Genomic DNA, 56,578 nt, shown 5'->3' on the forward strand with positions numbered 1-56,578 from the left:
AACTCAGATCGAAGAATCACGCGGTGGCCGCCTCACGTCTACGCCAAGCCCCACCTCAAGGGGCCTGCCACACACCACTCTGCGGGACGCAACTCTGCGTTGATCGACTCCGTTGAGGCGAAGTAGGGGTATCAACCGCTCCGGGACACCGCTACCTGGCCCCAACGCACGCGGACCGCTCAACTCGCCGGCGGCAGACGGTTCGTCCGGTCCCGTACACGTGTGCCTCCGTTGCCAGCCAGCCCTCCTGGGCGTCGAACGCCAGCACTGGGCCGATCTTGTCCTGCTGTCTCGGACGGTCACCCATCGCGGAGGTCGGCCACCTCGACACCCGGCCGTTGGCGTCGCTTCGGCTGCTGTTGCGCCACTTGTACGCGTCCCGCTACCACCCGCACCGACCTGTGCCGACAACGCCATCACTGCTATGGGCCGACCCTCGCACCCGCACGCCGCGAAGACTGACCTACCCAGAAGGTGTATGCCGAGCTGGCATAAATATGCCAGCTCGGCATACCGCAAAGGGCAATGTGTCGGTCACCCACGACACGCCGAACCATCCCTGACAGCAGACGATCACCAGATCCCTGGTGAAGCGATCTTGGTACGGAGTGGCCCCCATAGGGACGTTTTCCACCAAGAGTCGCGCACCCGACCAGATGGATGTGGCTTCCCCTCCAGCGGACCGGGCGAGGGCGTGCCGGGGCGAGGGCGACGACAGGGACGAGGGCGGCAGGATGGCCGGTCAGCGAGGGCGGATCAGGGCGGCGTAGATGTCGAGGAGGCGCTTGGTGACCACGTCGGGGTGGAAGGTCTGCTCGTACCGCAGCCGGGCCGGTGCGGAGAGCGCGGCGGCACCGGCCCGCGCGACCGGGAGCGCGGCGGCCAACGCGGCCGGGTCCGGCGGCACCACCCAGCCGGCGGTGCCGGTGACCACGCCGGCCGGCAGCGGCGTCGGCAGCGGTGCCGGCCCCCGCCCGGCCACGACGGAGTCGACGGCGGAAGCGACGGCCGAGGTGACGGCGGCCGGGCCGGTGCCGGCGGGCTCGTGCGGGGCGTCCGCGCCGACCAGGTACGGGATGCCGCCGAGCGCGGTGCCGAGCACCGGCCGTCCGCTGGCCAGCGCCTCGATGATCACCGTGGGCAGCACGTCGTGCCACATCGAGGCGGCGATCACCACGGCACTCGCCTCGACGGCGGCGCGTACCCCGGCCCGGTCGAGCTGGCCCAGGTAGACGACGTCCGACCGTTCGGCGGCGGCGGCCTCGACCAGCGGGCGCAGCTCGCCGTCCCCGGCGACCCGCAGCGTGCCCAGGGTGCCCACCGGGTGCCGACGCCACGCCTCCAGCAGCAGGTCGAGGCCCTTCTCGGGGCTGAGCCGGGCCATGTAGAGGAATCCGTCGCCGAGCGGCGCCGGGCGGCCCGGGTCCGGCACCGCGTTCGGCTTGACCACGATCCGGTCCGCCGGGATGCCGTAGTCACGCAGGTGGTCGGCGATGGCGGAGGTGAGCGCGATGAACCGGTCCACCGAGCGCCAGGTGCCCCGGTGCACGGCCAGGGTGGTCGCCATCAGCGCGCTCTGCGCCCGCGAGTCGCGGTAGCAGCGGTGCACGATCGCCGGCACGGCCAGCGCCCGGCCCTTGCAGTCCTGGCAGATGACGCCGTCGCGGAAGTAGATCCCCGAGGAGCAGACCTGCCGGTAGTTGTGCACCGTCTGGACCACCGGCACGCCGTGCTTGTGCGCGGTCCGCACCACCCAGGGCGAGAGCAGCGGGTACGGGTTGTGCAGGTGCAGCACGTCCGGCCGGTGCTCGGTGAGCAGCCGGGACAGGTCCTGCTGGGCGCGCGGGGCGTAGATCGGTGAGATCGGCAGCAGCGCCTTGGCCGACTTCGACATCGACGGGATCTCGTCGGAGCTGCGGAGGAACGGCAGCACCTCGACCCCGGCTGCGGTGAGCTGCCCGATCTCCGAGTCGACCATCGTGTTCTCGCCGGAGGGTTGGGCTTCCCGGTACCGGTTGTGCGCCACCACGATTCTCACGGAGCTTGCCTTTCGTTCGCGAACTGCGGGACTCGCAAGCTCATTCCTCGCGCTCACGGGAAGGAAGGCTACCGTGATGTGATGCCCGAACTACCGGAGGTGGAAGCGCTCGCGGGCTACCTGCGTGAGCGCGCCGTGGGGCGACGTGTCGACCGGGTCGAGGTCGCCGCGATCAGCGCCCTGAAGACGTACGACCCGGCGCCCGGCGCGGTGTCGGGCCGGGCGGTGGTGGACGCCCGGCGGCACGGCAAGTTCCTCGACCTGATCTTCGACGGTGACCTGCACCTGGTGGTCCACCTGGCCCGGGCGGGCTGGCTGCACTACCGGGAGGCGTTCCCGTCGACCATGCCGCTGCGCCCCGGCAAGGGCCCGGTCGCCCTGCGGGTACGCCTCGACGACGGCTCCGGCTTCGACCTCACCGAGGCGGGCACCCAGAAGAAGCTCGCCGCCTACCTGGTGACCGACCCGGCGCAGGTGCCCGGGGTGGCGAAGCTCGGGCCGGACGCGCTCGGGGCCGACCTGGCGACCTTCGCCGAGCGGCTGCGCAGCCGGCGCGGGCAGGTCAAGGGGGTGCTGACCGACCAGGCGGTGCTCTCCGGCGTCGGCAACGCGTACTCCGACGAGATCCTGCACGCGGCGAAGCTCTCCCCGTTCGCGATCACCGACCGGCTCACCGACGACCAGCTCGCCGCCCTGCACGCGGCCACCCGGGCGGTGCTCGGCGACGCGGTGCGCCGCTCGGCCGGGCAGCGGGCGGCGGAGCTGAAGGGCGAGAAGCGCTCCGGGTTGAAGGTGCACGCCCGGACCGGGCTGCCGTGTCCGGTCTGTGGCGACACCGTGCGTGAGGTGTCGTTCGCCGATTCCAGCCTTCAGTACTGTGCCACCTGCCAGACGGGCGGCAAGCCGCTCGCTGACCGACGGTTGTCTCGCCTCGTACGGTGAGTGACGACACTCTCCGATTACGGAGAGGAATCATCCCTGCCGCGTGGAACCTCCCCGTCCGCGGCTCTACCCGACCCCTCATCCATCGGTATAGTGGCTCGGTCCCCGGCTTCGAAACTGACGTGGAGCCGGCCGGATCCCCGCTGGCAACACCAGACGCAATGTCCCTCGGGTTCGCGTCCGGCCCACTGGCAGCGTGGGAGACTGGAACGGTGGGCGACCCGGGCCCCTCACGGCGAGTGAGCGGCGCGTGTCATGCGGGAGGACATGGGTTGAGGTGACGACAAGCCTCCAGCGCCCGGTAACCAACACAGGCCGGAGCAAACTCGTGCGGCACGTCGACAGCTTCGAGATCCAGCCGCCGACACCGCCGTCACACAACGGCGTACCACGGTCGGCTTGGGCTCGTACGCGCCGTCGGGTGTCCCGCTGGCACCGGCCCTACACCGCGGCGCTCCTGCTGCTCGACTTCGCCGCCGTGGTGCTGGCGGACTGGTTCGCCCAGGAGGCGTTCGGCCAGGCGCGCGCCGGCTTCGACAACGCCCAGGAGGACCCGACCTTCTTCTACACGGTGGCCTTCCTGCTGCTGCCGCTCGCCTGGATGATCATCCTCTGGGGCAACCGAGCCTACGACCGGCGCTACCTGGGCCTCGGCCCGGAGGAGTTCAAGCGGGTCATCCGGGGCGGCATCGCGGTCGCCGCGACGGTCTCCTTCGTCGCCTTCGCCACCAAGACCGGCGGCCTGTCCCGGTGGTCGGTCGGCATCGCCCTGCTCGGGGCGTTGGTGCTGATCCTGACCGGTCGACTGCTGGCCCGGTTCACGCTGCACGCGGTGCGCCGCCGGGCCGGGCACGCCGGGCACCGGATGGTGCTGGTCGGCACCCTGCCCGAGTGCCTGGAGGTCTACACCGCGGTCACCCGCAGCCCGGGTGCCGGCCTGGTGCCGGTGGCCATCCACATCACCGACGGGTACGCCGCCGCGCGGGGCATCGACACCCCGGTCCCGGTGTACGCCGGCCGGGACGTCCTGGCCCTGGTCCGGGAGGTCGGCGGGGACACCATCGCGGTCTGCGGCTCGGCCAGCGCCGAGCCGGGTGAGCTGCGCCGGCTGGCCTGGCAGTTGGAGGGCTCCGGCGTCGACCTGGTGGTCGCCCCGCAGCTCACCGACATCGCCGGCCCCCGGGTGCACATCCGCCCGATCGAGGGCCTGCCGCTGCTGCACGTGGAGGAGCCGACCCTGTCGGGTCCGGCGCTGCTGGCCAAGAACCTGATGGACCGGGTCGCCGCCGGGCTGGGCCTGCTGGCGCTGATCCCGCTCTTCCTCGCCATCGGGCTGGCCATCCGGCTCTCCGACCCCGGGCCGGTCTTCTTCCGCCAGCTCCGGGTGGGCCACGAGGGCCGTACCTTCCGGGTCTGGAAGTTCCGCACCATGTACGTCGACGCCGAGGAGCGGCTGGCCGGCCTGGTCGACCAGAACGAGACCGACGGCATGCTGTTCAAGATGAAGCACGATCCCCGGGTCTTCCCGGTGGGCCGCTTCCTGCGCGCCTCGTCGCTGGACGAGCTGCCCCAGCTCATCAACGTGCTGTGGGGCGAGATGTCGCTGGTGGGGCCGCGTCCGCTGCCCGCCGACGACGGCGACTTCCTGGGCGACGTGCGGCGTCGGCTGCTGGTCCGTCCGGGCATGACCGGGCTGTGGCAGGTCTCCGGCCGCTCCGACCTGTCCTGGGACGAGTCGGTCCGGCTGGACCTCTACTACGTCGACAACTGGTCGTTGGCGTACGACCTGAGCATCCTGTGGCGGACGGTGGGTGTGGTGCTGGTCCGCAAGGGCGCGTACTGACCCTCTTGGCGTGGCGGCCCGGACAGGCCAGGATCGCGGGGTGGGTGGCAACCTCTCCGCCGTGGTCGGCGTCGTCTCACTGGTGACCGCGCTCGCCGCCGCGCTCTGGGCGGCGCTGCGGCTGCGGGGTCGGCGGGGCATCGCCACCGCCACCCAGCGGGCCACCTACGAGGTGCTGCACACCGCCGGCCTGGCCGCCGAACCGCTGCGCGGGGGGCTGCACCCGGCGGGCGCGGCGAAGGCCGTACGTCACCTGCGGGCGCTGGTGGGGGCGGCCGGGCTGGCGCTGACGGACGCCGACACGCTGCTCGCCCTGGACGGGCGGGGCGCGCACCACGGCGACCAGTTGCTCGCGGCGGCCCGGCGGGCGGCGGAGACCGGCCGCTCGACGGTGCTGGGCGAGTCCGAGCTGCACTGCGACCGGGTGGACTGCCCGGTGCGGGGGGCGGTGGTGGCGCCGCTGTCGGCGGACGGCCGGGTGGTGGGGGCGCTGGTCGCCGTCGCCGACGGGCCGCCCGCGCCCGGCCTGGTGCAGGCCACCCTGGAGACGGCGCACTGGGCGGGCAACCAGCTCGCCCTGGCCGAGCTGGACTCGTCCCGGGAGCGGCTGGCCCGGGCCGAGATCCGGGCGCTGCGGGCGCAGATCAGCCCGCACTTCATCTACAACGCGCTGACCGCGATCGGCTCGTTCGTCCGGACCGACCCGGAGCGGGCCCGGGAGCTGATCCTGGAGTTCGCCGAGTTCACCCGCTACTCCTTCCGGGCGCACGGCGAGTTCACCACCCTCGCGGAGGAGCTGCGCTCGATCGACCGCTACCTGACCATCGAACGGGCCCGGTTCGGCGACCGGCTCCAGGTGCGGTTGCAGATCGCCCCGGAGGTGCTGCCGGTGACGCTGCCGTTCCTCTGCCTCCAGCCGTTGGTGGAGAACGCGGTGCGGCACGGGTTGTCGCGCAAGCCCGGCACCGGCATGGTGAGCATCGAGGCCCGGGACGCGGGCGCCGAGTGCCACATCACGGTGGAGGACGACGGAGTGGGGATGGATCCGGCCACGCTGACGGCGGGGATCGCCGAGCTGGCCCGGGCCGGCAGCGACCCGGCCGACGACCCGGGCCAGCACGTCGGCCTCTCCAACGTCGACGAGCGGCTCCGCTCGGTCTTCGGGGACGGGTTCGGCCTGGTCGTCGAGACCGGCCCCGGTTCCGGTACGAAGGTGAGCCTCCGGGTGCCGAAGTTCCATCCCGGTGTACGGGCGGGCTCGTGACCGCCACCGGTTTCCTGCGGGTGCTGGCCGTCGACGACGAACCACCGGCGCTGGACGAGCTGGCGTACCACCTGCGGGCCGATCCCCGGGTGGCCCGGCTGCACACGGCGGGTGACGCCACCGAGGCGCTGCGGGTGCTCCGGGACGCCGACGTGGACGTGGTCTTCCTGGACATCCGGATGCCCGGGTTGGACGGGATGGAGCTGGCCCGGGTGCTGCGCCGGTTCGCCCGCCCCCCGGCGATCGTCTTCGTCACCGCGTACGACGACGGGGCGGTGGACGCGTTCGACCTGGGTGCCACCGACTACGTCCGCAAGCCGGTACGCGCGGAACGGCTGGCCGAGTCGCTGCGCCGGGTGATCGGTTCCCGGGTGGTGCCGTCGCACCCGGCGGCCCTGGCCCGGGCGGAGGAGGATCCGACCATCCCGGTGGAGCTGGCCGGGACGACCCGGATGCTGCCCCGCTCGGCGGTGCGCTGGGTGGAGGCGCAGGGCGACTATGCGCGGCTGCACACCGCCGACGGTTCGCACCTGGTCCGGGTGTCGCTGGCCACCCTCGCCGAACGCTGGGCGGACGCGGGTTTCGTCCGGATCCACCGGTCGTACCTGGTGCAGTTGAAGCTGATCGGCGAGTTGCGCCTGGTCAACTCGGGCTATGTGGTGGTGATCGACTCCACCGAGTTGCCGGTCAGCCGGCGGCACACCCGGGAGTTGAAGGACAAGCTGGTCCGGGCGGCCAAGCAGGACTGGAGCCGGTGAGCCGGGCACAGCCGAGCCGGCGCGGGGCGGTAGCGCGGCCTCCGACGGGCGAAGGGCGCCCCGGCGGCAAGCCGGGACGCCCTTCGCGTGACCAGGGTCGGTGCCACCCGACGGATCCGCCGGAGCGCCCTTTCCGGAGCGCGGTCAGCCGCGCCGCGTGACGCGGGGACCCGAGTCGTACACCTTCACCCGATCGGCGTTCGCCGCCATCGCCTGGGCGACGGTCGTCGAGCTCGCCGTACCGGAGTAGAGGTACATCGTGCCGACCACGTCCGCCACCAGGTGCGTGGTGCCGGAGAGGTTGTGCACGTTGAACCCGTCCTGCGGGCCGATGGCGCTCAGCACCCCGTTGGACACGGTCTGTCCCGCCGCCGGGTTGAGGTTGCTCGCGGACGGCCTCGACAGGCCGTAGTCCGCCGGCCAGACCGTGATCACCGTGTTCTTGGTCGGCGACACCGCGGTCACGTTCATCGCCAGCACCTCGGTCGCGTCCGTCACCAGGCTCGGCGGCGCGGTGACCTTGCGAACCGTGCCCGCGCCGAGCGCGGCCGGCAGGCCCTGACCGGTGCGGCTGTCGGCGATCCGGGTCGGGCTCAGCGGCGTGAAACGCAGCCCGTCGGGGACCGTCCCGTCGTCCATCACGCCGACCACGTCGATCACGATGTTGGACGTCTGGGAGGTGTAGACCGCGAACGCCGGCATGTAGTAGCCGTTGCTGTTCCAGACCTGACGGGTCTTGACGAGCGCCAGGTTCGGCACGACCTTGCCGGCACCGTAGTTGACGGTCGAGGACGTCGGGACGTCACCCTCGCCGGACCAGGCGGTCAGGAAGCCCGCCTTCTTCGGCGAGACGGCGGTGATGTTCACCACCAGCGCCCGGATGTGCGGGCTGAAATCCGCACCGAAGTTGACCGCGCCGTCGGTGTAGTAACCAGCCGGAAGGGCCCCGCCGTCGGTCCGACTGTCCCAGAGCCGGAACGGCTTGAACCACTGGTACTGGCTACCCATGCCCCGGCTGGCCAGCGTGTTGTCACCGGCGTAGAAGCCGACCACGTCGACCACCACGTCGACGCTGCCAGCGTGGTTGTAGACCGACACCTTGCCGCCGGACCCGAGCTTGACGGTGACGTTGTTGGACCCGAGCCAGGACTTCCGGAAGTTGATCGACGATGCGGTCGGCCGGCTCACTCCCGCCGGGTACAGGGTCAGGAAGCTGCTCGCGGTGGGGCCCGTCACCGTCACGTTGAGCACCACCGAGCCGACGCCGTTGCCGGGCACACCGCCCCGGCCGGTGACCTGGAGGTCCACCTTCTTGCCGGCACCGATCCGGGCCTTCGGCGCACCCAGACCGCTCCGGGTGTCCATCAGTCGCTTCGGTGCCAGCGGGTAGTAGGTGCCCCGCACGCCGTCGACGCCGGTGGCGATGAGCCCGACGACCGTCCGGCCGTAGGTGCTGCCGTCGGCCAGTTCGAGTGCGGCGAAGCGACCGCCGGGGCGGTTGGGCTTCGCCACCACCGACACCGTGCAGGTGGCGTCAGGGGGCAGGGTCTGCCCGGTGCAGGTGTTGCCGCTCACCGAGAACTCGGCGGCATCCCGACCCGCGAGACTGGCGTCGCCGAAGGTGACGGGCACGCTGCCCTGGGAGCGGACCGTCACCGTGCGGGAGGCGCTGCCGGCGGAGACCTCGACGCTGCCGAAGTTCAGCGGCACCGGGGTGGTGGTCGCCGCGGTGTAGTCGACGTCGGAGTTCCACCGGACCTCGCCGTGGATGCCGTTCGGGTTGGTCTCGCAGTGGAAGTCGTAGGCGGCGGCGAAGCCGGTGACGACGTGCGTCTGCGCGTCCTCCACGACCTGCTTGACGGTGAGCGAGCCGAATGCCTCGTTGCAGCCCGTTCCACCACCGGAAAGGTCCAGCCCGGCGTGGGTGGAGTCCCAACTGCGCCGGGTCTCATAGGTCTGACCCGCCACGAAGCGCTGCCCGTACGGTGGGACCGCGTCGATGCGGAGGTACTCGCCGGTGCCGTTGGCCCGGGCGGTCAGCCGTACTCCGGCGTCGCCGAAGGCGTACGCGTACATGGTGGCGTTGCTGGCGTCGTACACGCCCGGGTTGGTGACGGTCGAGCCCCATGCCTGACCGACGTCGATGGTGAGGGCCGTATACGGCGCGGTGGGAGCGGCGAGCGCCACCCCCGGCAGTCCGGCCAACGCACATGCCCCGGCAATACCCATGCCGAGGAGAGCGCGGAAAGTGCGCATGAATACCCCGTGAAAGAAGGAAGAGGGATTGTGCAGCACACCCTATGGGTGGTGATCACCAGCGGCAAGGCCGTTACGGCGGAATGCCAAGAAAGGGCATTCCGCGCTTACCGGATCAGCGCCCGGCGATACGTTCCCGGCTGAACTCCCGACCGGCGGCCGGTTGATCCGCCATCCCCGTCCCGACGGGGGAGAGACGGTTCCCAATAGGCGAGGGCGCCCCGGCCATTCGGCCGGGGCGCCCTGCTTGTGCGATGTCGCTCAGCGACGGCTGGAGGACGGAACCGCCTCCGGCTTGGCCGCGCCGGCCTTCAGCGACGTGGCCGTCTTGGGCGCCACCGGGGTCGGGTAGTAGAACGTGCCGACCACGTCAGCCACCAGGTGGGTGCTGCCGGAGAGGTTGTGCACGTTGAACGCGTCGTTCGGGCCGATGACCCCGAGCACGCCGTTCGAGACGACCTGGCCCGCGTACGGGTTCAGGTTGCTCGTGGTGGGCTTGCCGAGGCCGTCGAAGTCCGCCGGCCAGGTGGTGATGACCGTGTTGTTGGTCGGGGTGACGGCGGTGACGTTCATCGCCAGCACCTCGGTCGCGTCGGTGACCAGCTCGGCCGGCGCGGTGACCTTGCGGACGCCACCCGCCGGGATGGCGCCGTTGATGCCCAGGTTCGAGCGGCTGTCCACGATCCGGGTCGGGCTCAGCGGCGCGAAGCGCATGCCGTACGGGGACTCGCCGTCGTCGACCACACCGACCAGGTCGGTGAGGACGTGCGCCGCCTGCGAGGTGTAGATCTTGAACTTCGGCGCACCCGGGGTGCACCAGTTGTACTGCTCGCTGCCGGTGCAGGGGGTGGTCTGCACGAAGGACAGGTTCGGCACGTTCTTGCCGGCGAGGTAGTTCACCGTCGAGGCGGCCGGCCGGGCACCCGCGCCGGACCACGCGGTCAGGAAGCCGGACTTGGCCGGCGAGACCGCCGTGAGGTTGAAGACCAGCGACTTGACGTGCGGGTTGTAGTCGTCGCCGAAGTCGAGCGAGTATTCCAGGGTCTCCCCGGCCGGCGGCTTGCCCGCACCGTCCTCACGGGTGTCCCAGAGGCGCTCCGGCACGTACCACTCGTACTGGCCGCCGTTGCGGTTGGCGAGGCTGTTGTCGCCCGCGTAGAAGCCGACCACGTCGACGACCACGTCGGTCGAGCCGCTGTTGTTGTAGACGGAGACCTTGCCACCGGCGCCGAGCTTCACGGTGACGTTGTTGGAGCCCAGCCAGCCCTTGGCGAAGTTGACCGAGGAAGCGGTGGGCCGGGCCTCGCCCGCCGGGTAGGCGGTGAGGAAGCTGGCCGCGGTGGGACCGGTGACGGTCACGTTCAGCACGACCGCGCCGACGCCGCTGGTCGGGACGCCGCCACGGCCGGCGACCTGGAGGTCGACCTTCTTGCCGGCGCCGATCTTGCCGACCGGGGCACCCACCCCGGTGCGGGTGTCGAGCAGCCGGGCCGGCGCGACCGGGTAGTAGGCACCGGTGACATCGTCGAGCGCCGCTGCGGCCTTCAGCGGCGCGGAGACCGGAGCCGCAGACGCCGTGCCCGGCACCACGGCCAGTGCGCATGCTCCGGCGAGAGTGACGCCGAGGATAGTACGGATTTTGCGCATAGAGACCCCGTGTTCGAAGAGGAATAGGGATTTGCCGCCCAAGCGTAGGGGGCCAGGTCAATGCCGGCAAGGCCGATACAGGTGATCTACCGACAACTTTCCGCACCGGACGAATCAGACTTAATGGCTCCCTAATTCTCGGCCGACCGCCGTCGTCCACAGGGACGCCACGTTGTCCACAGGTTGTCCACAACCCCGGTGGACGACGCTTGACATTCGGGCCGGGCCGGCGAGACTGCCGGGGTGACCGCCCACGACGATCCCGTCCCGTCGCCCCGGGCACCCGGCCCGCCGGCCGCCGGGGCAGCCGGGCCGCCGTCCGGGCGGGCACGGATCGTGCTGGCCGAGGTCTCCCGCCGGGACGTCCGCGCCGACCACACCCGTACCGAGCTGGCCCAGCAGACCCGGGTCGGCGAGGCGCTCGTCCGGGGCCTGGTCCGGGCGCAGTTGACGCTCGCCCTGCGGATGAGCCTGCTGGTGCTGGTCGGGCTGGGCGGGCTGCCCTGGCTCTTCGCGATCGCACCCGCCGTCGGCCGGCTCACCGTGCTCGGCGTCAACCTGCCCTGGCTGCTGCTCGGGGTGGTCTCCTTCCCCTTCCTCATCGTGGTGGGCTGGGCGTACGTGCGGCTCGCCGAACGCAACGAGCAGGACTTCACCGACCTCGTCCAGCGGCCGGAGCGCTGAGATGGGCAACGACTACGTCGTCCCGGCGATCGTCGCGGTGACCCTGGTCACCGTCGGCATCGGCTTCTACGGACTGCGACTGGCCCGTACCACCTCGGATTTCCTGGTGGCGTCGCGGACGGTCAGTCCGACGTGGAACGCCGCCGCCATCGGCGGGGAGTACCTGTCGGCGGCGAGCTTCCTCGGCATCGCCGGGCTGATCCTCAAGTACGGCGTCGACGTGCTCTGGTATCCGGTCGGCTTCGCCGCCGGCTACCTGGCGCTGCTGCTCTTCGTCGCCGCGCCGCTGCGCCGCTCCGGCGCGTTCACCCTGCCCGACTTCTGCGAGCTGCGGCTCGGCTCCCGCCGGCTGCGCACCCTGGCCACCGTCTTCGTCATCTTCATCGGCTGGCTCTACCTGGTACCGCAGTTGCAGGGCGCCGGGCTCACCCTGGCCACCGTGGCCGGCTCGCCGTACCCGGTCGGGGCGCTGCTGGTCGCGGCGGTGGTCACCGCCAACGTGGCGCTGGGCGGGATGCGGGCGATCACCTTCGTCCAGGCGTTCCAGTACTGGCTGAAGCTGACGGCGCTCGCCGTACCCGCGATCTTCCTGGTCCTCCAGTGGCAGGCGGACGCCCGCCCGGCGGTGACCCCGCCCGACGGCCCGGCGTTCCGCACCGCGACCACCGTGGTGGTCGAGCACCGCGCCGCCCTCACCCTCGCCGACGGCACCATCCGGGAGGTACGCCCCGGCGACGAGCTGTCGTTCGCCGCCGGTGACCCGGTGCCCGAGGTCTCCGGGGTGGCCACCGGCGCCGCCGACTGGCTGCTGCCCAGCACCGCCGGGGACGACGACCGGGGCCTCTTCGCCACCTACTCGCTGATCCTGGCCACCTTCCTCGGCACCATGGGGCTGCCGCACGTGCTGGTGCGCTTCTACACCAACCCGGACGGGGCGGCGGCCCGGCGCACCACCCTGGTGGTGCTGGCCCTGGTCGGCGTCTTCTACCTGCTGCCCACCCTGTACGGCGTGCTCGGCCGGATCTACGCCCCGCAGCTACTGGTCAGCGGGCAGACCGACGCGGTGGTGGTGCTGCTGCCCGGGGCGGCGCTGGGCGACGGCGTCACCGGTCGACTGCTCGCCGCGCTGGTCGCCGCCGGGGCGTTCGCCGCCTTCCTCTCCACCTCGTCCGGGCTGCTCACCAGCGTCGCCGGGGTGATCTCCACCGACGTGCTGGGGCGCGGCTCGGTACGCGGCTTCCGGCTGGCCACGGTGATCGCCGGTGGGGTGCCGGCGCTGCTCGCGCTCAACGTCTCCGGGCTGGACGTCTCCCAGGTGGTCGGGCTGGCCTTCGCGGTCGCCGCGTCCAGCTTCTGCCCGCTGCTGGTGCTGGGCATCTGGTGGCGCGGGCTGACCGACCTCGGGGCGGCGGCCGGCGTGCTGGTCGGCGGCGGCGCGGCGATCGGGGCGGTGCTGGTCACCGTGCTCGGTCCGCCGCTGGCCGGCTGGCCGGCCACCCTCACCACCCAGCCGGCCGCCTGGACGGTGCCGCTGGCCTTCACTGTGATGATCGCCGTCTCGGTGGCGACCCGACGCCGGGCACCGGCCGACGTCGGCGCCACCATGCTCCGCCTGCACGCCCCCGAGTCGCTGCGTTCCTGACCGGTCCGGCAGAGCCGCTGGGCGGCGCAGAGCCGGTCCGCCGCCGCTGGCCGAGCCCGGTCCCGCGACTGTCACCCGTGACCCGGATGTCCGGTTGCCCGCGGCGGCCGTCCGTCTGTGGGATGACCCGGGATCGTCCCCGGGCGGGAGCGACCGTTGGGCCAGGCCGGATACGGTCAGAGCCATGACTGGTGAGCATCCGGCGCTGGCGCTGCATGGCCTGGCGAAGCAGTTCGACGGCAAGGTCGCGGTAGCCGGGGTGGACCTGACCGTCCCCGCCGGCTCGTTCTACGGCCTGCTCGGCCCGAACGGCGCCGGCAAGACCACCACCCTGTCGATGGCCGTCGGGCTGCTCCGGCCCGATCACGGTCAGGCCCGGGTGCTCGGGCACGACGTCTGGGGCGACCCGGTGGCGGCGAAGCGGCTGCTCGGCGTGATGCCGGACGGCGTCCGGCTCTTCGACCGGCTCAGCGGGGCGGAGCTGCTGGCGTACCACGGTCTGCTGCGCGGGATGGACCCGGCGGTGGTCGACCAGCGCGCGGCGGAACTGCTCGACGTGCTGGCGCTCACCGACGCCGGCCGGACCCTGGTGGTCGACTACTCGGCCGGCATGAAGAAGAAGATCGGCCTGGCCTGCGCGCTGCTGCACGGCCCCCGGCTGCTGGTGCTCGACGAGCCGTTCGAGGCGGTCGACCCGGTGTCGGCGGCGCTGATCCGCGACATCCTGCACCGCTACGTCGTCGGCGGCGGGACGGTGGTCTTCTCCAGTCACGTGATGGAGGTCGTGGAGCGGCTCTGCTCGCACGTGGCGATCCTGGCCGAGGGCACCATCAAGCGGGTCGGCACCCTCGCCGAGGTGCGCGGCGGGCGCTCCCTGGAGGATGTCTTCGTCGAGGTGGTCGGCGGCCGGACCGCGACCGGCGAGGAGCTGGCGTGGCTGTCCCGGTGACCGCGCCCGCCGAGCCGGTCAGGACGGTCTCGCCCCGGCACTTCGTCCGGCTCAAGCTGCGCGTGATGGGCAACAACTTCCGTGGCCAGGGCTGGCGGATCGCACTGTTCGTGATCGGCGTCCTGGTGGGGCTCTGGTTCGCGGCCGGCGGGTTCCTGGCGTTCGCCGCGCCCGGCTTCGCCGACGAGCCCCGGTACGCGCTGATGGTGGCGGCGTTCGGCGGCGGCCTGCTGGTGCTCGGCTGGCTGCTGCTGCCACTGGTCTTCTTCGGGGTGGACGAGACCCTCGACCCGGCCCGCTTCGCGCTGCTGCCGATCCCCCGGCGCACCCTGGTCACCGGGCTCTTCGCGGCGGCCCTGGCCGGCGTCCCGGTGCTCGCCGTGCTGCTCGCCGCCGCCGGGCTGGTGGTCAGCGCCGCCCTGCTCGGCGGTCCGGCGGCCGGGGCCGTCGCCGCCCTCGGCGTGATCGCCGGCGTGCTGCTCTGCGTGGCGGCGAGCCGCGCGGTGACCAGCGCGTTCGCCACCATGCTGCGGTCCCGTCGGGTACGCGACCTGGCCGCCGTGCTGCTGGCGGTGCTGGCCGCGCTGCTCGGTCCGTTGCAGATCGTGGTGCTGGCCGCGTTGCGTACGGCCGACTGGGACCGGCTGGTCGGGGCGGCCCGGATCGTCGGCTGGACCCCGTTCGGCGCGCCGTGGACGATCGGCCTGGACGTGGCCGAGGGCCGGGCCTGGGCGGTGCCGGTGAAGCTGCTGATCACCGCGCTGACCATCGGCGCGCTGCTGGTGTGGTGGTCGCGGTCGCTGGAGTCGGCGATGGTCGGCGCGGCCAGCGCGGCCCCGGCAAAGGGCCGGCGCGCGCCGTCCGGCGGCGCGGTCGCGCAACTCTTCCCCCGGGCGGTCGGCTGGGCCCGACGGGACCGGTTCGGCGCGCTGGTGGCCCGGGAGTGCCGCTACTGGTGGCGGGACGCCCGGCGGCGGGCCAACCTGATCACCATCGCGGTGGTGGGGATCTTCGTGCCGGTGATGGTCAACGTCGGCGGTGCCGGCTTCACCGCCGACGCGGAGGGGTTCCGGGCCACCGGTGACCCGTCGCCGGTGCTGCTCAGCCTCTCGATGCTCTTCGTCGGTGTGCTCGCCTCGGTGACTCTCGCCAACCAGTTCGGCTTCGACGGCAGTGCCTACGCGGCGAACGTGGTCGCCGGGGTGTCGGGCCGGTTGGAGCTGCGGGCCCGGATGACGGCCTTCTCGACGTACGTGCTGCCGATGCTGGGTGTGGTGGCACTCGTGATCACCGGTGTGCTGGGCCGGCCTGGCTGGTTCGGGGTGGCGGCGGGCGCACTGCTCGCCGCGTACGGCACGGGGCTGGCGATCAACGGATTCATCTCCGTCCTCGGGGCGTACGCGCTGCCGGAGACGAGCAACCCGTTCGCGATGAACACCGGCGCCGGACTGGCGAAGAGCCTGCTCACCCTCCTGTCGATGGTCGGCTCGGCGGTGGCGGCGGTGCCGATGGTGGTGGCCGCCGCACTGCTCGGCGACGTCTGGCTCTGGCTGGCCCTGCCGATCGGCGCCGGGTACGGGGTGGGCGCGGCGTGGCTCGGGTCGTACCTGGCCGGGGACGTGCTGGACCGCCGGATGCCGGAGCTGCTGGCCACCGTCACCCCGCGCCGCTGACACCGGATGCCACTACTTCCATGATTCTGTGAAGGCTGTCGACCGCACCAGCTCCGCCGGGGCCGCAGGTAACGGCCCCCGGGGGGCCGGAATCTTTTACGATCCGCAGGCTGACTGGGACGGGGCGGCACAATGTTTCACGTGAATCATGAGCCGGGTGCCGAGATCCACCACACCGACCCGTTCGCGGCACCGGCCGGGCAACGCTCCCCGGCGCGTCGGCTGCGCGGCCGGTTGGCCGCGCCGGTCACGCTCTGGACGGCCCCCGGCCCGGCCGGGCTGACCGTGTCGTCCACCCTGGTCGCCGAGGGGGAGCCGGACCGACTGCTCGGGCTGGTCGACCCGGAGTCGGACCTGTGGGCGGCGATCGAGGAGGCGGGCCGGTTCGCGGTGGCCCCGCTCGGCCCGGCGCACCGGCAGCTCGCCGACCGGTTCGCCGGCCTCTTCCCGTCCCCGGGTGGCCTCTTCGCCACCGGATCGTGGACCGACACCCGGTACGGACCGGTGCCGGCCGACGCCGGCGGGTGGGCCGGCTGCCGGCTCGACACCGCCCGCGAGTACGGCTGGGCGCTGCTCGTCGAGGCGACCATCGAGTCGGTCGACCTGGCCGAGCAGACGACACCACTGCTGCACTACCGGGGCCGCTACCACGACCTCCGCTGACCCCACCCACCTGGCGATCCCCGTTGTGGTCGCGCGGGTGGAGATCGATTCACCACCACCGACCCGGGTCGACCGGGTCGGTGAGGGTGGGACGACCGTTCAGCGGAGTGACCTGGGTCACTCGGCGCAGCCAGTGGACCGCTCGGCGCAGCCGCCGACCGGCGTCGATCTCAGCCTTCCCCGGCGGGGAGCGCGCTCTCTACCGTGCGCGAAACTCCCCAACGCCTGTGAAGGTGGTGATCCACAGATGTCCACGGACACACCCGCGCCCGCCCCCGCCGAGTCGGCGGCGGAGCGTTACCTGGCCGTACAACGGTCGGACGAGTTCGTCGGGTTGCGCCGCGCGCTGCGCGGCTTCGTCTTCCCGATGACCGTCGCGTTCTTCCTGTGGTACGCGCTCTACGTGATCCTCTCCGCCTACGCGCGGGACTTCATGGGCACGAAGCTCTTCGGCAGCAACGTCAACGTGGCGCTCATCTTCGGCCTGCTCCAGTTCGTCTCGACGTTCCTCATCGCCTGGTTCTACTCGCGGCACGCCGACCGGAAGCTCGACCCGATCGCCGACCGCATCCGCGCCGAGATCGGGGAGGTGACCCATGCTGACGGACCTCGCGGCTGAGGCGGGCAGCAGCACCGCCCGCAACCTCACCATCACGCTCTTCCTGGTCTTCGTGGCGATCACGCTGGCCATCACCATCTGGGCCAGCCGGCAGACCAAGACGGCCACCGACTTCTACGCCGGCGGCCGGTCCTTCTCCGGCTTCCAGAACGGCATGGCGATCGGCGGCGACTACATGTCGGCCGCGTCGTTCCTCGGCATCGCCGGCATCATCGCGCTGTACGGCTACGACGGCTTCCTCTACTCCATCGGCTTCCTGGTGGCCTGGCTGGTGGCGCTGTTGCTGGTCGCGGAGCTGCTGCGCAACTCGGGCCGGTACACGATGGCCGACGTACTGGCGTTCCGGATGCGGCAGCGGCCGGTGCGGACCGCCGCGGCGGTCTCCACCATCACCGTGTCGATCTTCTACCTGCTGGCCCAGATGGTCGGCGCGGGCGCCCTGGTCGCGCTGCTGCTGGGCATCAAGCCCGGCACCACCTTCCTCGGCATGGACGCCGACACCGCCAAGGTGGCCACCATCATCATGGTCGGCGCCCTGATGATCATCTACGTCACCGTAGGCGGCATGAAGGGCACCACGTACGTGCAGATCGTCAAGGCGTTCCTGCTGATGGCCGGCGCGCTGGTGATGACCCTGCTGGTGCTGGCGAAGTACAAGTTCAACCTGTCGGACCTGCTCGGTGACGCCGCCGCCACCTCGGGCAAGGGCAACGCGTTCCTCGAACCCGGGCTCCGGTACGGCGTGGAGGTGGCCGGCAACGCCACCCAGACCTTCTACAACAAGATGGACCTGCTGTCGCTGGGCATCGCCCTGGTGCTCGGCACCGCCGGCCTGCCGCACATCCTGATCCGCTTCTACACCGTGCCCACCGCCAAGGCGGCCCGCAAGAGCGTGCTCTGGGCGATCGGCATCATCGGCACCTTCTACCTGCTGACCCTGGCCCTGGGCTTCGGCGCGGCGGCGCTGGTGGGCGGCAAGGACATCGTCGCGCAGGACAAGGCCGGCAACACCGCCGCACCACAGCTCGCCGAGGCGCTGGGTAAGGACTTCCTCGGCGGCGACCTGGGCGGGGCGACCCTGCTGGCGATCATCGCGGCGGTCGCGTTCGCCACCATCCTGGCGGTGGTCGCCGGCCTGACCCTGGCGTCGTCGTCCAGCCTGGCGCACGACTTCTACGCCAACGTCGTCAAGAAGGGGCAGGCGTCGGAGCGGCAGGAGGTCCGGGTGGCCCGCCTCTCGGCCCTGGTCATCGGCGCGGTCTCGATCGCCCTGTCGATCTACGCGCAGAGCCTGAACGTGGCCTTCCTGGTGGCGCTCGCCTTCGCGGTCGCCGCCTCGGGCAACCTGCCGGCGATCCTGTACAGCCTGTTCTGGAAGCGGTTCAACACCTCGGGCGCGGTCTGGGCCATCTACGGCGGCCTGCTCTCCGCCGTGTTCCTGGTGTTCTTCTCGCCGGTCGTCTCGGGCGCGCCGACCTCGATGTTCCCGGACCACGACTGGCAGTGGTTCCCGCTGTCCAACCCGGGCATCCTCTCCATCCCGTTCGGCTTCCTCTGTGGATGGATCGGCACCGTCATCTCCAAGGAGCACGACGAGGAGAAGTACGCCGAACTGGAGGTACGCGCCCTCACCGGAGCGGGGGCGCACTGACCGACCGGCACCGGAGCCCCCGGCGCGGTCGCGTCGGGGGCTCCGCCGTCTCCCCGGCCGCCGCCACACCGCCGACCGACCCGGCCACGGCACGAATGGGCCAAGGGCACGACCGGGCCAAGGGCACGACCGGGCAAGGCACGACCGGGCCAAGGGCACGACCGGGCAAGGCACGGACCGGCGCGCGGGCACGCCCGAGGATTCGGGCCGAAGGGCGTCCGAACGCCCCGCTGAGTAGGCTGACCGGCATGAAGGTTGCCCAGCGTTTCGGAAGCGGTCACCGCGTCCTCGTCACCGGCGGCGCGGGATTCGTGCCGTCGCACCTGGTAGACGCCCTGATCGAGCGCGGCTGCACGGTCATCGCGCTGGACAACTTCGTCACCGGCTCGAAGGACAACGTCGCCCACCTGGCGGAGCACCCGCGCTTCACCCTGGTCGAGGCGGACATCGCCGAGGGGCTGCCCACCCACCACCCGGCGCTGGCCGAGCGGCTCGACGCCATCCTGCACATGGCGTCCCCGGCCAGCCCGACGGACTTCGAGAAGCTGCCGGTGGAGATCCTCCGGGTCGGCTCGGTGGGCACCCTGCACCTGCTCGACCGGGCGACCGCCGACGGTGCCCGGTTCCTGATGGCCTCCACGTCGGAGGCGTACGGGGACCCGAAGGAGCACCCGCAGCGGGAGACGTACTGGGGCAATGTCAACCCGGTCGGGGTGCGCAGCGTCTACGACGAGGCGAAGCGCTTCTCGGAGGCGGCCACCATGGCGTACCACCGCAACCGGGGGCTGGACGCGGCGATCGTGCGGATCTTCAACACGTACGGCCCCCGGATGCGCCCGGACGACGGCCGGGCCATTCCCACCTTCATCTCCCAGGCGCTGCGCGGCGACCCGATCACCGTGCACGGCACCGGCGAGCAGACCCGCTCGATCTGTTACGTCAGCGACCTGGTGCACGGGATCCTGCTGCTGCTCGACTCGACCGAGACCGGGCCGATCAACTGCGGCACCGAGCACGAGCTGAGCATGCGGCAACTCGCCGAGACGATCGTGTCACTTTCCGACAGCACGTCACAGGTGACCTACATCACCCGCAGCGCGGACGATCCCGAGATGCGCCGTCCCGACCTGACCCTCGCCCGCGAGCTGCTGGGCTACGAGCCGACGGTCTCACCCGATGAGGGCCTGCGACGCACGATCGACCATTTCCGCGAGCGGCTAGGGTAGCTCCCCCGCGCCACGCGGGACGGCACCCTGAGCTTCACGTTCAGCCAACGCTCGACGGGCCTACGTACGCTGAAACACATGTCAGCGACCTCGTCTGCCGGCGCCTCGCTCCCGTACCTGCACCGGAGCGCGGGCCGTGCCTCGGTGCCCGGCCCCGACCAGAGCGCCGCCGGGCGCGCCCGGTCGTCCGGCGCCCAGTGGTACCCGTCGTACGGCGACGGGCAGCCCCGCCCGGGCGGACCGGGCGGGCCGGGCACACCTCCCGGCCCGGGTGGACCCGGCGGGTCGGGCCGGCGCGGTCCGCGACCGCGTTGGGGCCGGATCGCCCTGGTCGCGGGCGTGGCGGTGCTGGTGCTGGCGCTGCTCGGCGGGGTGGGCGCCTGGCTCTACACCCGCAACCTCAACAACGACCTGGCCCGCACCGACCCGTTCTCGGAGATCACCGGCGGCCGGCCGGCCAAGGCGGTCGACGGGGCGCTGAACATCCTGCTGGTCGGCTCCGACTCGCGGGACCCGGACGCGCCGGTCGACAAGCAGGGTGAGTGGCGGGCGGACACGCTGATCGTCATGCACATTCCGGCCGACCACAAGTCGGCCTACCTGGTCTCCGTGCCGCGTGACCTGTACGTGCCGATCCCGGAGAGCGCGGGCGCGGACTGTGGCTCGGGCCAGCGCCACAAGATCAACGCGGCGTTCGCGTTCGGCGGCCTGCCGCTGGCGGTACGCACCGTGGAGTGCTTCACCGACGTCCGGATCGACCACGTGATGGCGATCGACTTCGGCGGCTTCAAGGAGGTCACCGACGCGCTCGGCGGGGTGGACCTGAAGGTGGACCAGAGCATCACCTCGATCCACAAGCCGTACCGGAAGTTCACCAAGGGCACCATGCACATGGACGGCGCCACGGCGCTGGACTGGATCCGGCAGCGCAAGCAGTTCCCCCAGGGCGACTTCGCCCGGATGCGCCACCAGCAGGAGTTCCTGCGGGCCCTGATGGACAAGGCGGCGAGCACGGGCACGCTGACCAATCCGAAGAAGCTGAACGGGTTCCTCCAGTCCGTCACCTCCGCGGTCACCGTGGACAACGGCTTCTCGCTCGGCGACATGGCGTTGCAGTTCCGGAGTCTGCGCGGCGAGAACCTGACCTTCCTGACCAGCCCGAACGCCGGCAGCGAGACGATCAACGGGGAGTCGGTGGTGGTCTCCGACCGGGAGAAGGCGCTGGCGATGTACAAGGCGATGTCCGCGGACACCATGGCGGACTGGATGGCGGCCAACAAGAAGGCGGACGCGCCGGGGAACTGAACCGTCCCGGCGGCGGGGACTGCCCCCGGCCGCCGGGGCAGTCCCCGCCGGGGATGCGGCCGGCAATGTGTCGGGCAGGTTTCGACAACCGTCATCGGAGGTCGTTTTTCCGACGGCGCGACCACCGATCGCCAACGGCCGATCGGGCGCATTCTTTCAACCGAACGGATGAATCGTGCGGGCATAGGTCGGGTTGTTTGGGATTTGCGCGCGTAACGTCCTCGCCTTGGCGGAAAGCGGTACGTAAAGTGGTCCCGCCCCCCGACCACGCGAGCTGGAGCACGCATGCCGGTTCAGACCAGCCCCCGCCCCACGTCGCTGGACTCCGACCCGTACCGGGCGTCGGCCGCCATCCCCTCCCAGGGCGGGCGCGCCGGCCGGCGCGCCAGTGGCGGCCGGAAGCGCACCAAGCGCAAGGACCCCCTCTGGGCGCGGCTGACCGTGGTCTTCGGCGCGGTGCTGATGATGACCAGCGGCGTCGCGATCGTGGGCAGCAAGGCGCTGATCAGCCAGGCCACCGGCAACATCGCCCAGCGCAACCTGCTCGGCGGGGCGGGCAAGTCCGAGGCCGAGGGCGGCGCCAACCTGGACGGCCCGATCGACATGCTGCTGCTCGGCGTGGACGCCCGGGAACGCTGGGCGGCCGACGACGTCCGGTCGGACAGCATCATCGTGCTGCACATCCCGGCCAGCCACGACCAGGCGTACCTGATCTCCATTCCCCGGGACACCGAGGCGCAGATCCCGGCCTTCAAGAAGAGCGGCTTCCGGGGCGGCACTGACAAGATCAACGCAGCCTTCCAGGCCGGGGCGCGCAACGGCGGCGGCTGGGAGGGCGGCGCCCAGCTGATGGCCGAGACCATCAAGAACATGACCGGGGTCAGCTTCGACGGCGCCGCGATCATCAACTTCGGTGGCTTCAAGAACGTCATCGACACCCTCGGCACCGTGCGGATCTGCGTCAGCCATGAGGTCAAGTCGCACCACATGTCAGTGGTCGACGGCAAGCAGATGTGGAACGCGGACGCCAAGAAGACCGGCCGGCCGATGACCCCGGTGGTCTACAAGAAGGGCTGCCGGGAGATGGACGGCCTCCAGGCGCTCGACTACTCGCGGCAGCGCTACGGCCTACCGAACAGCGACTACGACCGGCAGCAGAACCAGCAGCAGTTGATCAAGGCGATGGCCCGCAAGGCCACCGACAAGGGCATGCTGACCAATCCGGTGAAGATCAACCAGCTCATCCGGGCGGCCGGCAAGGCGTTCATCCTGGACACCGGCGGGGTGCCGGTCGCGGATCTGGTCTTCACCATGCGCGGGGTCACCGCCAACGAGTTGACCATGCTGCGTACCAACGGCGGCACGTTCAACGGCAACGCCAACAACCGCGAGGCGTTGAACCAGCAGACGCTGGACATGTTCCAGGCCATCAAGGAAGACAAGCTGGCCGAATTCGTGTACGCCAACCCGAACGTCCTCTCCACCCGCAAGTGACCCGCCGGTAGTCGCGGCGAACCCGCCCGCCGGCCACCCGCCCCGCCGTAGCCTGACCTGAGCAGGTCTCACGTAACGGCCACGGGGAGGGCGTCACGGCCAGGTCAGCGCGGTTCGACCGGGGGCGGGGCGCCCCGCCACCCCGCTGGCCCCGGTTGCTGCTCGGCGTCGGCGTGGCCCTGGTGCTGCTCGCCGCCCTGACCGTGGTCGGGATGCGGACGCTCGCCCACCGGTACGACCGGGCGGTCAGCAAGGAGCAACTGCTCGCCCCGGACGCCCGGCAGGCCCGCACGGATCTCGACTCCGGCCTGAACTACCTGATCGTCGGCTCCGACCGGCGGGCCGGGGCGCAGGGGCCGGACCGCTCCGACACCATCCTGATCGTGCACGTTCCGCGCGGCATGCGGCAGGCGTACCTGATCTCCGTCCCGCGTGACCTGCTGGTCGCCATCCCGCCCGACGGTGCCGGCTACGGCGGCGGCCAGGACAAGATCAACTCCGCGTACGAGCACGGCGGCGGCGGCGAGGGCGGCACCCGGCTGCTCTCGGCCACGCTGACCCGGCTCACCGGCATCCGTTTCGACGGTGCGGCACTGGTCGACTTCGCCGGCTTCCGGCAGGTCATCGACCTGCTGGGCGGCATCCGGATGTGTGTCGACACCGAAGTCCGGTCGATCCACACCGGCACTCTCTTCCCGCCCGGCTGCCAGCAGATGGACGGCGCCAGGGCGCTGGACTACGTCCGGCAGCGCTACGACCTCCCGGGCGGCGACTACGACCGGCAACGACACCAGCAGCAGATGCTGCGGGCGATGATGGACCGGGCCGCCCAGACCAACCTGCGCGGCGACCCGGTACGGCTGGACCGGGTACTGCGGGCGGTGGGCGGCTCGCTCACCGTCGACACCAACGGGGTACCCCTGGACGACCTGGTCTTCGCCCTGCGCGCGCTGCCGCCCGACGCGCTGCACGGGGTGCAACTGCCGTCGTACCCGCAGACCATCGACGGGCTCTCGTACGTGGTGCTGGACAACGGCGGCGGTGGACTCTTCGACGCCGTCCGGGGCGACCGGCTGCCCGACTGGTCGCGGGCCAATCCGCGCTGGGTCAACCGGTTGTGACCGCCACACCGCCGGCCGGAGTGCCGGGGCCGGCCCCGAGGACCTAGGCTTGGTGACCGTGTTCGGACCCCAGGTACCCAGCGTCTCCGTGACCGAGATCGACGACGACACCTACCTGCTCGACGTCCGCGAGGACGACGAGTGGGCGGCGGGCCACGCGCCCAGCGCCCACCACCTGCCGATGATGGAGCTACCGGCCCGGATCGCCGAGGTGCCCACCGACCGGGACGTCGCGGTGATCTGCCGCTCCGGCGGGCGCTCCGCCCAGGTCGTCGGCTACCTGCTCAACAACGGATGGGGGCAGGTGCGCAACGTCGACGGCGGGATGCGGCAGTGGGCCACCGTCGGACGACCGGTGGTGGGCGGGGACGGGCAGCCCGGCCGGGTCATCTGAGCGCCGGGGCATGGGCGAACCGCTGGTCTTCGCGCATCGCGGCGCGTCGGCCGACCTCCCGGAACACACCCTCGCGGCGTACCTGCGGGCCCTCGACGAGGGGGCCGACGGGCTGGAGTGCGACGTCCGGCTGACCCGCGACGGGCACCTGGTCTGCGTGCACGACCGCCGGCTGGACCGGACCAGCAACGGCCACGGCCTGGTCAGTGCCCGCACCCTGGCCGAGTTGGAGACGCTGGACTTCGGTTCCTGGCACCCCGGCGCGCCGACCGACGGCGACGAGGCGCTGGACGACTCGCACACCCGGCTGCTCACCCTGGAACGGCTGCTGACCGCGGTGCTCGCCGCCGGCCGCCCGGTCCGGCTGCTGGTGGAGACCAAGCATCCGTCCCGCTACCGGGGCGACGTCGAGCGCCGCCTGGTGACCATGCTGCGCCGGTTCGGGCTGGCCGAGCCGGGCCCGGACGACCCGGTCCAGGTCACCGTGATGTCGTTCTCCCCACTGGCCGTACGCCGGGTCCGGGAGCTGGCCCCGGCGCTGCCGACGGTGCTGCTGCTGGAGGTGTTGCCGCGCTGGCTGCGGCTCAGCCGGCTGCCGTTCGGCGCCCGGATCGCCGGGCCCGGGATCGGCCTGGTCCGGGCCCGCCCGCACCTGGTGCCCACGCTCCGGGCCGCCGGCCACCAGGTGTACGTCTGGACGGTCAACGAACCGGACGACCTGGAGTTGGTCCTCGACGCCGGGGTGGACGGCGTGATCACCGACCGACCGGCCCGCGCCCTGGCCCGACTCGGCAGGTAGACCGCCCAGGCCGACCTGATGGGCCGGGTCTACCACGGCATCGCCGAACGCACCGGCGCCCAGGTCGTCGCCGTCGGTCGTCCCCAGCCGGGAACGGCTCGGTCGCCCGGCCGGCGCCGGCCGGGGGTGCCCGAAGTCCCGTCGACCGGGCACACTCGGGACATGCCGGAGCGCACCGACCTCGCCGCCCTCGTCACCGGTCACGGGGCGGTGATCGAGATGATCAACTCGGGTGAGGCGGGGCTGCCCGTCCTCACCCAACTGCTCCGGGTGGCCCGGCCGGCGCTCGGCGCGGCCAGCCTGGCCTTCGTCGAGTTCGCCCCGAGCGGCGGACGGGTGATCGCCGCCAGCGGCTGCGCCGAGTGGACCATCGGCCGCCCGCTGCCCGCGTCCGATCCGGCCACCGTCTGCCTGCTCAGCGGCCCCCGGGTACGGCAGGTGCGGGTCGATCGGCTGCCCGGCCCGCTCGCCGGGGAGCTGGCCGACGCGGGGCTGCGCTGGATGATCGCCGCCCGGGCCGAGATCGGCGGGCTCACCGTCGGCAGCCTGCACGCCCTCTACCCCGACGGCGAGGAGTCCGAGGACCGGGTCCTGCACGCCGCCATCGGCTACCTCGCCGCCTGCATCGCCCACATGTACGGCGACCAGAGCGGCCTGCCGGTGCACGGTGACGGCCCGGTGGTGGCGGCGCTCGCCGACGGCCTGGCCGTGGTCGACCGGGACGGCCACGTCCGGCTCTGGAATCCGGCCGCCGCCCAGGTGACCGGCCGCACCGCCGGTGCGGTGCTGAACCGGCCGCTGCCGTTCCCGCTCCCCCCGGCCGGCCAGGTGCTCGACCACCAGCTACCGGACGGGCGCTGGCTACGGATCACCTCCGGCGAGCTGGTCGGCCCCGGCACGCTGCGGGTGGTCACCTTCCGCGACATCACCGACCAGCAGCGCCGCGATTCCGACCGGGATCTCTTCGTCGCGGTCACCAGCCACGAGCTGCGTACCCCGGTCACCGTGATCAAGGGGTACGCGGACACCCTCACCGACCACTGGGAGTCGTTGACCGAGCACGACCGGCGGCAGGCCGCCCGGGTGATCGGGCAGCGGGCCAACGAACTGGCGCGGCTGGTCGACCGGCTGCTCACCTCGGCCACCGAGGTACGCCCGACCGGCGATCCGACCGTCCCGTTCGACCTCGGCGAGGCGCTGCGCGCGGCGGTGCCGGACCTCCCCGGCGACCTGCGCCGCCGCCTGTTTTTGGACGTCCCGGCCGACCTGCCCAAGGCGCTCGGCGACCGGCACAGCCTGGCCACCGTGCTGACCGAGCTGTGCACCAACGCGGGCAAGTGGTCGTCGGCGGACTCGCCGATCGAGGTCGTCGCGGCGGCCGACGGGCAGACCGTGTCGTTCCGGGTGGGCGACCGGGGCGTGGGCATCCGGCCGGAGCACGTGGAACGGGCCTTCGACCGGTTCTGGCAGGGTGAGTCGGGGGACCGTCGGGGCTATCCGGGCGCGGGGCTGGGCCTCTATCTCGTCCGCCGGATCGTTGAACAGCAGAATGGATGGGTATCCCTCCGTCCGCGCAGCGGTGGCGGTACCGTCGCAGAGGTGCGGCTGCCGCGGGGGTGACCCGCCGCACCGGCGGGCACGGGCGATAAGGAGCCAACGGTGTCGACGGGACCGGTCGAACGTTCGTGGTGCGTGGTGGTTCCCCACCACGCCACCGGGGCGCGGCTGGCCCGACACCGACTCGCCGCCGAGCTGGCCGGCCTGATTCCCCCGCCGCTCCTCGCCGACCTGGTGGCGGTCCTGGCCGAACTGGTCGGCAACGCGGTCCGGCACGCCGACCCGCTGCCCGGTGGGGTGGTCCGGGTCGCCTGGCGGCTGCGCCCCACCCCCACCGGCCCGAGCCTGTCCATCCGGGTGACCGACGGCGGGGCCGGGGCCGGCCCCCGGATGCGGGCCGCCGGGGCGGACGCGGTCGACGGCCGGGGACTGCACATCGTCGCCGGGCTGGCCAACCGCTGGGGGGTCGACCGGGACGGCCTGGGCCAGAGCGTCTGGGCCGAGTTCGACCCGGCCGACTGCCGGCCGGGCCTGGTCTCCACCGGCTGACCGGGGGACCGGGGCGGGTCCGGCCCACCAGGCCGCCGGCCGGGCTCTAGGCTGTGTCGCCGTGAGCAAGCGTCGAAAGAACCAGCGCGCCGAGGCCGCTCCCCGTCGGGAGAAGATCCGGGATGTCTTCGTCCCCCGTCCGTTCGAGGGGCTGGTGGACGAACCGGAGTGGATCGCCCTGCGCGAACTCGTGCCGGCCGCCTCCGCGCCACTGCGGCTCACCCCCGAGCTGGTCGAGGAGTACGGTGACCGTCCGGTCGTCCTGGCCACCGTGCTGCCGATGGCCGCCCCGGCGATGACCAAGCCGGACGGCCGGGTCTTCATCGGTCTCCAGCGGCACCAGCAGTCCGGCGACGTCTCCCGGGACCTGGCCGAGGCGCTGCTCTGCGCGCTGCGCACCGAGCCGGGTGGGCAGGTGGCGGTGCCGCCGCTGCCGGGCCCCGGCCCCCGGCTCCAGGACATCCTGGTGGACGGCCCGCTGGAGATCAGCATGCACGACGGGTTCGAGTTCTGGCTCGACCCTGGCGCGGCGGACGACCCGACCGTGCAGGCCTCCCTGGAGCGGGCGAACGCGGCCATCTACCCGACCGTGAAGCTGGCCGCCGCCCGGGCGGCCTACTGGTGCCAGGTGCCGGAGAAGGCGCACGTGCGCTGGGTGTTCGCGGAGGACGAGGACGCCGCGCTCGACACGCTCTCCCGGCTCTCCGCCGCCGGCACCCTCACCCTCGGCGAGGGTACGAAGTTCGCCGGCATGTTCCGGGCACACGGCCGGCTGGCGCCGGTCTGGGACCTGCCGGAGGACGTCCCGGCCGCCGAGTGGGAGGAGCCGGTGGCCGCGTTCGCCAAGCGGTACGCCGAGGCGCTGGAGGAGAAGGAGCCGCTGGACGCCGCTGGACGCCGGGCCCGCCAGGGCCTCCTCGGCCGCCAACTCACCCTCCGCTGACCCCTCCCCCACCCGAACCGCCCGACGGCCCGCCGGAGTCCGGTGGGCCGTCGGCGTATCGGGCAAGTGGCGGTGTCCCGGCCCACCGGATCCCGCCACTTCGGCGTAACGGAGTCGATCATGCGGCCTGGCCTGGACCCGCCCGGCCGGGTGGGTGGGTCAGGGGGTGGCGGGGTGCAGGGGGTCGCGGACCAGGGGACAGGACATGCAGCGCGGGCCGCCCCGGCCGGAGCCCAGCTCCGAGCCGGCGATCGGGATGACCTCGATGCCGGCCCGCTCCAACTGGGCGTTGGTCTCCACGTTACGTTCGTAGCCGACGCAGAGCCGGGGCGCCAGGGCGAGGGTGTTGTTGCCGTCGTCCCACTGCTCGCGCTCGGCGGTCACCGGATCGAGGCCGGTGACGATCACCCTGAGCTGGTCGAGGTCCATCGCGTCGGCCGCCGCACGCAGGAACGGGGCCGGGCCGTCCACCCGGGGCTCGCCGTCCGGGCCGGCGATCACCGTGTACGCCGACAGGGTGCTCGCGACGTTGGGGTACATCAGCACGGCGTCGACGTCGACCATGGTGCAGACGGTGTCCAGGTGCATGGTGGCCCGCTCCTGGGCGATCGGCACCACCAGGATGGTGTGCGCCAGCCCGGCGGCGAAGACCTGACGGGCCAGCCGCTCGGCACCGGCCGGGGTGGTCCGCTCGCCGACCCCGACGGCGAGCACGCCGGGAGCGAGCAGCAGCACGTCGCCGCCCTCCAGATGCTCCAGCCCCGGGTGGTAGACGGCCTCGGTGCCGACGAAGCGCGGGTGGTACCGGTAGATCGCATCGGTCAGGGTGGTCTCCCGCCGGCGGGCCGGCATGGCGAGGCTGGTGACCCCGACCCGGTCGCCGATCCACAGTGACGAGTCGCGGGTGAAGAGCAGGTTGGGCAGCGGGTCGATGACGAAGTCGTGCCGGTCCATCATCGTCCAGACCAGGCCGCCGGGGCGTTCCGCGCTGACCCGTACCTCCTCGTGGGCGAGGCCGGCGGTGAGCACGCCCGCCAGCGCGGCGGGGTCGAGGTAGGAGAGGTGGTCGGCGACCCGGCGGCGCAGGGTGTCGCCGAGCCGGGGCGAGCGGAGGACCTGCTCGGTGAGTGCGGCGCGGGCCTCGGGTACGGCCAGCGTCTCGGCGAGCAGGGTGCCGAGATAGAGCACCTCCACCCCGCGCTCGCGCAGCGCGGCGGCGAAGGCGTCATGCTCCTCCTGTGCCCGTCCCACCCATGGGATAGCGTCGAAGAGCAACGAGTCGTTGTTGCGGGGGGTGAGTCGGGCCAGTTCCGGGCCCGGCCGGTGCAACAGCACCGTGCCGAGCCGACCGACCTCACTGTCCACGTAGTGGGTCACCTCCGCAGCGTATGGCAGGGGTGAACGATCTTCAGCGGAAGAACTGTGGATGAATATGGCATTCATCCGCACTCATTCCGGCGCTCCAACTTGCCGTACCCCCGGAGTGACGACGTAGGGTAGTGAGGACATAACTTCGAGGGACCTTTTGCCGGAGGTCGCGATGACTGTCTTTCCCGCTCGTCGAGCCGTACCCACCCGGGCACTGCCGCCCGTGGCGGTGCCGCACCCTCGGGCCGAAGGGCCCGGGGCGCTCGAGCCGGCCCGCCCCACCCCGTTGGAGTGGGCGCGCCGCCGCCGGGCCGAACGGGGTGCCCGTCGGTTGGAGGCTGCCGGCGCGAGGGCGCTCGGCCAACTCGACCACCTGGGTCCCGGGTGGCACGTGATCGAGTGGCCCCGCACCGACGTCTCCGACGTCCTGCGCGACCACGGCCAGGACGAGCGGGCCGGGTTCCTCGCCATCGGCCCGAGCGGGCTCTTCGCGGTCAGCATCGCCGACCACGGCCGGGCCCGGGTGCTGGTCGCCGGGGACGTGGTCCAGATCAACGGCAAGCGCCCGCCGTACGTGGCCGAGGCCAGGCGCGACGCCAAGCGGGCGAGCAAGGCGCTCACCGAGGCGGTCGGGCTGCCGATCCCGGTCACGCCGGTGCTGACCTTCGTCGGCTCCGGCGTCATCAGCGTCTACGGCCTGCCGAAGGACTGCATGATGGCTACCCACCGGGAACTCGACCGGCTTCTCGTCGCCGGGGGCAACCGGATCAGCCCGACCACCGCCGAGAAGCTGTCCCAGGTCGCCCAGCAGCCACAGACCTGGTTCAACGGCACGTACCGTCCCGCCGCCGACTACCGGTGGTACGACGAGGGCCGAACGGCCGCTGACAAGCCGGCCGCCCGCCGGTAACGTCACCGGCGACGCCACGCGGCACCGGATCCCCCCGCGACACCCCCGGTCCGCGCCGTCGCCGGCCGCCCGACAGGGCACCCGATCCCGACACGGGCCGCCGGTGGCTCCAGCGCGATCCGGCGACCGTCGCGACGACCGGATAGCGTGGACAGATCGTCGGTGTACATAGGAGGTGCGGTGGCCCACGTCGAACTCTCGCTCTCGGAAGTGTTCGCGCCAGCCGCACGGACGCCGACAGAGCAGGAGTGCGACAACGTCGGGCGGTGGTCCGTCACCGTCTCGCACGCCCAGGAACCCTGCCTGCTGATCGCCGCCGACACCCGGGTGGTGGCGATCTCCACCGCCGGCTGCGAACTGCTCTGCCTCGGTGCCCCCGAGGGTGTGGTGGGCCTGCCGCTGCTCGAAGGCGGCCTGCGGCTGCTCGACTTCACCGCGGCCCGGCACGAGCTGCCCGAGCAGGAGACCGACAAGATCCCCCCGCTGCTCGCCCTGCACTCCGGCCGACTGGCCCGCGGGTTGCTGCGGGTGCAGCCCGCCGGGGACGACACCACCTACGCCACTGTCGACGCCGTCTCCACGCCGGTGCTCACCGACGGGTCGGTCGCTGGCTCTCTCACCTTCTTCTCAGCGGTCTGACCTGCGGATCCGGGCGGCACGCGCCGCGCGGCGGGACGCTGGGGCGGGGCCTACCCGAGGCCGTAAGGTGCCCTCATGCTCGATCTCGCTCTGCTGCCGGGGGAGTACGCGGTGTGTCGGCTGCCAGCCGACACACCCCTGTCGCCCCGCCTCTGGGCGGAGCCCGGCACCTCCGACGTGGTGACGGTGAGCTGGACCGCCGACGGGATCTCCGTCATCTGCCCGGCGGGGCGGGCCCCGGCCGGGGCCGACGTGGAGACCGACTGGCGCTGCCTGCGGGTCGTCGGCCCACTCGACGTCGCCGTCACCGGCACCCTCGCCACGCTGGTCGACCCGCTCACCGCCGCGCGGGTCAGCGTGGTGGCGTTCTCCACGTACGACACCGACCACGTGCTGGTTCCGGCGGTACGGCTCGGTGCGGCGACCGCCGCGCTGGAAGCGGCCGGACACCGAGTGCTGCGCTGACCTTCACCGGACCGGCCGATCCTCCTACGATGGGCTCGGCCCCCACCGGCCACGACGACCGGCCAGGCCCGGAGCACTCCGGCCAGCCGGCCGGCGATGGCCGGGACCCGTCTCGACGCCCCCGCGCTCGACTCCCCCCGAGGACCGGTCCGTGCCGCCTGACCCCGCGCACCGCATCCCGTACCGCCGGCTGGTCGGTACCGCCGTCCTGCTCGCCGTCCTGCCGCTCACCGGGTGCGGCGCCCCGCCGGACCGGAGTGCCGCCACTCCGGTCACCCCGCCGACGCCGACCTGGCCCGCCGCGCCCACCGTCGTCCCCACCCTCCCGGTGGCCCCCACCCTCGGGGTGACGCCGACGCCGGCGGTGCCGACCCCCACCGTCGCGGCGGTCGCCGTCGCGTGCCGGGGCCGCCCCTCCGCCGACCGGGTCGTCCGGTTGCTCCGTGGCGACGTGCTCCCCCGGGACGTGCCGGTCCGGGCCGTCGAGGGGCCGCTCTGCGCCGACGGCTGGCAGTACACCGTGCTGGCGGTCAGCGGGCACGAGGAACTCCAGGCGGTGAGCCGGGAAGAGTCGGGCGCGCTGCGGCTGGTCACCGCCGGCACCGACGTCTGCTCGATCGAGGTGAGGGCCGCCGCACCGCCCGCCATCCGGACACTGGCCTGCGACGACGTCACCGGCACCCGGCCGGGTGCGTAGGCTGGCGACATGCCCGGAACACCGCCGACCCGTTACGTCTACCTCGGCCCCGAGGGCACCTTCGCCGAACAGGCGCTGCGTACCGTCCCCGCCGCCGAGCACGGCAGCCGCACCCCCGCCCGCAGCGTCGGCGAGGCGCTGGACAGCGTCCGGGCCGGCGATGCCGACGCGGCCCTGGTGCCGATGGAGAACTCGATCGGCGGGGCGGTCGGGGTGACCCTGGACGAGCTGGCCGAGGGGGATCCGCTGGTGATCACCCGTGAGGTGATCCTGCCGGTGGAGTTCGTGCTCGGTGCCCGTGCGGGCACCAGCCTGGGCGGGGTGCGCAGTGTGGCGGCCCACCCGCAGGCATCCACCCAGTGCCGCAACTGGCTCCGCGACCACCTGCCCGACGCGACGGTGGTCGACGTGCTCTCCAACGGCGCGGCGGCGGCCGGAGCGGCGACGGGCGAGTACGACGCGGCGATCTGCGCCCCGATCGGCGCGGCCCGGCACCGGCTGGCGCTGCTCGCCGACAAGATCGCCGACCATCCGGACGCGGTGACCCGCTTCGCGCTGGTGACCCGCCCCGGCCCGCCACCCCCACCGACCGGGGACGACGTCACCTCGCTGGCCGTCTACATCGCCCACGACCGGGTGGGTGCCCTGCTGTCGGTGCTGATGGAGCTGGCCGTACGGGGGGTCAACCTGACCCGGATCGAGTCCCGTCCCACCGGTGAGGCGCTCGGCCGGTACGTCTTCTTCCTCGACTGCACCGGCCACGTGGCGGACGTCCGGCTCGGCGAGGCGTTGCAGGGGCTGCGCCGGGTCTGCGCCGCGGTGCGCTTCCTCGGGTCGTACCCCCGGCACCGCTGGGCCGACGGGGCGGGTGACCGGCCGGTCCCGGCGCCGGCCGGGCTCTCCGACGCCGACTACACCGACGCGGCGGCCTGGCTGGGCCGGCTGCGGGCCGGCAAGCTGAGCTGACACCGGCCCGGGACGCCCGGCCCTGCGCGCCCAGGCCACCGATGCGGGCCGGCAAGCTGAACTGACGCGACCCGGGACACCCGCAGGCGGGCCGGCAAGCTGAACTGACGCCGGGCCGGGACGCCCGCAGGCGGGCCGGCAAGCTGAGCTGACGCCGGGCCGGGACGCCCGGGTGGGCGCCCCGGCGGATGTGGGTCAGCTCATCAGGCCGCCGAGTAGGCCGCCCTGCTGCTGGGTGCCGCTGCCCTGGACCGGCGGCTCCTCCGACGGCTGGACCACGACGAAGCCCTGGCCGGCGAAGCTCATGGTGAACGCCTCGCCGGTGCTGCGGCCGAGCAGCGTGCCCAGGCCGAGCTGCTCGGCCCGGTGGTAGCCGGTCTGGAGGTTGGCCGACCAGCACACCGCCGCCTGCGGGTCGACGTAGGTGGGGGCGTCGACGTTGAGCACCACCGGGGTGCCCTTGGTGGTGATGGCGATCCGGCCGTAGCCGGTGAAGACGCAGTTGAACAGCCCGGACGAGGAGGCCATCCCCGCGCCGCCGACCATCTTGATGTCGTACGACAGGGTCGAGTCGAAGGCCAGCACGCTGGAACCGTTGATCGACAGCGCGTCGCCCGGCTCCAGGTCGATGATGTGCACGTCCTTGCTCAGGTCGGCCAGGAAGACGTCGCCGTGGCCGGTGAGCTTCATCAGCGGCACACCCTCACCGGTCAGCCGCTGCTTGATGAACTTGCCGATGCCGCCGGAGCCCAGCGCCTGGAACTGCACCTGCCCCTGGTAGGCGACCATCGAGCCGACCCGGGCCATCGCCTCGCCGTTCAGCTCGATCTTGAGCATCTTGGAGTTCTGCAGCCGCATGCCGGGCTGGGCGGACTCCTTCTCCAGGTTCTCCGCGGAGAACAGCGCGCTGCGCATGGGATTCCCTCCTGATTCGGGGTGTGCTCTCCCGGAGGGTAGGTGAACAGCGCAACGGGTGGCATCAGCCGAGCGGGGCCTCAGCCCCAGCCCAACGCGTGCAACCGCTCGTCGTCGATGCCGAAATGGTGGGCGATCTCGTGCACCACGGTCACCGCCACCTCGTCGACCACGTCGTCCTCGGTGTCACAGATCCACAGGATCGGATGACGGTAGATAAAGATCCGGTCGGGCAGGACGCCGGAGTAGTCCCAGCCCCGGTCGGTCAGCGCATGCCCCTCGTAGAGGCCGAGCAGGTCCTCACCGGGCGGCGGGTGGTCCTCCACCAGGATGACCACGTTGCTCATCAGCCTGAGTAGTTCCTCGGGCACCTCGTCGAGGGCCTCACCCACCAGCTCCTCGAAGCGCTCACGGCTCATCTCGACGGGCACGCCGCCCATTCTGCCCGACCAGCCGCCCACCCCTCCCAGTACACCGGCCCACCCGACGGCCCCTGACCGCCCCTGACCGCCCCTGACCGCTCCGGGTCGCCCCGGGGCCGCCCCGGGGCCGACGGATCCACCCCGGGAGCCCTACACGGGCCGGACCCCGCCCGGGGCCCGAACCCATCCAGGACGAACCCGCCCAGGGCGGGGCAGGCGGACCGCCACCCGGGGCCGAACCCACCGAGGCTGGCCCGCCCGGAGTCGCGGCCCTGCACGCGAGTCTGGGCGAAGATCACGCTCGATCCTGGTTGTAGTGGTCTCCCAGTCGGCCGGATGCCACTACAACCAGGATCGAGCACGATCATGGGGCCCGGGTGGCCGCTGGTGTTGCGGATCAGGGCGGTCCGGTCCCGTACCGGTTCGTGCCTGCACGGACCGGACGCACGGGCCGACGCCCAGCTTCAGGGATATCGGCCGGGAGTGCCGACGCCGCCCCGACCAGCACTACCGGGCCCGACAGCGCGGACGCCAGCCGGCACCGGGCCGCACAGCGGACCGGACCGGACAGCGGACCGGACCGGACAGCGGACCGGACCGGACAGCGGACCGGACCGGACAGCGGACCGGACCGGACAGCGCTAGAAGGGTTGATGAGAGGCCGGTCGGGCGCCGGCCGGGACGGTCAGGCGAGGCGGGCGGTAAGGCTGATCTGCGCGCCGGGGGAGAGCAGCCGGGAGATCGGACAGTTCTCCTTGGCGGCCTCGGCGAGCTTGGTGAACTGGGCCTCGTCCAGGCCCGGGGCCTGGCCGACGGTCTCCAGGTCGATCCGGGTGACGGTCATGCCCGCGTCGGTCTTGTCGAAGTGCACCTTGGCGGTGGTCTCCACCGAGGTGCCGGACGCACCGGCGTCGGCGAGCTGCTTGGAGAGGGCCATCGAGAAGCAGCCGGCGTGGGCGGCGCCGATCAGCTCCTCCGGGTTCGTCCCCTCGCCCTCCTCGAAGCGTGACTTGAAGGAGTAGTTCCCCTCCAGCCCGCCCTTGCCGGTACGGACGGTCCCGGCGCCCTCGGTGAGGTTGCCCTGCCAACGTGCGGAAGCGGTACGGATAGGCATGCTCCGAACGCTAGTCGAAACCCCGCCCCGCGGCGACCGACCCGGAGCGACCGGGCGTCCAGGGAGTACGCCGACGACCCGGCCAGGTCGCTCGACGGATCCCGGACCGGGGGCGACCGTCGTGGGATGATGCGGGTCAGGCCCGCGACGCGGAAGGTGGCCGATGTCCCAGGATCTCCCCATCCCGCGACAGGACGACCGCTCGGACGGCACCTCGGCACTGGAGTGGGGCACCGCCGAGCGCCCGACGGATGGCCGGTTCGGGCGGTGGACGGCCACCCTCGGCCGGGACCGGCGGCTGCCCCCGGTGCTGGCCCTGCTCGGCGCGGTCGCCGCGATGGCGTCCCTGGTCGGGGAGTGGCTGGTGATGACCGTCCCGAACGGCGGGCCGGAGGGCAGCGGCACCATCCGGGTGCCGGGCGGGGTGGCCGAGGTGGGCGGCTTCGGGGTGGCGTACCTGATCGGGTTGCTGCTGCTCGCCGGAGCGGTGGCGTTGGCCCTGCGCGGTCGCCCGGCGGTCCGGCACGACGCCCGGGTGGCCGGCCTGGCCGTGGCGGGCGCGCTGCTGGCCCTGCTCACCGCCACCGCCTTCTCGCTGGACGACTCGGGCCAACGGGCGCTGTTCTACTCGCCGGAGGACGGGTTCCGGGTGGACTACGGCCGGGGGTTGGTGATGGCCTTTGCCGCCGCCGCGCTACTCGGGGCCGCGCTGCTCACCGCCGCCCGGCGGCCAGCCGATGCCGCCGAGGACCTGGCCGCGTACCAGGACCGGCCGGACGACGAGGATCCGGCCGGGATGGAACCGGACGCACCGTACCGCGCCGGAGCGGCGGACCGGCCGCCCGCGCCCGCCGACCTGACCGTCGCGCCGACCGTGCCGTTCGCCCGCCACGACCAGGGCTGACCGTCGCGCCGACCGTGCCGCGACCAGGGCTGAGCACCGGCGACCAGCCGGCCCCTGAGCTGCCAGCTCACCGTACGGGTGGGCGGCGGTCCGCCCGTCATCGGGCGTTGGCATCCGATTCGCCGGGAAGCCATGGTTGCGACCCGTTCCGCGAGGTACGGTTGCTGCCCGCCGTCCCACCGGGTCGGATGACCGGTACGGACGGCGGCGGGCAAGGAGGAACGATGACCCGCCCGGGACTGCCCAAACTCATCGCCACCGACCTCGACGGCACGCTGGTGCGCAGTGACGAGACCGTGTCGGCGTACACCCATGGGGTGCTCGACCGGGTGCGGGCCGCCGGCATTCCGGTGGTCGGCGCCACCGGCCGCGGCCCCCGGCTCAAGGAGTTGACCCGCAACGACATCCGGGCCGCCGACTTCCTGGTGATGGCCGGTGGCGGCTGCGTGGTGGACCAGAGCGACCCGGCCGGCCCGGTGGTGCTGCGCGACGAGCGCCTGCCCGGCGAGGTGCTGGCCCGGCTGCTGGCCGACCTGGAGGCCACCGTCGGCCCGCTCACCGTCATGGTCGAGGCGTCCGACGAGCACGACGCGCCGCTGTGGGGCGACTACCACCCGTCCTGGCCGTACCAGGACCGGTTCGAGGCGCGCAGCCGCGCCGAGTGCCTGTCCTGCGACGTGATCAAGGCGTTCATCCGGACCGCCGACCACCACGTGGACGAGCTGCTGGCCGCCGCCCGCCGGATCGTTCCGCCGCAGGTGGCCACCCTCACCCAGGCCGGCCTCGGGTTCGTCGAGATCTGCCCGCCCGGGGTGGACAAGGCCAGCGGCCTGAGCGTGGTCGCCCACCAGCTCGGCGTCGACCCGGCGGACGTGCTGGTCTTCGGCGACATGCCGAACGACCTGCCGATGTTCGCCTGGGCCGGTTGGTCCCGGGTGGCCGTGTCGAACGCCCATCCCGAGGTGCGGGCCGCCGCCGACGAGGTGACCCTGCGCAACGACGACGACGGGGTGGCGGTCTACCTCGACCGACTACTGTCCCGGTGATGGGCGAGACACCACGGCTGGTCGGCACCGACATCGACGGCACCCTGCTGGGCGACGACCGGACGCTCAGCGCCCGCACCGCCGCGGTGCTGGCCCGGATCGCCGCGACCGGCACGCCGGTCGTGCTGGTCACCGGCCGTCCGATCCGCTGGCTCACCCTCGTGTACGACCAGCTCGCCGCGCCGCTGCCGGCGATCTGCGCCAACGGCGCGGTGGTGTACGACCCGGACACCGACCGGGTGCTGCGGGCCGACCCGCTCGCCCCGGAACTGCTGGCCGAGGTGGCCCGGCGGCTGCGGGCGGCGGTGCCCGGGGTGAGCTTCGCGGTGGAGATCGTGGACAGCCGGGAGATGCGGCACGAGGCGCACTACCCGCTGCGCTGGGACGCCGACCACGACGCCATCCGGGCAGTCGAGTCGCCCGAGGAGCTGTCGTCGGTGCCGGCGGTGAAGCTGCTGGTCCGGGCCGGTGAGCAGGACCCGGACACCTTCGTCCAGGTGGTCGCCGGCGCGTTGGAGGGGCTGGCCGAGGCGACGCACTCGTCGTACAGCGGGCTGGTGGAGATCTCCGCCGCCGGGGTGACGAAGGCGGCCGGCCTGGCCTGGTACGCGGCCCGGCTGGGCGTGGACCAGCGGGACGTGCTCGCCTTCGGTGACATGCCCAACGACGTACCGATGCTGACCTGGGCCGGCCGGGCGGTGGCGGTGGCGAACGCGCACCCCGCCGTCCTGGAGATCGCCGACGAGGTGACCGGGGCGAACACCGCCGACGGCGTGGCGACGTACCTGGAGAAGGTCTTCGGGGTGGGCTGAGCGGGTGCGGGGCGTCGGGCGGACGCCCGACGCCCCGACGCGTCAGAGGTACTGGCCGGTGTTGTGACCCTCGCCGGTGCCGGGCTGCTGGCCCATCCCCGGCATCCCGGGGATCATCCCGCCGGGGCCGCTGGGCAGCGCGGGCCGGCCGGAGCGCATCTGCTCCAACTGCACCCGGGCGGCCATCTGCTGGGCCACCAGGGCGGCCTGGATGCCGTGGAAGAGCCCCTCCAGCCAGCCGACGAGCTGGGCATGGGCGATCCGCAGCTCACCCTCGCTGGGCGCCTGGTCCTCGGCGAAGGGCAGCGACAGCCGCTCCAGCTCCTCGCGCAGCTCGGGGGCGAGGCCCTCCTTCAGCTCGACGATCGACCGTTCGTGGATCTCGCGCATCCGGTGCCGGCTGGCGTCGTCCAGCGGGGCCGACTTGACCTCCTCCAGCAACTGCTTGATCATGCTGCCGATCCGCATCACCTTGGCCGGCTGTTCGACCAGGCGGGTCGGGTCCTCGCCGGCCTCGTCGGTCTGCACGGTGCCGACCGGGCGGCCGTCCGGGCCGACCACCACCACGGTGCCCGAGTGTCCGTCCTCGCGGCCCGGCTCGTCGTTCTGTCCAGCGGAGTGCGCTTCGGTCATGGCACCCATCTTTACCCACCGGTTCCCGCCGCACGCGCCCGGACCACCACCCGGCCCACGATCGGCCGACCGGCCCGGACGTGGACGCGAACCGGCCGGGCACCGACGGCCCACGGACCAGCCGGCCGCCGCGCCCCGCCCACGGCCGTGCTGCCGGGCCGGCTGAGGTACGCGGCGGTCGCCCCGGGCCCACGCCGTACACCGCACGGCGCCACGACCAGGGGATCCCACCGGGCCAGCGGCGCGATACCGTCGCCGGCATGCCCGCCGACCCGCGCGCCGTGCTCACCCGCCCCGCCCCGCCCCCGGACCTGACCGTCGCCTACGGCGACCACCCGGAGCAGCTCGTCGACCTGCGCCGGCCAGCCGGCGACGGCCCGGCCCGGCCGCTGGTGGCGGTGCTGCACGGCGGCTTCTGGCGGGCCGAGTACGACCGCACCCACACCGGCCCGCTCGCCGCCGCGCTGGCCGGCCTCGGCTGGCCGGTGGCCCAGCTCGAATACCGGCGCACCGGCCAGCCCGGGGGCGGCTGGCCGGGCACCCTCACCGACGTACGGGCCGGGGTGGCGGCCCTGCCCGAGCTGGCCGCCCGCGCCCTGCCAGGGCAGGTGGCCGGGGGGCCACCGCTGCTGCTGGGGCACTCGGCGGGTGGGCACCTCGCGCTGCACGTCGCGGCACACGCCCCGGCGACCGTGGCGGGGGTGCTGGCGCTGGCACCGGTCGCCGACCTGGCCGAGGCGTACCGGCTGGACCTGGACTCCGGGGCGGTGGCCGCGCTGCTCGGCGGCGGCCCGGCCGAGTACCCGGACCGGTACGCGGCAGCCGATCCACGAAGTTCAGTGCCTTCGCGGATACGGACGGTGATATTGCACGGCGTGGAGGATCGGCAGGTGCCGGTGGCGGTCAGCCGGTCGTACGCGGCGGCGGCGCGCGCCGCCGGATCCCCGGTAACCCTCGTTGAGCTGCGGGAATGCGAGCACTTCGGGCTCATCGACCCGCTCTCGGCGGTCTGGCCCGAGGTAAGAGGTGCGTTGCAGTCCCTGCTGGACGATCAATAGCCATTGACGCAGCGTCGCCGACCAGGTAGAACGCCGGAGGGGCGGTGACGCCCGGCAATGCTCCCGGAAGGATCTCGGTGTCGCAGATGAACCGCAGGCGGGCCCTGCAACTGCTGGCCGCACTCGGTACGACCGGACTGGCCGCCGCCTGCGGCACGGACGACCCCGAGACGCCGTCGGCGGGAGCCCCGATCAAGATCGGGCTGATCAGGCCGGAGAACGGCCCCGGCAAGGCGATCGGCCAGGACATCGAGAACGGCTTCCAGCTCTACCTGGCGATGAACGGGCAGCAGTTCGGCGGGCACCCGGTCACGGTGGTGCCGGTGGACGAGGGCGACAACGCCAAGACCGGCCAGGCCGCCGTCGACAAGCTGCTCGCCCAGAACGTGCTCGCCATGACCGGGGTGGTCAACCCGACCGTGATGTCCGGCATCCGCGACGCCGTGGAGAAGGCCCGGGTGCCACTGATCGGGTCCAACGCCTCCCCGCCCAGCCTGCAGAGCGTCGTCTACATCTGGCGCACGTCGTACGTGCTGGACGAGCCGGGTCGGGCACTCGGGTCGTACCTGCGGCGGACCCTGCCCGCCGGCAGCCGGATCGCGATCATCGCCCCGGAGGGCACCGCCAGCCTCGACGTGATCCAGGGCTTCCGTGACGGCTTCGGCGCCGACGACCCCCGGATGATCGGCCAGCCGATCCTCACCACCGCCGCCACCAGCCCCGGCGAGGACGCCTACGACGCCGACATCCGGCAGGCCCTCAACCGCCAGCCGGACGCGATCTTCTGCTTCTACTCCGGGGCGGCCGGGGCGCAGTTCATCCGGCAACTGCGCCGCAACCGCTGGTTCGGCGACATCTACGCGCCCGGCTTCCTCACCGAGGGCAACATCCTGGCCGACCTGCGCTCGACGCTGGTCAACGCGGACGACAGCCTCAAGGCCGGCACCATCCAGACCTCGCTGAACTACTCCGCCGACCTGAACAACAACGCCAACCGGCTCTTCGCCTCCGCGTACCGCAAGACGTACAACGTATCCCCCACCACCTACGCGATGGCCTCGTACGACGCCGCACAGGTGCTGGACAAGGCGATCCGGCTGGCCGGCGCCGAGCCCAACCCGCAGCAGGTCAACCTGGCCCTCGGCAAGATCGGCCAGATCGACAGCCCGCGCGGGGCGTGGCAGTTCAACCAGCCGCGTACCCCGCAGCAGAAGTGGTACCTGCGCAAGGTGCAGTTCGACGGCCGGCTGCTCTCCAACGTCCTGATCAACGAGATCGCCACGCTCGGCTGAGCCGGTACGACACGAAGGGCCGGTCTCCGCTCGGGAGGCCGGCCCTTTCTGCTGGTCCGCTCAGTGCCGCAGTTCGGCGATGCAGCACTTGACGCTGCCGCCGCCCTTCTTCAGCTCGGCCAGCTCCACCGGCACCGGGGTGTACCCGGCCGCCTTGAGCTTCCCGGCCAGCCGGGTCGCCTCGCTGTTGAGCACGACGTTCGCCCCGTCGCTGACCAGGTTGAGGCCGAAGGCCAGCGCGTCCTCGTCGTCGGCGAGCACCGCGTCCGGGAAGAGCTGGGTGAGCACCCGCTGGCTGGCCGCCGAGAAGGCCCCCGGGAAGTAGACGACGTTGCCGTCGTCGATCGAGGCGAGCGCCACGTCCAGGTGGTAGAAGCGCGGGTCGACCAGGCGCAGCGACACCACCGGCCGGCCGAGCGCCTCCTGCGCCTCGGCGTGCGCCGGCAGCTCGGTGCGGAAGCCGTGCCCGGCGAGGATCAGGCCGCCGTGCGCCTCCGGCAGGTAGGCGAAGTCGCCCTCCCCCTCGTTGGTCTCGCTCGGCGCGATGAACTGCCAGCCCTGCTCCTGGTAGAACGCCCGGTGCGCGGCGGCCTCGGCGGTCCGCTGCTCGTGCTTGAACTGCGCGCCGTAGGCCGTCCCGTCCACCACGAAGGCACCGTTGGCCGCGAAGACCATGTCCGGCAGCCCGGCCTCCGGGGTGAGCAGGTGCACCTCGTGGCCGAGACCCAGCAGCGTCTCCCGCAGCCGGTCCCACTGCTTGACCGCCAGTGCCGCGTCGACGGACGTGGTGACGTCCATCCACGGGTTGATGGCGTACTCGACCGCGAAGTGCTCCGGGGAGCACATGAGGTATGTCCGCTTTCGCGGGACTCGCTGCTGGTTCACGGTGACCAAGAGTAGGTAGCGTAGAACTTTGGTAACAGCCAGAACCATTGCTTCCCAGAGGCGGAACGTTGCAGATAGACGCGGTAGACCAGCGAATCATTGCGTTGCTCGTGGCGGACGCTCGCGCCTCGTACGCGGACATCGGAACCCGGGTGTCACTCTCCGCACCAGCGGTCAAAAGGCGCGTGGACCGGCTGCGCGCCGCCGGGGTCATCCGGGGCTTCACCGCGGTGGTCGACCCGGCCGCCGTCGGCTGGACCACCGAGGCGTTCGTCGAGCTGTTCTGCGCCGGCCGGACCACCCCCGCGCAGATCGGGGTGGCCGCCCGGCGGCACCCCGAGGTGGTCGGCGCCTACACCGTCTCCGGAGAGGCCGACGCGCTGGTGCACCTGCGGGCCGCCGACATCTCCCACCTGGAGGACGCCCTGGAACGGCTCCGGGCGGAGTCCTTCGTCACCTCCACCCGGAGCACCATCGTGCTCTCCCGGCTGGTCGAGTCGCCGGGCGTCGGCCCGTCCACGGGCTGACCCGCCCGGGACCGCTCGTCAGAGGTACATGCCGGTCCGGTGCTCGGCGTCGCCCCGGCCCGGCTTGTCACCCTCGCCGAAGAAGCGCTTGCCGCCGAACTCGCCGTGCAGCCGGTCGTCCAGCTCGTCGGCGAGCCCGGTCATCACCTGCACCGCCAGCATCAGGTGGGTGGCCTGGAAGTTGCGACCGAAGACCGGGATGGACGCCCAGACGGTGTCGTCGGCGCAGTAGAGCCGGCCGATCGGCATCCGGTTGGTCAGCTCGGAGAGCTTCACGTACAGCCGCTCGGTCGGCTCGACCTCGGTCAGCACCGGGGAGAAGACGTCGACCAGGGGCGGGTTGTCCCGGACCCGGACGAAGACCATCGCCGAGCCGGCCCGGATGTTGATGTCCCCGTCGGAGTCGACCTGGAGCTGGTCGGACGCCGACTTCAGCATGGTCGAGACGACCGTCCGGACCCGCTCCTCCAGGGCCAGCACGTCGTTCTCGCCGTTCTGGGCGCCCGCCGCGGCGGCCAGCGCCTCGTCCAGGTCGGCCTCGACGTCCCCGTCCGGGCCGAACTCGCTGCGCGCGGTGCCGAGCGGGTCGATCGGCAGCGGCTCACCCTCGGCGTCCGCGCTGACGTAGACCAGGAAGGCCGGGTGCGGCGCGCCGTAGACGTCCCGCAGGGTGCGGGAGAGCAGCCCGGCCAGCTTGCTGGCGTCCCCGGTCGACCCGTCCAGCCCGAACTGCTCGCCGGAGCCCGCCACCACCCCGGGCGGTGACCAGCCCAGCGCGATCATGTCGGCCACGGCGGACCGGTCCAGCCGGTAGCCCTGCGGCAGGGTGGCGTTGCCGACCGCCCGCGCGGAGAGCCGACCGCCCTCGCCGACGTCCACGCTGATCGAGTAGACGGCGTCCCCGGTACCGGAGGCGGTCGGGTCCAGGGTCAGTTCGAGGTGCGCCCCGGTGGGCAGCGACCGCAGCCGCTCGGCCAGCGCGCGGGCGAACTCCCGCCACGCCTCGGTGACCTTGGCCCGCAGGTCGGCCGTGCTCGGCTCGTCCAGCAGGACCGACTCGTGGTGCTCCGGCGAGGTGCCGGACTGCTCACCGGTCGGCATCGAGGGGTGGTCTGCCGTCATGATCGCCTCCGTCCGTCAAGGTCACCCTACCCAGACGGCCGGAAAAGCGAATCCGCCGCGACCGGGATCGGACAGCACCGGCGACACCGGTCGTACCGGGCGTCGGCCGCGCTCCCCGGCGCGGGAACCGGACCGCCCCGCCGAGGCCGGTCAGTCGGGGCGGTCACCGCCCAGCTCCACCGGCCAGGTGGCGGCCAGCCCGCTGAGCCGGGACGCCGCAGCCGCCGGGTCCGCGCCCCGACCGACCGCCACCCCGAGCAGGTACGCGGCGACCGGAGCGCCCGGCCGCAGCACCTGGTGGGCGACGTCCCTGGTCAGGTCCAGCACGGTCGGCACCGACACCTCGGCCGGGTCCAGCCCCAGCTCGGCGCAGGCCGCCGTGACCCAGTCGTCCATCACCGTCATCGCGTCCACTCCTCCGCCCGACGTACGTCCGAGTCAGTGTCGCAGTCGAACCAGGGCGGTGGGCCGTCGCCGGACCAGGCCAGGTCCCGCACCGTCAGCTCGCCGAGGAGTTCCCGCATCGACGCCCCGTCGAGGGTGCCGGCGCGGCGGGCCGCCACCCGGTCGAGCGCGGCGCGCAGTGGCGCCACCCGCCAGACCCCGCAGAGCGGCTGCCGCCGGCCCCCGTCGTCGAGCAGGCACACCCCGTCCGCCCCGCCGGTCAGGGCGGCGAGCAGGGTGCCCACCGCCGGCCGGGTGAGCAGCGGCAGGTCGGCGGCGAGCAGGGCGACGACGGTCGTACCGGGGTGGAGCAGGGCGAGCCCGGCCGCCGTGGCGGCCACCGGACCGCCGCCGGCCGGTTCCTCCCGGGTGACCAGGACGTCGTCGGGGAGCGACCCGGCCGGGCCGACCAGCACCCGGGGCGCGGCGTCGGCCACCGCGGCGAGCACCCGGTCGCGCATCGGCCGACCGGCCACCGGCACCGCCGGCTTGTCCCGCCCGCCCATCCGGCGGGCAGCCCCGCCGGCCAGCAGCACCGCCGCGTACGCCGTCACCCGGTCACCGTAGCGACTCCGGCCGGTACGGTCTGCACCCGTCGGCAGGGACGGTACGGTGGCCGTCGCCGTGCGGGTGGCCGGCCGGGCGGGGCAGGATGGCGGCATGGGACGGGCGACTGACCGGCGGATCGTGCTGCGGATCGACCTCGACGCGGCGGACGACGGGCGGGTCGCGCTGCGCCGTCCGGACACCCTGTCGGTGGAGGAGCCGCTGGAGATCCGGGTCGGGCCCGGTGGTCCGGGGCGGCGTCGCCCGTTGGCGGTGACCATGCGCACCCCCGGCGACGATCTCGACCTGGCGATCGGTTTCCTGCTGACCGAGGGGCTGATCCGCACCGACGCGGACGTGCGCACCGCCCAGCTCTGTGCCGGCGCGGAGACCCCGAACACCTACAACGTGGTCGACGTGGTGCTCGCCCCCGGCGTACCGGAGCCGGCCACCGACCCGACCCGGAACTTCTACACCACCAGCTCCTGCGGGGTCTGCGGGAAGGCCAGCATCGACGCGGTGCGGACCCGGTCCCGGTTCGCCGTCGCGGCGGATCCGCTCACCGTGCCGGCGAAGCTGCTGGCGGAGCTGCCCGACCGGCTGCGGGCGGCACAACGCGCCTTCGACCGCACCGGCGGCCTGCACGCGGCGGGCCTGTTCACCCCGGACGGCGAGCTGGTCGTGCTGCGCGAGGACGTCGGCCGGCACAACGCGGTCGACAAGGTGGTCGGCTGGGCGGTACGGCAGCGCCGGCTGCCGCTCACCGGGCACCTGCTGCTGGTCTCCGGCCGGGCCAGCTTCGAGCTGACCCAGAAGGCGTGGATGGCCGGGGTGCCGCTGCTGGCGGCGGTCTCCGCGCCGAGCACCCTCGCCGCCGAGCTGGCCGACGAGGCGGGCATGACGCTGGTCGGTTTCCTGCGCGGCCGGACGATGAACGTCTACACCGGTACGCAGCGCGTCACGCCCTGACCCCCCGCGACCGGCCGGCCGCACCTTCCCCGACGCCAAGTCCGGACGGCGGACTCACCCGCCCAGGTCCGGCCCTACGGCTCCCGGCTCCCGGCCTTCCCGAAGCTTGCGGTGAACAGCAGACCGACCGCGAGCACGCCCATGGTGACGGACAGTGAGCGCAGGATGCCGACGTGGTTCGCCAGGAAGCCGAGCAGTGGAGGCCCGGCCAGGAAGGCCGTGTAGCCGATGGAGGAGATGACGCCGACGCGGATGGCTGCGCGGCCCGGATCGTCGGCCGCCGCGCTGATGCCGAGCGGAAATCCCATCGCGGTGCCCAGCCCCCAGACGACGACACCGAACAGGGCCAGCAGCTCGTGCGGACCGAGGATCGTGATCGCGAGGCCGGCTATGGCGAGGACCGCGCTCGCGCGGGTGACGAGCCGCGCACCGTGCCGGTCGACCAGCGGCGGCCCGAACCACCGGCCGAGGGTCATCGCGGCGACGAACGTCGCGAAGCTCAGGGAGCCGGCGGCCACCGAGGTGTGATGACCCTCGATCATGGCGGACGCGAGCCAGTCGTTGCCGGTGCCCTCGGAGAACGCCATGCTCAGCACGAAGATGCCGAGGCCGAGGGTGCGGGGCTCGGTCCAGGCACGGAGGGCATCGCGGGTCGGGCGGTGCGCGGACGGCCGGGTGTCCACGGCCAGGTAGCCCCGGGTGGACAGGGGCACCGCCACGGCGACGAGGACCGCGACGCCCGCCAGGTGGGCGACGACCGGGACGTGCAGCTCGATGCAGGCCGCGGCGAAGCCCGCACCGAGGACGGTTCCGGCGCTCAGGGCGGCGTGGAACCGGGACATGATCGACGTACCGGTGCGCTGCTCGACGGTGGCGGCCTCGACGTTCATCGCCACGTCCCAGATGCCGGTACTCAGCCCGAGCAGCGCCAGCCCGCCGGCCGTGAGGGCCAACGTGCCCTGCGCGCCGATGCCGGCCAGGCAGAGCCCGACCGCGCTGGTCAGGCTGGCCGCGGCCACCGCGTGGCGGGGTGTGGCGCGCACCACGAACGGTCCCGCCACCATCAGCGACACCATCGACCCGATGGGCAGGGCGAGCAGTAGCAATCCCAACTGTTGCGGGTTCAACTGGAGCTGCGCCTTGACGCTCGGGATGCGGGCCGCCCAGGTCGCGAAGATGAACCCGCCGCTGCTGAAGGCCAGGTACACCGCCATGGTGGCGGCGCGTACCGGGGACCTGCCGGGTGCCTCGACGGGGCGGGCGGTCATCCGACCGTCCCCGGTACGAGACGACGGACCGAGTCCCTGAGCTTCTCCGCGTCGACCGGTCGGGTGGACAGCGTCGCGTGCAGGATCAGCCCTTCGATCAGCGCGTCGAGTGCCTCCGCGGTGTCGGGATCGAAGTGTCGCCGGAGCGAACGGCGGGTGCTGTCCATCCACGCCTGCGTGATCACCCGGAGTCGGGGGTTGCGGGCCGCCGCGGCGTACAACTCGTAGGCGAGGACGGCGCTGCGCTGGTTGTCGGCCAGATCGGCCAACATCGCGTCGACGACCTTCGGGCGGGCGTCGGTCCCCGGCTCGATCGCCGCCAACTGCGCGTCGAACGCCGCCGCGGCCGTCTCCGCCAGGTGGGTGAAGGCCGACGTCAGAAGATGTTCGAGGCTGGCGAAGTGGTAGGTGACCGACCCCAGCGGCACGTCGGCGGCGGCAGCCACCCGCCGGTGGGTCGTTCCGGCCACACCGTGCTCGGCGATGACGTCCAGCGTGACTTCCACCAGCCGTTGGCGTCGATCCGGCTCGTACCGGCGGCGGACCCTCCCGGCCGGCCGCTGCCCGGTCATCTGTCGTGGACCGACCGGATGACCCGAGCGGGGTTACCCACGGCCACCACGTCGGCGGGAATGTCCTTCGTGACGACCGCGCCGGCGCCGATCACCGAGTTGTCACCGATGGTGACACCGGGACAGATCACCGCCATGCCGCCGATCCACACGTTGTCGCCGATCGTGATCGGCAGGGCCGCCTCCCACTTGGCGCGGCGCAGCTCCGGGTCGATCGGATGGGTCGGCGTCAGCAACTGCACGTTCGGACCGATCAGCACATCCGCACCGATGCGGATCTGCGCCACGTCCAGGGCCATCAGCCCGAAGTTGACGAACGTCCGGGCGCCGATGTGGAGGTGGGCACCGTAGTCGACCTGCAAGGGGGGACGGATCTCCACCTCGGCGCCGAGTGATCCCAGCAGCCGCTCCAGCAGCGCCCGGCGGCCCTCGGAGTCTCGCGGATCGCTGTCGTTGAACGCCGTGGTCAACACCATCGCCCGACGCATCTCGGCTTCCAGTTCCGGGTCGGCACCCCGGTAGAGGTCGCCGGCGAGCATGCGCTCCCGCATGGATCGCGGGTCATCCTCCACAAGATCAAGAGAACTCATGCGTACGATCGTACGCAGTACGGACGATCGTACGCAACGGTGCTGTCCGGTGTCGCCGAGGGCTCGGCCGCTCAACGCCGGCGGCGGGTACGCCGCCGTCGGCGCACCACGCCCACCTCCCCCACCGCCGGCCAGCCGTCCAGTTCGGCCGGCGGCACACCGCGCCGGAGCAGGTCGTCGAGGATCTGGGCGAGGGTGTAGTCGGGGTGGGCGGCCAGCGCCCGTTCCAGTGCCACGGCGGCGAGCGCCCCCTGCCCGGCCCGCCAGGCGGCGAAGGCGAGCAGGCTGGCCGGCGCGGCGATCAACTCCGGCTCGGCCCGGCGCAGCACCTCCGCCCAGAGGGCGATGTCCGCCTCCCGACCGTCGGTGCGTTCCCACGCGTGGTCCCGGACCGGCAGGTGGGTCAGCAGCAGCGTCAGCCAGGCCACCTCGTCGTCGGTCAGCGGCTCGCCCCGACGGTGCCGACGCCGCGCCGCCCGTACCGCCGCCACGCCGGCCGACCGGACGGTGTCGCCGCCGAGCACGTCGTCGGCGGGGGCCGACTCCAGCAGGCCGAGCAGCCGTCGCTCGGCGAGGTCGCCGGCCCGGCGCATCGCGGCCCGGTCGACCCCCTCGGCGGGGGTCACCTGGGCGGTGAGCGCCGCCCGGTCGGGGAGCGCCACCTGACCGGCGAAGACGGCGGCGGCGGCGACCTGGCTGGCACCCGCGTCGTACGGGTTGCCGTCGGGTGGGCAGCACTCCGGCTCGGCGCAGAGGTACGACCAGTACCGGCCGTCGGTCACCCGCAGCGCGTCGAGCACAGCCAGCCCGGCGGCGGCCAGGGCCGCCCGGACGGCGTCGACCGCCGGGGTGACCCGCCCGGCCGGGCCGTACCCGACGACGGTGGCGGACTCGGCGTCCTGCCGGCTGAGGACGTCGCCCAGATGCCGGGCGGGCAGCTCCGGATCGGTGCCCCGGTCGGGCAGGTCGGCGCGGGCGGCGAAGACGATCCGCCGGCCGCGCATCGCCACCACCACGACGCTGTCGGTGGGGTGGAAGCCGAGCAGGTACGGCACGGCGGCGATCAGGTCGGCAGGGGAGCGGACGGTGAGCCGGGGACGGTCGGTCGCGTTCATGCCGGCAGCCTGCGACGCCCGGGAACCGGCCGACAGACCCTGTGGACGACACTCCGGTCATCCACAGATACGGAGAGTGTTGATGCAGGTCCCCGCGTTTCGCAAGGGGGTGAGCTGACGACCTGGCCCACCGGGGCCGGCGGAAGCGGCTACCTTGCGCTGATGGACCTGGCGTACCTGCGGGCGCACCCGGAGCACCTGCCCACCTTCCTGACCCACCAGCGGATCCGGGAGACACCGGTGGCCGGCGGGAGTAGCTGCGCCGCCTCCCGGCTGACCCTGGACGACGGGCATTCGGTCTTCGCCAAGACCTGGCCGGAGCGGGCCGACCGGCCGGTGCCGGAGGGCTTCTTCGCCACCGAGGCCGCCGGGCTGCGCTGGCTGCGGGAGGCCGGCGCGGTGGCCGTACCGGAGGTGGTGGTGGCGCTGCCGGAGCTGCTGGCGCTCGACTGGGTCGACCCGGGCGAGCCGACGCCGGAGGCAGCCGAGCGGTTCGGGCGGGAGCTGGCCGGGACGCACCGGGCCGGCGCGCCCACGTTCGGCGCACGGTGGCCCGGCTTCATCGGCGCGCTCCCCCAGGACAACACCCCCGACGACGGGCCGTGGCCGGACTGGTTCGCCCGGCGGCGGCTCCTGCCGTACCTGCGGATGTCGGTCGACGGCGGCGCGCTCGGCGGCCCGGAGGCCGCGCTGGTCGAACAGGTGATGGCCCGGATCGGCGAGGTCGGCGGCGACGAGCCGCCGGCCCGGCTGCACGGCGACCTCTGGCCGGGCAACCTGCTCTGGGGCGACGACGACCGGGTCTGGCTGGTCGACCCGGCCGCGCACGGCGGCCACCGGGAGACGGACCTGGCCCAGCTCGCGCTCTTCGGCGGCCCGCCGCACCACGACCGGATCCTGGCCGGCTACCAGGAGGTGTGGCCGCTCACCGACGGCTGGCGGGCCCGGGTGCCGCTGCACCAACTGCACCTGCTGCTCGTGCACACCGCGCTGTTCGGGGCGGCCTACCGCGAGGCGGTCGCCGGAGCCGCCCGGGCCGCGTTGCGCGGCACCGACCGCGCTACGGTCGACCGATGACCGCCGCCCCGACGACCGACGGCCGCCTCGTCGACCGGTACCGCCGGGTCGCCCGGGACCTGCGCGTGTCGCTGACCGACAAGTGCAACCTGCGCTGCACCTACTGCATGCCGGCGGAGGGGCTGCCCTGGCTGGCCGGGCCCCGGTTGCTCGATGACGACGAGATCGTCCGGCTGGTCCGGGTCGCCGTGCGGCGGCTCGGGGTGACCGAGGTGCGGTTCACCGGCGGTGAGCCGCTGATCCGCCCCGGGCTGGTCGGCATCGTCGCCGCCGTGGCCGCCCTCCACCCCCGCCCCCGGATCTCGCTGACCACCAACGGCCTCGGGCTCGACCGGCTCGCCCCGGCGCTGCGGGACGCCGGGCTGGACCGGGTGAACGTGTCGCTGGACACCCTGGACCGGGAGCGGTTCGCCGCGCTGACCCGGCGGGACCGGCTGGCCGACGTGCTCGCCGGCCTGGCCGGCGCGGCCACCGCCGGGCTCACCCCCGTCAAGGTCAACTCGGTGCTGATGCGCGGGGTGAACGAGGACGAGGCGCCCGCGCTGCTGCGCTTCGCCGTCGACCACGGCTACGAGCTGCGGTTCATCGAGCAGATGCCACTGGACGCCCAGCACGGCTGGGACCGTACGACGATGGTCACCGCCGACGAGATCCTCACCTCGCTGGCCAGGGAGTTCACCCTGACCGCCGACCCGGCCGGGCGGGGCGCGGCGCCCGCCGAGACGTGGCTGGTCGACGGCGGACCGGCCCGGGTCGGGGTGATCGGGTCGGTGACCCGGCCGTTCTGCGGCGACTGCGACCGCACCCGGCTCACCGCCGACGGCCAGGTCCGCAACTGTCTCTTCGCCACCGAGGAGTCCGACCTGCGCGGCGCGCTGCGGGCCGGCGCGGACGACGCCGACCTGGCCCGGCGCTGGCGGGCCGCCACCCTGGGCAAGCGGGCCGGGCACGGCATCGACGACCCGACCTTCCTGCAACCCGCCCGCCCCATGTCGGCGATCGGAGGCTGACGTGGAGGTCACCGTCCGCTACTTCGCCGGGGCCCGGGCCGCCGCGGGCCGCCGCGAGGAGGCCGCGCCCGCCGGCCGGTCCCTGGACGACCTCCTCGACGAACTCGCCCACCGGCACGGCCCCCGACTCGCCGCCGTGCTCCAGGTCGCGAGTTTCCTGGTCGACGGCGGGACCTGTCATGATCGTCAGACACCGCTGCCGGCCGGGGCCACGATCGACGTGCTGCCCCCCTTCGCGGGCGGCTGAGGAGGCTGGCGTGTTGGCGATTCTGGCGTTCGTGGGCACGCTGGCGCTGATCACCGGGCTGATCCACCTCTACCTGTGGAAGCGGCTGGTGAAGGACACCACCGGCCCGGGTCGGTGGCGGCGGGTCGGCACGGTCGTCGCGCTGGTGCTGGCGCTGCTCGTCCCGGCGACGATGGCCGGCACCCGGGTGGCCGGCGCGTTCTGGCTGGCCTGGCCCGGCTACCTCTGGCTCGCGGTGATGTTCTACCTGCTGGTCGTCCTGCTGCTGCTGGAAGCGCCAATGGCGGTGGCGAGGCTGGTGCTGCGCCGCCGCACCACCGCCGCCGAGGCGACCACGGCCGCACCGGAGCCGGTGCTGGTCGGTGCGGCCGGCAGCGCCGACCCGCCGGCCGCCGAGCCGGTGGACCCGCCCGACCACGACGCGTCCCGCCGGTTGCTGCTCGCCCGGGGGGCGGCGATCTTCGCCGGCCTCACCGCCGCCGGGATCACCGGGTACGGCGTCCGCACGGCGATGGGTCCGCCGCAGCTCGACCGGGTACGCGTCCCGCTGGCCAAGCTCCCCCGCAGCATGGACGGCCTGCGCATCGCCACCGTCTCCGACATCCACCTCGGGCCGCTGCGCGGCCGGAAGCACACCGAGCGGATCGTCGCGATGATCAACCGGCTGGACGCCGACCTGGTCGCGGTCGTCGGTGACCTGGTCGACGGCTCGGTCGCCGAGCTGGGCGAGGCCGCCGAGCCGTTGCGTGACCTGCGCTCCCGGTACGGCAGCTTCTTCGTCACCGGCAACCACGAGTACTACTCCGGGGTGGAGGAGTGGGTACGCGAGGTCGACCGGCTCGGCCTGCGGGTGCTCCAGAACGAGCGGCAGGAGATCCGGGCCCGGGGCGGGGTGCTCGACCTGGCCGGGGTCAACGACGCCACCGCCGACGGCACCGGCCTCGCCGCTCCCGCCGACTACGCCGCCGCGCTCGGCGACCGCGATCCCGCCCGCCCGGTGGTGCTGCTGGCCCACCAGCCGGTGGCCGCGTACGAGGCGGCGAAGTTCGGCGTCGACCTCCAGCTCTCCGGGCACACCCACGGCGGCCAGATGGTGCCGTTCAACCTGGCCGTCAAGCTCCAGCAGCCGGTGGTCTCCGGCCTCGGCGAGGTCGACGGCACGAAGGTCTACGTCACCAACGGGGCCGGTTTCTGGGGCCCGCCGGTGCGGGTCGGCGCCCCGCCGCAGGTGACCCTCGTCGAGCTGCGCGCCCCATAGCGCGCCCGGCCGGCGGAGTCCAGCACCGGATTGCTCAGGTCACGCGTACGCGTGGCGGCGGGCGGGTAGTGGACCGGCCGTGACAGGATGCGGCGTGCCTCCGTTCAGCGCCGCTTCCCCCGGTGGCGTCCCGCCGTTCGTCGCGGACCTGCACATCCACTCGAAGTACTCCCGCGCGTGCAGCCGCGATCTCACCCTGCCCAACCTCGGCTGGTGGGCCCGGCGCAAGGGCATCGGCGTGCTCGGCACCGGGGACTTCACCCATCCCGCCTGGTACGACCACCTGCGGGAGACCCTGCACCCGGCCGAGCCCGGCCTCTACCGGCTGAGCGCCGAGGCCGAGCGGGACATCGCCCGGCGGCTGCCGCCCCGGCTGGCCGACGCGGCGGAGGCCGACCCGGTCCGGTTCATGCTGAGCGTGGAGATCTCCACCATCTACAAGCGGGACGACCGGACCCGCAAGGTGCACCACCTGATCTACCTGCCCGACCTGGACGCGGTGGCCCGGTTCAACACCGCGCTCGGGCGGATCGGCAACCTCGGCTCGGACGGCCGCCCGATCCTCGGCCTGGACTCCCGCGACCTGCTGGAGATCACCCTGGAGGCCAGCGGAGACGGCTACCTGGTGCCGGCGCACATCTGGACGCCCTGGTTCTCCGCGCTCGGCTCCAAGTCCGGCTTCGACGCCATCGCCGACTGCTACGCCGACCTGGCCGAGCACGTCTTCGCGGTGGAGACCGGCCTGTCGTCCGACCCGGAGATGAACTGGCGGGTCGGCAGCCTGGACCGCTACCGGCTGGTCTCCAACTCCGACGCGCACTCCCCACCGGCGCTGGCCCGGGAGGCCACCGTCTTCGCCACCGACCGGAACTACTTCGCCGTCCGGGACGCGCTGCGTACCGGTGACGGGCTGGCCGGGACGATCGAGTTCTTCCCCGAGGAGGGCAAGTACCACGCCGACGGGCACCGGCTCTGCGGCGTCAACTGGTCGCCGGAGCGGACCCGGGCGGCCGGCGGACGCTGCCCCGAGTGCGGCAAGCCGCTGACCGTGGGCGTCCTCAGCCGGATCGAGGAGCTGGCCGACCGGCCGACCGGGCACCGCCCGGGGCACGCCCGCGAGGTGACCCACCTGGTGCCGCTCGCCGAGATCCTCGGTGAGATCAACAAGGTCGGCGCCCGGTCCAAGAAGGTCGAGGGGAAGCTCAACGAGCTGGTCGCGGCGCTCGGCCCGGAGCTGGAGATCCTGACCACCACCCCGGTCGACGAGATCGGCCGGGTCGGCGGGGAGCTGCTCGCCGAGGGCATCGGCCGGCTGCGCCGGGGCGACGTCCGCCGGATGCCCGGCTACGACGGCGAGTACGGCGTGATCACGCTCTTCGACCCGGACGAGTTGGGCGGGGCCGGCGGGTCGACCGGGCAGGAGACGCTCTTCGACGTACCGGTGCCGGCGCAGCGCACCCCGCCGGAGCCGGCGGCGAAACCGAAGGCCAAGCGCCCGGCGGCGGCGAAGGCCGAGCCGAGGCGGAAGCCCGCGCCGACCCCGCCGCCTCCGCCGATCGCGCCCGCGCCCTCCCCGCACGAGCCGTTCGAGCCGATGCTCGCCGGCATGGAGGAGGTGGGCACCGGCCTGCTGGACCGGCTGGACGCGATGCAGCGGGTGGCGGCCTCCGCGCCGGGTGGCCCGCTGCTGATCGTGGCCGGCCCGGGCACCGGCAAGACCCGGACGCTGACCCACCGGATCGCGTACCTCTGCGCGGAGCTGAACGTCTTCCCCGAGCAGTGCCTGGCGATCACCTTCACCCGGCGGGCCGCCGAGGAGCTGCGGCACCGCCTCGACGGGCTGCTCGGCCCGGTGGCCGAGGACGTCACCGTCGGCACCTTCCACTCCCTCGGGCTGACCATTCTGCGCGAGAACGCCAGGGCGGCCGGGCTCCCCGAGGGCTTCCGGATCGCCGACGACGCCGACCGTTCGGCGGCCCGGGCGGAGGCCGGCGACGACCAGGCCCGGTACACCGCGCTGCTGCGCAAGCAGGACCTGGTCGACCTGGACGAGTTGCTGACCCTGCCGGTGGCGCTGCTCAACGGCGACCGGAAGCTGGTCCGCGACTACCGCGAACGGTGGCGGTGGATCTTCGTCGACGAGTACCAGGACGTCGACGCCGTCCAGTACGACCTGCTGCGGCTGCTCAGCCCCGCCGACGGCAACCTCTGCGCGATCGGCGACCCGGACCAGGCGATCTACTCGTTCCGGGGCGCCGACGTCGGCTACTTCCTGCGCTTCTCCGAGGACTTCACCGACGCCCGGCTGGTCCGGCTGAACCGCAACTACCGGTCGTCGGCACCGATCCTGGCCGCCGCCGTCCAGGCCATCGCGCCGTCGTCGCTGGTCCGGGGCCGCCGGCTCGACCCGGCCCGGCTCGACCCGGAGGCCCCGCTGGTCGGTCGCTACCCGGCGGCGTCCGTCGCCGACGAGGCCGACTTCGTGGTACGCACCGTCGACGACCTGGTCGGCGGGCTCTCCCACCGGTCACTGGACTCGGGACGGATCGACGGCCGGTCGACCACCCTGTCCTTCTCCGACATCGCGGTGCTCTACCGCACCGACTCGCAGGCCGCCCCGATCGTGGACGCCCTGACCCGGGCCAACATTCCGGTGCAGAAGCGCTCGCACGACCGGCTCCGCGACCGGCCCGGCGTCACCGCGATCGCCCGGGAGCTGCGGCACGCCGACGGCCTCGGCGGTGGCCTGCCCGCCCGGGTCCGCCTCGCCGGGCAGGTGCTCGCCGAACGGTTCGCCGCCCCCACCCTGGACGGCTCCGGCATGGTCCGCCCCGAGGACGTCCGCACGGCGGTGGACCTGCTCGCCCCGCTGGCCCGCCGCTGTGGCGACGACCTGGAACTCTTCCTCTCCCAGCTCGCCACCGGCGCGGAGGTCGACGCGCTGGACCCGCGCGCCGAGGCGGTCACCCTGCTCACCCTGCACGCCGCGAAGGGACTGGAGTTCCCGGTGGTCTTCCTGGTCGGCGTGGAGGACGGCCTGCTGCCGCTACGCTGGCCCGGCTCGACGCCGGACGACGACGCGGTCGCCGAGGAACGGCGGCTCTTCTTCGTCGGGCTGACCCGCGCCCAGGACCGGCTCTACGTCAGCCACGCCGCCCGCCGGGTACGACACGGAACGGAACGGGACTGCCGACCGTCGCCGTTCCTGGACGTGGTCGACCCGGGGCTCTTCGAACGGTTCGGTGAGGCCGAGCCACGTCGCCCCCGAGACCGCCAACTCCGCCTCATCTGACCACCTCCGTGGGTGGGTCAGGTGAGCAGGGTCGCCAGCCAGGCACCGGCTAGCAACGCCGGGCCGAACGGCAGGGCGGTGTCCCGGCGGATCCGCCGCGCGGCCAGCAGCCCCAGCACCAGTACCCCGTTGAGCAGGTGCGGCAGAAGCAGGCCGAGCCAGAGGGACGGCCAGCCCAGCCAGCCCAGTAGCAGGCCGAGCGCCGCTGCCAGCTTCACGTCGCCGAAGCCGAGCCGGGACCGGGGCAGCAGCGCCAGCACCACGTACAGGGTGAAGGAGAGCGCGGCTCCTGCCAGCGCGAGCGGCAGGCGGCCGGGCGTGCCGGCGGCGACGGCCGCCCCGGTCAGCGCGACACCGCCACCGAGCGCCGCCCCGCCGACCAGCGGGTCAGGCAGGCG

The 56,578-nt window shown here is 73.0% G+C and carries 53 protein-coding genes and 1 pseudogene (1 of these 54 cut by a window edge); 37 read left to right on the forward strand and 17 right to left on the reverse strand.

All coding sequences use genetic code 11. From position 1 onward, the window contains the following. Positions 1–742 precede the first annotated feature (742 nt). A complete protein-coding gene (locus ACIQG9_RS25740; RefSeq protein WP_400407167.1) occupies positions 743–2,038 on the reverse strand; it encodes a glycosyltransferase in 1,296 nt (431 codons plus the stop codon). A gap of 81 nt (positions 2,039–2,119) precedes the next feature. Here ACIQG9_RS25740 and ACIQG9_RS25745 point away from each other — a divergent pair, with 81 nt between their 5' ends. From ACIQG9_RS25745 to ACIQG9_RS25760, 4 genes are all read left to right on the forward strand, one after another. Next, positions 2,120–2,980: an Fpg/Nei family DNA glycosylase gene (locus ACIQG9_RS25745; RefSeq protein WP_400407170.1), complete on the forward strand. Its 861-nt coding sequence runs from the start codon at positions 2,120–2,122 to the stop codon at positions 2,978–2,980. Between the two features lie 328 nt (positions 2,981–3,308). Further along, on the forward strand, positions 3,309–4,823 hold the full coding sequence (locus ACIQG9_RS25750; protein WP_400407173.1) for a sugar transferase: 1,515 nt from the start codon (positions 3,309–3,311) through the stop codon (positions 4,821–4,823). 40 nt (positions 4,824–4,863) lie between these two features. Further along, positions 4,864–6,087, forward strand: coding sequence for a sensor histidine kinase (locus ACIQG9_RS25755; RefSeq protein WP_400407391.1), 1,224 nt, complete (start codon positions 4,864–4,866; stop codon positions 6,085–6,087). Further along, positions 6,084–6,845, forward strand: coding sequence for a LytR/AlgR family response regulator transcription factor (locus ACIQG9_RS25760; RefSeq protein ID WP_400407175.1), 762 nt, complete (start codon positions 6,084–6,086; stop codon positions 6,843–6,845). Before ACIQG9_RS25755 ends, ACIQG9_RS25760 begins: the two co-directional genes overlap by 4 nt. 144 nt (positions 6,846–6,989) lie before the next feature. On the opposite strand, the gene ACIQG9_RS25765 is transcribed toward ACIQG9_RS25760, so the two are convergent. Both ACIQG9_RS25765 and ACIQG9_RS25770 read right to left on the reverse strand, forming a co-directional pair. Then, the gene (locus ACIQG9_RS25765) at positions 6,990–9,101 is read right to left on the reverse strand and encodes a choice-of-anchor D domain-containing protein (RefSeq protein ID WP_400407177.1); all 2,112 of its coding nucleotides are present in this window, start codon (positions 9,099–9,101) and stop codon (positions 6,990–6,992) included. Between the two features lie 261 nt (positions 9,102–9,362). Beyond that, entirely contained in the window at positions 9,363–10,748 is a 1,386-nt protein-coding gene (locus ACIQG9_RS25770; RefSeq protein WP_400407180.1) for a hypothetical protein, read from the reverse strand. Positions 10,749–11,081: 333 nt separating this feature from the next. On the opposite strand from ACIQG9_RS25770, the gene ACIQG9_RS25775 reads away from it, so the two are divergent. The 16 genes and pseudogenes from ACIQG9_RS25775 to ACIQG9_RS25850 all read left to right on the forward strand — a co-directional run bounded on the left by ACIQG9_RS25775 (position 11,082) and on the right by ACIQG9_RS25850 (position 28,017). Next, on the forward strand, positions 11,082–11,432 hold the full coding sequence (locus ACIQG9_RS25775) for a hypothetical protein (RefSeq protein ID WP_400407393.1): 351 nt from the start codon (positions 11,082–11,084) through the stop codon (positions 11,430–11,432). Between the two features lies 1 nt (position 11,433). Continuing rightward, positions 11,434–13,074 carry a cation acetate symporter gene (locus ACIQG9_RS25780; RefSeq protein ID WP_400407183.1) on the forward strand — a complete coding sequence of 547 codons (1,641 nt, stop codon included), beginning with the start codon at positions 11,434–11,436 and terminating at the stop codon, positions 13,072–13,074. Positions 13,075–13,258: 184 nt separating this feature from the next. Then, the gene (locus ACIQG9_RS25785; RefSeq protein ID WP_400407186.1) at positions 13,259–14,023 is read left to right on the forward strand and encodes an ABC transporter ATP-binding protein; all 765 of its coding nucleotides are present in this window, start codon (positions 13,259–13,261) and stop codon (positions 14,021–14,023) included. Then, entirely contained in the window at positions 14,008–15,696 is a 1,689-nt protein-coding gene (locus tag ACIQG9_RS25790) for an ABC transporter permease (RefSeq protein WP_400407188.1), read from the forward strand. Before ACIQG9_RS25785 ends, ACIQG9_RS25790 begins: the two co-directional genes overlap by 16 nt. Positions 15,697–15,816: 120 nt before the next feature. Beyond that, positions 15,817–16,359 (forward strand): annotated as a pseudogene (locus ACIQG9_RS25795) (flavin reductase family protein); the annotation flags it as partial. A 247-nt stretch (positions 16,360–16,606) separates the two neighbouring features. Then, a complete protein-coding gene (locus tag ACIQG9_RS25800; protein WP_400407191.1) occupies positions 16,607–16,978 on the forward strand; it encodes a DUF485 domain-containing protein in 372 nt (123 codons plus the stop codon). Beyond that, a complete protein-coding gene (locus ACIQG9_RS25805) occupies positions 16,956–18,629 on the forward strand; it encodes a cation acetate symporter (protein WP_400407194.1) in 1,674 nt (557 codons plus the stop codon). The genes ACIQG9_RS25800 and ACIQG9_RS25805 overlap by 23 nt, the downstream gene beginning before the upstream one ends. A gap of 248 nt (positions 18,630–18,877) precedes the next feature. Further along, a complete protein-coding gene (locus ACIQG9_RS25810) occupies positions 18,878–19,855 on the forward strand; it encodes an NAD-dependent epimerase/dehydratase family protein (RefSeq protein ID WP_400407197.1) in 978 nt (325 codons plus the stop codon). Between the two features lie 78 nt (positions 19,856–19,933). Further along, on the forward strand, positions 19,934–21,160 hold the full coding sequence (locus tag ACIQG9_RS25815; protein ID WP_400407200.1) for an LCP family protein: 1,227 nt from the start codon (positions 19,934–19,936) through the stop codon (positions 21,158–21,160). 285 nt (positions 21,161–21,445) lie between these two features. Beyond that, the gene (locus ACIQG9_RS25820) at positions 21,446–22,654 is read left to right on the forward strand and encodes an LCP family protein (RefSeq protein WP_400407203.1); all 1,209 of its coding nucleotides are present in this window, start codon (positions 21,446–21,448) and stop codon (positions 22,652–22,654) included. Positions 22,655–22,836: 182 nt separating this feature from the next. Next, complete coding sequence (locus tag ACIQG9_RS25825) at positions 22,837–23,775, forward strand: LCP family protein (RefSeq protein ID WP_400407395.1); 939 nt, start codon at positions 22,837–22,839, stop codon at positions 23,773–23,775. Between the two features lie 58 nt (positions 23,776–23,833). Further along, positions 23,834–24,169, forward strand: coding sequence for a rhodanese-like domain-containing protein (locus tag ACIQG9_RS25830; RefSeq protein ID WP_400407206.1), 336 nt, complete (start codon positions 23,834–23,836; stop codon positions 24,167–24,169). A 10-nt stretch (positions 24,170–24,179) separates the two neighbouring features. Further along, positions 24,180–24,968 (forward strand): glycerophosphodiester phosphodiesterase, encoded by a 789-nt coding sequence (locus ACIQG9_RS25835; RefSeq protein ID WP_400407208.1) that lies wholly within the window; start codon positions 24,180–24,182, stop codon positions 24,966–24,968. A gap of 162 nt (positions 24,969–25,130) precedes the next feature. After that, positions 25,131–26,588, forward strand: coding sequence for an ATP-binding protein (locus tag ACIQG9_RS25840; RefSeq protein WP_400407210.1), 1,458 nt, complete (start codon positions 25,131–25,133; stop codon positions 26,586–26,588). A 72-nt stretch (positions 26,589–26,660) separates the two neighbouring features. Next, complete coding sequence (locus ACIQG9_RS25845) at positions 26,661–27,074, forward strand: ATP-binding protein (RefSeq protein ID WP_400407397.1); 414 nt, start codon at positions 26,661–26,663, stop codon at positions 27,072–27,074. Positions 27,075–27,135: 61 nt separating this feature from the next. Next, positions 27,136–28,017, forward strand: a complete 882-nt coding sequence (locus ACIQG9_RS25850) for a DUF5926 family protein (protein WP_400407212.1) — start codon at positions 27,136–27,138, stop codon at positions 28,015–28,017. A 159-nt stretch (positions 28,018–28,176) separates the two neighbouring features. On the opposite strand, the gene ACIQG9_RS25855 is transcribed toward ACIQG9_RS25850, so the two are convergent. Further along, on the reverse strand, positions 28,177–29,394 hold the full coding sequence (locus ACIQG9_RS25855; RefSeq protein ID WP_400407215.1) for an arginine deiminase: 1,218 nt from the start codon (positions 29,392–29,394) through the stop codon (positions 28,177–28,179). 163 nt (positions 29,395–29,557) lie between these two features. Between ACIQG9_RS25855 and ACIQG9_RS25860 the strand changes: the two genes are divergently transcribed. The 5 genes from ACIQG9_RS25860 (at position 29,558) to pheA (ending at position 33,062) form a co-directional block, all read left to right on the forward strand. Then, positions 29,558–30,295 (forward strand): hypothetical protein, encoded by a 738-nt coding sequence (locus tag ACIQG9_RS25860; RefSeq protein ID WP_400407218.1) that lies wholly within the window; start codon positions 29,558–29,560, stop codon positions 30,293–30,295. A gap of 180 nt (positions 30,296–30,475) precedes the next feature. Then, positions 30,476–30,934, forward strand: a complete 459-nt coding sequence (locus ACIQG9_RS25865; protein ID WP_400407221.1) for a hypothetical protein — start codon at positions 30,476–30,478, stop codon at positions 30,932–30,934. A gap of 75 nt (positions 30,935–31,009) precedes the next feature. Then, a complete protein-coding gene (locus tag ACIQG9_RS25870) occupies positions 31,010–31,399 on the forward strand; it encodes an ACT domain-containing protein (protein ID WP_400407224.1) in 390 nt (129 codons plus the stop codon). A gap of 190 nt (positions 31,400–31,589) precedes the next feature. Continuing rightward, the gene (locus ACIQG9_RS25875; protein WP_400407398.1) at positions 31,590–32,096 is read left to right on the forward strand and encodes a hypothetical protein; all 507 of its coding nucleotides are present in this window, start codon (positions 31,590–31,592) and stop codon (positions 32,094–32,096) included. A gap of 9 nt (positions 32,097–32,105) precedes the next feature. After that, the gene (gene pheA / locus ACIQG9_RS25880) at positions 32,106–33,062 is read left to right on the forward strand and encodes a prephenate dehydratase (protein WP_400407226.1); all 957 of its coding nucleotides are present in this window, start codon (positions 32,106–32,108) and stop codon (positions 33,060–33,062) included. A gap of 195 nt (positions 33,063–33,257) precedes the next feature. On the opposite strand, the gene ACIQG9_RS25885 is transcribed toward pheA, so the two are convergent. The 3 genes from ACIQG9_RS25885 to ACIQG9_RS25895 form a co-directional block, all read right to left on the reverse strand. After that, complete coding sequence (locus ACIQG9_RS25885) at positions 33,258–33,977, reverse strand: AIM24 family protein (RefSeq protein ID WP_400407228.1); 720 nt, start codon at positions 33,975–33,977, stop codon at positions 33,258–33,260. 80 nt (positions 33,978–34,057) lie between these two features. Further along, positions 34,058–34,417, reverse strand: coding sequence for a metallopeptidase family protein (locus tag ACIQG9_RS25890; RefSeq protein ID WP_400407231.1), 360 nt, complete (start codon positions 34,415–34,417; stop codon positions 34,058–34,060). Positions 34,418–35,084: 667 nt separating this feature from the next. Continuing rightward, positions 35,085–35,513, reverse strand: coding sequence for an OsmC family protein (locus tag ACIQG9_RS25895; protein WP_400407234.1), 429 nt, complete (start codon positions 35,511–35,513; stop codon positions 35,085–35,087). Positions 35,514–35,676: 163 nt separating this feature from the next. Between ACIQG9_RS25895 and ACIQG9_RS25900 the strand changes: the two genes are divergently transcribed. The 3 genes from ACIQG9_RS25900 to ACIQG9_RS25910 all read left to right on the forward strand — a co-directional run bounded on the left by ACIQG9_RS25900 (position 35,677) and on the right by ACIQG9_RS25910 (position 38,275). Next, positions 35,677–36,417, forward strand: coding sequence for a hypothetical protein (locus ACIQG9_RS25900; RefSeq protein WP_400407237.1), 741 nt, complete (start codon positions 35,677–35,679; stop codon positions 36,415–36,417). A 224-nt stretch (positions 36,418–36,641) separates the two neighbouring features. After that, entirely contained in the window at positions 36,642–37,463 is an 822-nt protein-coding gene (locus ACIQG9_RS25905) for an HAD family hydrolase (RefSeq protein ID WP_400407240.1), read from the forward strand. Beyond that, on the forward strand, positions 37,463–38,275 hold the full coding sequence (locus ACIQG9_RS25910; RefSeq protein WP_400407243.1) for an HAD family hydrolase: 813 nt from the start codon (positions 37,463–37,465) through the stop codon (positions 38,273–38,275). Before ACIQG9_RS25905 ends, ACIQG9_RS25910 begins: the two co-directional genes overlap by 1 nt. A 42-nt stretch (positions 38,276–38,317) precedes the next feature. On the opposite strand, the gene ACIQG9_RS25915 is transcribed toward ACIQG9_RS25910, so the two are convergent. Beyond that, positions 38,318–38,917, reverse strand: coding sequence for a bacterial proteasome activator family protein (locus ACIQG9_RS25915; protein ID WP_400407246.1), 600 nt, complete (start codon positions 38,915–38,917; stop codon positions 38,318–38,320). A 251-nt stretch (positions 38,918–39,168) separates the two neighbouring features. On the opposite strand from ACIQG9_RS25915, the gene ACIQG9_RS25920 reads away from it, so the two are divergent. Then, entirely contained in the window at positions 39,169–39,966 is a 798-nt protein-coding gene (locus ACIQG9_RS25920) for an alpha/beta hydrolase family protein (protein WP_400407249.1), read from the forward strand. Between the two features lie 77 nt (positions 39,967–40,043). Beyond that, positions 40,044–41,258 (forward strand): ABC transporter substrate-binding protein, encoded by a 1,215-nt coding sequence (locus ACIQG9_RS25925; protein WP_400407251.1) that lies wholly within the window; start codon positions 40,044–40,046, stop codon positions 41,256–41,258. A gap of 60 nt (positions 41,259–41,318) precedes the next feature. Here ACIQG9_RS25925 and ddaH read toward each other — a convergent pair whose 3' ends face one another. Then, the gene (ddaH, locus tag ACIQG9_RS25930) at positions 41,319–42,152 is read right to left on the reverse strand and encodes a dimethylargininase (RefSeq protein ID WP_400407254.1); all 834 of its coding nucleotides are present in this window, start codon (positions 42,150–42,152) and stop codon (positions 41,319–41,321) included. 59 nt (positions 42,153–42,211) lie between these two features. On the opposite strand from ddaH, the gene ACIQG9_RS25935 reads away from it, so the two are divergent. Continuing rightward, positions 42,212–42,670: an Lrp/AsnC family transcriptional regulator gene (locus tag ACIQG9_RS25935; protein ID WP_400407256.1), complete on the forward strand. Its 459-nt coding sequence runs from the start codon at positions 42,212–42,214 to the stop codon at positions 42,668–42,670. Positions 42,671–42,688: 18 nt separating this feature from the next. Here the strand turns inward: ACIQG9_RS25935 and ACIQG9_RS25940 are convergent, their stop codons facing one another. The 3 genes from ACIQG9_RS25940 to ACIQG9_RS25950 all read right to left on the reverse strand — a co-directional run bounded on the left by ACIQG9_RS25940 (position 42,689) and on the right by ACIQG9_RS25950 (position 44,898). Beyond that, positions 42,689–43,792: a T3SS (YopN, CesT) and YbjN peptide-binding chaperone 1 gene (locus ACIQG9_RS25940; protein ID WP_400407259.1), complete on the reverse strand. Its 1,104-nt coding sequence runs from the start codon at positions 43,790–43,792 to the stop codon at positions 42,689–42,691. A gap of 150 nt (positions 43,793–43,942) precedes the next feature. Continuing rightward, positions 43,943–44,197, reverse strand: a complete 255-nt coding sequence (locus tag ACIQG9_RS25945) for a DUF6457 domain-containing protein (protein WP_400407261.1) — start codon at positions 44,195–44,197, stop codon at positions 43,943–43,945. Beyond that, positions 44,194–44,898, reverse strand: coding sequence for a molybdenum cofactor guanylyltransferase (locus tag ACIQG9_RS25950; protein ID WP_400407263.1), 705 nt, complete (start codon positions 44,896–44,898; stop codon positions 44,194–44,196). The genes ACIQG9_RS25945 and ACIQG9_RS25950 overlap by 4 nt, the downstream gene beginning before the upstream one ends. Between ACIQG9_RS25950 and fdhD the strand changes: the two genes are divergently transcribed. Next, positions 44,897–45,751, forward strand: coding sequence for a formate dehydrogenase accessory sulfurtransferase FdhD (gene fdhD, locus ACIQG9_RS25955; protein WP_400407266.1), 855 nt, complete (start codon positions 44,897–44,899; stop codon positions 45,749–45,751). The two genes, ACIQG9_RS25950 and fdhD, sit on opposite strands and share 2 nt — an antisense overlap. 74 nt (positions 45,752–45,825) lie before the next feature. Here the strand turns inward: fdhD and ACIQG9_RS25960 are convergent, their stop codons facing one another. From ACIQG9_RS25960 to ACIQG9_RS25975, 4 genes are all read right to left on the reverse strand, one after another. Further along, positions 45,826–47,019: an MFS transporter gene (locus tag ACIQG9_RS25960; protein WP_400407269.1), complete on the reverse strand. Its 1,194-nt coding sequence runs from the start codon at positions 47,017–47,019 to the stop codon at positions 45,826–45,828. After that, positions 47,016–47,591, reverse strand: a complete 576-nt coding sequence (locus ACIQG9_RS25965) for a TetR/AcrR family transcriptional regulator (RefSeq protein ID WP_400407271.1) — start codon at positions 47,589–47,591, stop codon at positions 47,016–47,018. Before ACIQG9_RS25965 ends, ACIQG9_RS25960 begins: the two co-directional genes overlap by 4 nt. After that, the gene (locus tag ACIQG9_RS25970) at positions 47,588–48,181 is read right to left on the reverse strand and encodes a sugar O-acetyltransferase (protein ID WP_400407275.1); all 594 of its coding nucleotides are present in this window, start codon (positions 48,179–48,181) and stop codon (positions 47,588–47,590) included. Before ACIQG9_RS25970 ends, ACIQG9_RS25965 begins: the two co-directional genes overlap by 4 nt. A 71-nt stretch (positions 48,182–48,252) precedes the next feature. Continuing rightward, positions 48,253–49,296 (reverse strand): DUF4192 domain-containing protein, encoded by a 1,044-nt coding sequence (locus tag ACIQG9_RS25975; RefSeq protein WP_400407278.1) that lies wholly within the window; start codon positions 49,294–49,296, stop codon positions 48,253–48,255. Between the two features lie 162 nt (positions 49,297–49,458). Between ACIQG9_RS25975 and ACIQG9_RS25980 the strand changes: the two genes are divergently transcribed. The 5 genes from ACIQG9_RS25980 (at position 49,459) to ACIQG9_RS26000 (ending at position 56,180) form a co-directional block, all read left to right on the forward strand. Next, on the forward strand, positions 49,459–50,373 hold the full coding sequence (locus ACIQG9_RS25980) for a fructosamine kinase family protein (protein WP_400407281.1): 915 nt from the start codon (positions 49,459–49,461) through the stop codon (positions 50,371–50,373). After that, the gene (gene moaA, locus ACIQG9_RS25985) at positions 50,370–51,383 is read left to right on the forward strand and encodes a GTP 3',8-cyclase MoaA (RefSeq protein WP_400407284.1); all 1,014 of its coding nucleotides are present in this window, start codon (positions 50,370–50,372) and stop codon (positions 51,381–51,383) included. Before ACIQG9_RS25980 ends, moaA begins: the two co-directional genes overlap by 4 nt. A 1-nt stretch (position 51,384) precedes the next feature. Further along, complete coding sequence (locus ACIQG9_RS25990; protein WP_400407288.1) at positions 51,385–51,630, forward strand: MoaD/ThiS family protein; 246 nt, start codon at positions 51,385–51,387, stop codon at positions 51,628–51,630. 10 nt (positions 51,631–51,640) lie between these two features. Next, entirely contained in the window at positions 51,641–52,888 is a 1,248-nt protein-coding gene (locus ACIQG9_RS25995; protein WP_400407291.1) for a metallophosphoesterase, read from the forward strand. A 94-nt stretch (positions 52,889–52,982) separates the two neighbouring features. Next, entirely contained in the window at positions 52,983–56,180 is a 3,198-nt protein-coding gene (locus ACIQG9_RS26000; RefSeq protein WP_400407294.1) for a UvrD-helicase domain-containing protein, read from the forward strand. A 17-nt stretch (positions 56,181–56,197) separates the two neighbouring features. Here the strand turns inward: ACIQG9_RS26000 and ACIQG9_RS26005 are convergent, their stop codons facing one another. Beyond that, positions 56,198–56,578, reverse strand: the 3' portion of a protein-coding gene (locus tag ACIQG9_RS26005; RefSeq protein WP_400407297.1) for a prepilin peptidase. Its footprint extends 252 nt past the window's final position; only the last 381 of its 633 coding nucleotides appear in the window; its start codon lies beyond the right edge, outside the window; the stop codon is at positions 56,198–56,200.

This window comes from Micromonospora sp. NPDC092111 (assembly GCF_044755745.1).
GTDB lineage: Bacteria > Actinomycetota > Actinomycetes > Mycobacteriales > Micromonosporaceae > Micromonospora.

Bases quoted from the DNA above. Each gene is read 5' to 3' on its own strand.
- ACIQG9_RS25745 (WP_400407170.1), top strand. From the start codon at position 2,120: ATGCCCGAACTACCGGAGGTGGAAGCGCTCGCGGGCTACCTGCGTGAG.
- ACIQG9_RS25765 (WP_400407177.1), bottom strand. From the start codon at position 9,101: ATGCGCACTTTCCGCGCTCTCCTCGGCATGGGTATTGCCGGGGCATGT.
- ACIQG9_RS25770 (WP_400407180.1), bottom strand. From the start codon at position 10,748: ATGCGCAAAATCCGTACTATCCTCGGCGTCACTCTCGCCGGAGCATGC.
- ACIQG9_RS25780 (WP_400407183.1), top strand. From the start codon at position 11,434: ATGGGCAACGACTACGTCGTCCCGGCGATCGTCGCGGTGACCCTGGTC.
- ACIQG9_RS25785 (WP_400407186.1), top strand. From the start codon at position 13,259: ATGACTGGTGAGCATCCGGCGCTGGCGCTGCATGGCCTGGCGAAGCAG.
- ACIQG9_RS25800 (WP_400407191.1), top strand. From the start codon at position 16,607: ATGTCCACGGACACACCCGCGCCCGCCCCCGCCGAGTCGGCGGCGGAG.
- ACIQG9_RS25805 (WP_400407194.1), top strand. From the start codon at position 16,956: ATGCTGACGGACCTCGCGGCTGAGGCGGGCAGCAGCACCGCCCGCAAC.
- ACIQG9_RS25810 (WP_400407197.1), top strand. From the start codon at position 18,878: ATGAAGGTTGCCCAGCGTTTCGGAAGCGGTCACCGCGTCCTCGTCACC.
- ACIQG9_RS25815 (WP_400407200.1), top strand. From the start codon at position 19,934: ATGTCAGCGACCTCGTCTGCCGGCGCCTCGCTCCCGTACCTGCACCGG.
- ACIQG9_RS25820 (WP_400407203.1), top strand. From the start codon at position 21,446: ATGCCGGTTCAGACCAGCCCCCGCCCCACGTCGCTGGACTCCGACCCG.
- ACIQG9_RS25835 (WP_400407208.1), top strand. From the start codon at position 24,180: ATGGGCGAACCGCTGGTCTTCGCGCATCGCGGCGCGTCGGCCGACCTC.
- ACIQG9_RS25840 (WP_400407210.1), top strand. From the start codon at position 25,131: ATGCCGGAGCGCACCGACCTCGCCGCCCTCGTCACCGGTCACGGGGCG.
- ACIQG9_RS25860 (WP_400407218.1), top strand. From the start codon at position 29,558: ATGACTGTCTTTCCCGCTCGTCGAGCCGTACCCACCCGGGCACTGCCG.
- ACIQG9_RS25870 (WP_400407224.1), top strand. From the start codon at position 31,010: ATGCTCGATCTCGCTCTGCTGCCGGGGGAGTACGCGGTGTGTCGGCTG.
- pheA (WP_400407226.1), top strand. From the start codon at position 32,106: ATGCCCGGAACACCGCCGACCCGTTACGTCTACCTCGGCCCCGAGGGC.
- ACIQG9_RS25885 (WP_400407228.1), bottom strand. From the start codon at position 33,977: ATGCGCAGCGCGCTGTTCTCCGCGGAGAACCTGGAGAAGGAGTCCGCC.
- ACIQG9_RS25890 (WP_400407231.1), bottom strand. From the start codon at position 34,417: ATGGGCGGCGTGCCCGTCGAGATGAGCCGTGAGCGCTTCGAGGAGCTG.
- ACIQG9_RS25895 (WP_400407234.1), bottom strand. From the start codon at position 35,513: ATGCCTATCCGTACCGCTTCCGCACGTTGGCAGGGCAACCTCACCGAG.
- ACIQG9_RS25900 (WP_400407237.1), top strand. From the start codon at position 35,677: ATGTCCCAGGATCTCCCCATCCCGCGACAGGACGACCGCTCGGACGGC.
- ACIQG9_RS25905 (WP_400407240.1), top strand. From the start codon at position 36,642: ATGACCCGCCCGGGACTGCCCAAACTCATCGCCACCGACCTCGACGGC.
- ACIQG9_RS25910 (WP_400407243.1), top strand. From the start codon at position 37,463: ATGGGCGAGACACCACGGCTGGTCGGCACCGACATCGACGGCACCCTG.
- ACIQG9_RS25915 (WP_400407246.1), bottom strand. From the start codon at position 38,917: ATGGGTGCCATGACCGAAGCGCACTCCGCTGGACAGAACGACGAGCCG.
- ACIQG9_RS25920 (WP_400407249.1), top strand. From the start codon at position 39,169: ATGCCCGCCGACCCGCGCGCCGTGCTCACCCGCCCCGCCCCGCCCCCG.
- ACIQG9_RS25940 (WP_400407259.1), bottom strand. From the start codon at position 43,792: ATGACGGCAGACCACCCCTCGATGCCGACCGGTGAGCAGTCCGGCACC.
- ACIQG9_RS25945 (WP_400407261.1), bottom strand. From the start codon at position 44,197: ATGACGGTGATGGACGACTGGGTCACGGCGGCCTGCGCCGAGCTGGGG.
- fdhD (WP_400407266.1), top strand. From the start codon at position 44,897: ATGGGACGGGCGACTGACCGGCGGATCGTGCTGCGGATCGACCTCGAC.
- ACIQG9_RS25950 (WP_400407263.1), bottom strand. From the start codon at position 44,898: ATGCCGCCATCCTGCCCCGCCCGGCCGGCCACCCGCACGGCGACGGCC.
- ACIQG9_RS25960 (WP_400407269.1), bottom strand. From the start codon at position 47,019: ATGACCGCCCGCCCCGTCGAGGCACCCGGCAGGTCCCCGGTACGCGCC.
- ACIQG9_RS25965 (WP_400407271.1), bottom strand. From the start codon at position 47,591: ATGACCGGGCAGCGGCCGGCCGGGAGGGTCCGCCGCCGGTACGAGCCG.
- ACIQG9_RS25970 (WP_400407275.1), bottom strand. From the start codon at position 48,181: ATGAGTTCTCTTGATCTTGTGGAGGATGACCCGCGATCCATGCGGGAG.
- ACIQG9_RS25975 (WP_400407278.1), bottom strand. From the start codon at position 49,296: ATGAACGCGACCGACCGTCCCCGGCTCACCGTCCGCTCCCCTGCCGAC.
- ACIQG9_RS25980 (WP_400407281.1), top strand. From the start codon at position 49,459: ATGGACCTGGCGTACCTGCGGGCGCACCCGGAGCACCTGCCCACCTTC.
- moaA (WP_400407284.1), top strand. From the start codon at position 50,370: ATGACCGCCGCCCCGACGACCGACGGCCGCCTCGTCGACCGGTACCGC.